General features: G+C 62.1%; 58 protein-coding genes, 1 pseudogene and 1 riboswitch. Of the genes and pseudogenes, 27 read left to right on the top strand and 32 right to left on the bottom strand.

Features of this window, described 5'->3' with window-relative positions; all coding sequences use genetic code 11:
- Positions 1-101: 101 nt before the first annotated feature.
- Entirely contained in the window at positions 102-407 is a 306-nt protein-coding gene (locus tag DES52_RS17765) for a hypothetical protein (RefSeq protein ID WP_245901113.1), read from the top strand.
- On the opposite strand, the gene DES52_RS17760 is transcribed toward DES52_RS17765, so the two are convergent.
- Positions 385-1206: an IS5 family transposase gene (locus tag DES52_RS17760; protein ID WP_110888179.1), complete on the bottom strand. Its 822-nt coding sequence runs from the start codon at positions 1204-1206 to the stop codon at positions 385-387. The genes DES52_RS17765 and DES52_RS17760 overlap by 23 nt on opposite strands.
- A 614-nt stretch (positions 1207-1820) precedes the next feature.
- Complete coding sequence (locus DES52_RS17755; RefSeq protein WP_110888178.1) at positions 1821-2918, bottom strand: serine hydrolase domain-containing protein; 1098 nt, start codon at positions 2916-2918, stop codon at positions 1821-1823.
- A 769-nt stretch (positions 2919-3687) separates the two neighbouring features.
- Between DES52_RS17755 and DES52_RS17750 the strand changes: the two genes are divergently transcribed.
- From DES52_RS17750 to DES52_RS23075, 3 genes are all read left to right on the top strand, one after another.
- Positions 3688-3939 carry an AbrB/MazE/SpoVT family DNA-binding domain-containing protein gene (locus DES52_RS17750; protein WP_170131130.1) on the top strand — a complete coding sequence of 84 codons (252 nt, stop codon included), beginning with the start codon at positions 3688-3690 and terminating at the stop codon, positions 3937-3939.
- Positions 3933-4316, top strand: coding sequence for a type II toxin-antitoxin system VapC family toxin (locus DES52_RS17745; protein WP_110888176.1), 384 nt, complete (start codon positions 3933-3935; stop codon positions 4314-4316). The genes DES52_RS17750 and DES52_RS17745 overlap by 7 nt, the downstream gene beginning before the upstream one ends.
- Before the next feature lie 434 nt (positions 4317-4750).
- Complete coding sequence (locus DES52_RS23075) at positions 4751-4912, top strand: hypothetical protein (protein ID WP_170131129.1); 162 nt, start codon at positions 4751-4753, stop codon at positions 4910-4912.
- A gap of 9 nt (positions 4913-4921) precedes the next feature.
- Here DES52_RS23075 and DES52_RS17740 read toward each other — a convergent pair.
- Both DES52_RS17740 and DES52_RS17735 read right to left on the bottom strand, forming a co-directional pair.
- A pseudogene (locus tag DES52_RS17740) lies at positions 4922-5727 on the bottom strand (IS5 family transposase).
- An 80-nt stretch (positions 5728-5807) separates the two neighbouring features.
- A complete protein-coding gene (locus DES52_RS17735) occupies positions 5808-6455 on the bottom strand; it encodes a helix-turn-helix domain-containing protein (protein ID WP_110888175.1) in 648 nt (215 codons plus the stop codon).
- 29 nt (positions 6456-6484) lie between these two features.
- Between DES52_RS17735 and DES52_RS17730 the strand changes: the two genes are divergently transcribed.
- A complete protein-coding gene (locus DES52_RS17730; protein WP_110888174.1) occupies positions 6485-7306 on the top strand; it encodes an alpha/beta fold hydrolase in 822 nt (273 codons plus the stop codon).
- A gap of 98 nt (positions 7307-7404) precedes the next feature.
- On the opposite strand, the gene DES52_RS17725 is transcribed toward DES52_RS17730, so the two are convergent.
- The 4 genes from DES52_RS17725 to DES52_RS17710 form a co-directional block, all read right to left on the bottom strand.
- Positions 7405-7590: a hypothetical protein gene (locus tag DES52_RS17725; RefSeq protein ID WP_110888173.1), complete on the bottom strand. Its 186-nt coding sequence runs from the start codon at positions 7588-7590 to the stop codon at positions 7405-7407.
- A gap of 64 nt (positions 7591-7654) precedes the next feature.
- The gene (locus DES52_RS17720; protein WP_110888172.1) at positions 7655-7906 is read right to left on the bottom strand and encodes a hypothetical protein; all 252 of its coding nucleotides are present in this window, start codon (positions 7904-7906) and stop codon (positions 7655-7657) included.
- Positions 7907-8237: 331 nt separating this feature from the next.
- Entirely contained in the window at positions 8238-8675 is a 438-nt protein-coding gene (locus DES52_RS17715) for a hypothetical protein (RefSeq protein WP_146237354.1), read from the bottom strand.
- A gap of 334 nt (positions 8676-9009) precedes the next feature.
- On the bottom strand, positions 9010-9291 hold the full coding sequence (locus DES52_RS17710) for an excalibur calcium-binding domain-containing protein (RefSeq protein ID WP_110888251.1): 282 nt from the start codon (positions 9289-9291) through the stop codon (positions 9010-9012).
- Between DES52_RS17710 and DES52_RS17705 the strand changes: the two genes are divergently transcribed.
- The 3 genes from DES52_RS17705 (at position 9244) to DES52_RS17695 (ending at position 11599) form a co-directional block, all read left to right on the top strand.
- Entirely contained in the window at positions 9244-11007 is a 1764-nt protein-coding gene (locus DES52_RS17705; protein WP_110888170.1) for a sensor histidine kinase, read from the top strand. The two genes, DES52_RS17710 and DES52_RS17705, sit on opposite strands and share 48 nt — an antisense overlap.
- Before the next feature lie 310 nt (positions 11008-11317).
- Positions 11318-11464, top strand: a complete 147-nt coding sequence (locus DES52_RS23070) for a hypothetical protein (RefSeq protein WP_170131127.1) — start codon at positions 11318-11320, stop codon at positions 11462-11464.
- Positions 11465-11497: 33 nt separating this feature from the next.
- Positions 11498-11599: a DinB family protein gene (locus DES52_RS17695; RefSeq protein WP_281268583.1), complete on the top strand. Its 102-nt coding sequence runs from the start codon at positions 11498-11500 to the stop codon at positions 11597-11599.
- Positions 11600-12015: 416 nt separating this feature from the next.
- Here DES52_RS17695 and DES52_RS17690 read toward each other — a convergent pair whose 3' ends face one another.
- The 3 genes from DES52_RS17690 to DES52_RS17680 all read right to left on the bottom strand — a co-directional run bounded on the left by DES52_RS17690 (position 12016) and on the right by DES52_RS17680 (position 14773).
- The gene (locus DES52_RS17690) at positions 12016-13179 is read right to left on the bottom strand and encodes a sensor histidine kinase (RefSeq protein ID WP_245901112.1); all 1164 of its coding nucleotides are present in this window, start codon (positions 13177-13179) and stop codon (positions 12016-12018) included.
- Positions 13180-13496: 317 nt separating this feature from the next.
- Positions 13497-14387 (bottom strand): hypothetical protein, encoded by an 891-nt coding sequence (locus tag DES52_RS17685; RefSeq protein WP_110888167.1) that lies wholly within the window; start codon positions 14385-14387, stop codon positions 13497-13499.
- 122 nt (positions 14388-14509) lie between these two features.
- Positions 14510-14773, bottom strand: coding sequence for a cold-shock protein (locus tag DES52_RS17680; protein ID WP_110888249.1), 264 nt, complete (start codon positions 14771-14773; stop codon positions 14510-14512).
- A gap of 551 nt (positions 14774-15324) precedes the next feature.
- Between DES52_RS17680 and DES52_RS17670 the strand changes: the two genes are divergently transcribed.
- Positions 15325-15576, top strand: a complete 252-nt coding sequence (locus DES52_RS17670; protein ID WP_110888165.1) for a hypothetical protein — start codon at positions 15325-15327, stop codon at positions 15574-15576.
- 186 nt (positions 15577-15762) lie between these two features.
- On the opposite strand, the gene DES52_RS17665 is transcribed toward DES52_RS17670, so the two are convergent.
- The 3 genes from DES52_RS17665 to DES52_RS17655 form a co-directional block, all read right to left on the bottom strand.
- On the bottom strand, positions 15763-16947 hold the full coding sequence (locus tag DES52_RS17665; protein ID WP_110888164.1) for a sensor histidine kinase: 1185 nt from the start codon (positions 16945-16947) through the stop codon (positions 15763-15765).
- Between the two features lie 260 nt (positions 16948-17207).
- A complete protein-coding gene (locus tag DES52_RS17660; RefSeq protein WP_110888163.1) occupies positions 17208-17417 on the bottom strand; it encodes a hypothetical protein in 210 nt (69 codons plus the stop codon).
- Between the two features lie 1034 nt (positions 17418-18451).
- Positions 18452-18721, bottom strand: coding sequence for a hypothetical protein (locus DES52_RS17655; RefSeq protein ID WP_110888162.1), 270 nt, complete (start codon positions 18719-18721; stop codon positions 18452-18454).
- A gap of 491 nt (positions 18722-19212) precedes the next feature.
- Here DES52_RS17655 and DES52_RS17650 point away from each other — a divergent pair, with 491 nt between their 5' ends.
- Positions 19213-19482, top strand: coding sequence for a hypothetical protein (locus DES52_RS17650; RefSeq protein ID WP_110888161.1), 270 nt, complete (start codon positions 19213-19215; stop codon positions 19480-19482).
- A 915-nt stretch (positions 19483-20397) separates the two neighbouring features.
- Here the strand turns inward: DES52_RS17650 and DES52_RS23065 are convergent.
- The 6 genes from DES52_RS23065 to DES52_RS17625 all read right to left on the bottom strand — a co-directional run bounded on the left by DES52_RS23065 (position 20398) and on the right by DES52_RS17625 (position 25175).
- Entirely contained in the window at positions 20398-20535 is a 138-nt protein-coding gene (locus DES52_RS23065) for a hypothetical protein (RefSeq protein ID WP_170131126.1), read from the bottom strand.
- A 122-nt stretch (positions 20536-20657) separates the two neighbouring features.
- A complete protein-coding gene (locus DES52_RS23060; RefSeq protein ID WP_170131125.1) occupies positions 20658-20831 on the bottom strand; it encodes a hypothetical protein in 174 nt (57 codons plus the stop codon).
- Positions 20832-20848: 17 nt separating this feature from the next.
- Positions 20849-21778, bottom strand: a complete 930-nt coding sequence (locus DES52_RS17640) for an ROK family protein (protein WP_110888159.1) — start codon at positions 21776-21778, stop codon at positions 20849-20851.
- Entirely contained in the window at positions 21775-23535 is a 1761-nt protein-coding gene (locus DES52_RS17635) for a class I mannose-6-phosphate isomerase (protein WP_110888158.1), read from the bottom strand. Before DES52_RS17635 ends, DES52_RS17640 begins: the two co-directional genes overlap by 4 nt.
- A 435-nt stretch (positions 23536-23970) precedes the next feature.
- Positions 23971-24405 (bottom strand): hypothetical protein, encoded by a 435-nt coding sequence (locus DES52_RS17630; RefSeq protein ID WP_146237353.1) that lies wholly within the window; start codon positions 24403-24405, stop codon positions 23971-23973.
- Positions 24406-24680: 275 nt separating this feature from the next.
- Positions 24681-25175 carry a cupin domain-containing protein gene (locus DES52_RS17625; RefSeq protein ID WP_110888156.1) on the bottom strand — a complete coding sequence of 165 codons (495 nt, stop codon included), beginning with the start codon at positions 25173-25175 and terminating at the stop codon, positions 24681-24683.
- Positions 25176-26049: 874 nt separating this feature from the next.
- On the opposite strand from DES52_RS17625, the gene DES52_RS17620 reads away from it, so the two are divergent.
- Positions 26050-26454 (top strand): hypothetical protein, encoded by a 405-nt coding sequence (locus DES52_RS17620; protein WP_211317956.1) that lies wholly within the window; start codon positions 26050-26052, stop codon positions 26452-26454.
- A 569-nt stretch (positions 26455-27023) separates the two neighbouring features.
- Here the strand turns inward: DES52_RS17620 and DES52_RS17615 are convergent.
- Both DES52_RS17615 and DES52_RS17605 read right to left on the bottom strand, forming a co-directional pair.
- Positions 27024-27914 carry a hypothetical protein gene (locus tag DES52_RS17615; protein WP_110888154.1) on the bottom strand — a complete coding sequence of 297 codons (891 nt, stop codon included), beginning with the start codon at positions 27912-27914 and terminating at the stop codon, positions 27024-27026.
- 459 nt (positions 27915-28373) lie between these two features.
- Entirely contained in the window at positions 28374-30125 is a 1752-nt protein-coding gene (locus DES52_RS17605) for a sensor histidine kinase (protein ID WP_245901110.1), read from the bottom strand.
- 592 nt (positions 30126-30717) lie between these two features.
- Here DES52_RS17605 and DES52_RS17595 point away from each other — a divergent pair.
- The 3 genes from DES52_RS17595 to DES52_RS17580 all read left to right on the top strand — a co-directional run bounded on the left by DES52_RS17595 (position 30718) and on the right by DES52_RS17580 (position 35238).
- Positions 30718-31635 (top strand): ABC transporter substrate-binding protein, encoded by a 918-nt coding sequence (locus tag DES52_RS17595; protein WP_170131124.1) that lies wholly within the window; start codon positions 30718-30720, stop codon positions 31633-31635.
- Positions 31636-31887: 252 nt separating this feature from the next.
- Positions 31888-32058: a hypothetical protein gene (locus tag DES52_RS23055; RefSeq protein WP_170131123.1), complete on the top strand. Its 171-nt coding sequence runs from the start codon at positions 31888-31890 to the stop codon at positions 32056-32058.
- Between the two features lie 618 nt (positions 32059-32676).
- Positions 32677-35238, top strand: coding sequence for an Ig-like domain-containing protein (locus DES52_RS17580; protein WP_110888148.1), 2562 nt, complete (start codon positions 32677-32679; stop codon positions 35236-35238).
- Between the two features lie 447 nt (positions 35239-35685).
- Here the strand turns inward: DES52_RS17580 and DES52_RS17575 are convergent, their stop codons facing one another.
- The 5 genes from DES52_RS17575 to DES52_RS17555 form a co-directional block, all read right to left on the bottom strand.
- Complete coding sequence (locus DES52_RS17575; protein WP_110888147.1) at positions 35686-36171, bottom strand: hypothetical protein; 486 nt, start codon at positions 36169-36171, stop codon at positions 35686-35688.
- A gap of 116 nt (positions 36172-36287) precedes the next feature.
- Positions 36288-36662, bottom strand: a complete 375-nt coding sequence (locus DES52_RS17570; RefSeq protein WP_110888146.1) for a roadblock/LC7 domain-containing protein — start codon at positions 36660-36662, stop codon at positions 36288-36290.
- A gap of 57 nt (positions 36663-36719) precedes the next feature.
- A complete protein-coding gene (locus DES52_RS17565) occupies positions 36720-37286 on the bottom strand; it encodes a GTP-binding protein (RefSeq protein WP_110888145.1) in 567 nt (188 codons plus the stop codon).
- A complete protein-coding gene (locus tag DES52_RS17560) occupies positions 37283-37969 on the bottom strand; it encodes a DUF4388 domain-containing protein (protein WP_110888144.1) in 687 nt (228 codons plus the stop codon). Before DES52_RS17560 ends, DES52_RS17565 begins: the two co-directional genes overlap by 4 nt.
- 290 nt (positions 37970-38259) lie before the next feature.
- The gene (locus DES52_RS17555; protein ID WP_110888143.1) at positions 38260-40941 is read right to left on the bottom strand and encodes a sensor domain-containing phosphodiesterase; all 2682 of its coding nucleotides are present in this window, start codon (positions 40939-40941) and stop codon (positions 38260-38262) included.
- Between the two features lie 332 nt (positions 40942-41273).
- Here DES52_RS17555 and DES52_RS23050 point away from each other — a divergent pair, with 332 nt between their 5' ends.
- Positions 41274-41441, top strand: a complete 168-nt coding sequence (locus DES52_RS23050; protein WP_170131122.1) for a hypothetical protein — start codon at positions 41274-41276, stop codon at positions 41439-41441.
- 313 nt (positions 41442-41754) lie between these two features.
- Here DES52_RS23050 and DES52_RS17550 read toward each other — a convergent pair whose 3' ends face one another.
- Positions 41755-43146 (bottom strand): choice-of-anchor L domain-containing protein, encoded by a 1392-nt coding sequence (locus tag DES52_RS17550; protein ID WP_245901121.1) that lies wholly within the window; start codon positions 43144-43146, stop codon positions 41755-41757.
- 690 nt (positions 43147-43836) lie between these two features.
- Here DES52_RS17550 and DES52_RS17545 point away from each other — a divergent pair.
- The 7 genes from DES52_RS17545 (at position 43837) to DES52_RS17525 (ending at position 48754) form a co-directional block, all read left to right on the top strand.
- A complete protein-coding gene (locus DES52_RS17545; protein WP_146237350.1) occupies positions 43837-44106 on the top strand; it encodes a hypothetical protein in 270 nt (89 codons plus the stop codon).
- A gap of 31 nt (positions 44107-44137) precedes the next feature.
- Positions 44138-44296, top strand: a complete 159-nt coding sequence (locus DES52_RS23045) for a hypothetical protein (RefSeq protein WP_170131121.1) — start codon at positions 44138-44140, stop codon at positions 44294-44296.
- 386 nt (positions 44297-44682) lie between these two features.
- Positions 44683-45351 carry an ABC transporter substrate-binding protein gene (locus DES52_RS17540; RefSeq protein WP_170131120.1) on the top strand — a complete coding sequence of 223 codons (669 nt, stop codon included), beginning with the start codon at positions 44683-44685 and terminating at the stop codon, positions 45349-45351.
- A 40-nt stretch (positions 45352-45391) separates the two neighbouring features.
- On the top strand, positions 45392-46420 hold the full coding sequence (gene pstS, locus DES52_RS17535; protein WP_170131119.1) for a phosphate ABC transporter substrate-binding protein PstS: 1029 nt from the start codon (positions 45392-45394) through the stop codon (positions 46418-46420).
- Positions 46421-46747: 327 nt separating this feature from the next.
- Complete coding sequence (locus DES52_RS23040; RefSeq protein ID WP_170131118.1) at positions 46748-47227, top strand: cation:proton antiporter domain-containing protein; 480 nt, start codon at positions 46748-46750, stop codon at positions 47225-47227.
- Between the two features lie 51 nt (positions 47228-47278).
- Entirely contained in the window at positions 47279-47698 is a 420-nt protein-coding gene (locus DES52_RS23035; RefSeq protein WP_170131117.1) for a cation:proton antiporter domain-containing protein, read from the top strand.
- A 385-nt stretch (positions 47699-48083) separates the two neighbouring features.
- A riboswitch (cyclic di-GMP riboswitch) is annotated at positions 48084-48166 on the top strand.
- Positions 48167-48169: 3 nt separating this feature from the next.
- Positions 48170-48754 carry an LptM family lipoprotein gene (locus DES52_RS17525; RefSeq protein ID WP_110888138.1) on the top strand — a complete coding sequence of 195 codons (585 nt, stop codon included), beginning with the start codon at positions 48170-48172 and terminating at the stop codon, positions 48752-48754.
- Positions 48755-48883: 129 nt separating this feature from the next.
- Here DES52_RS17525 and DES52_RS17520 read toward each other — a convergent pair whose 3' ends face one another.
- Entirely contained in the window at positions 48884-49102 is a 219-nt protein-coding gene (locus DES52_RS17520) for a hypothetical protein (protein WP_110888137.1), read from the bottom strand.
- Between the two features lie 467 nt (positions 49103-49569).
- Between DES52_RS17520 and DES52_RS22620 the strand changes: the two genes are divergently transcribed.
- A complete protein-coding gene (locus DES52_RS22620) occupies positions 49570-49854 on the top strand; it encodes a hypothetical protein (RefSeq protein ID WP_146237349.1) in 285 nt (94 codons plus the stop codon).
- 148 nt (positions 49855-50002) lie between these two features.
- Here DES52_RS22620 and DES52_RS17510 read toward each other — a convergent pair whose 3' ends face one another.
- Positions 50003-50524: an ASCH domain-containing protein gene (locus tag DES52_RS17510; protein ID WP_110888135.1), complete on the bottom strand. Its 522-nt coding sequence runs from the start codon at positions 50522-50524 to the stop codon at positions 50003-50005.
- 245 nt (positions 50525-50769) lie between these two features.
- Positions 50770-51093, bottom strand: coding sequence for a hypothetical protein (locus DES52_RS17505; RefSeq protein WP_110888134.1), 324 nt, complete (start codon positions 51091-51093; stop codon positions 50770-50772).
- Positions 51094-51574: 481 nt separating this feature from the next.
- Here DES52_RS17505 and DES52_RS17495 point away from each other — a divergent pair, with 481 nt between their 5' ends.
- The 4 genes from DES52_RS17495 to DES52_RS17480 all read left to right on the top strand — a co-directional run bounded on the left by DES52_RS17495 (position 51575) and on the right by DES52_RS17480 (position 55273).
- Positions 51575-51961 (top strand): metallophosphoesterase family protein, encoded by a 387-nt coding sequence (locus DES52_RS17495; protein WP_110888132.1) that lies wholly within the window; start codon positions 51575-51577, stop codon positions 51959-51961.
- 329 nt (positions 51962-52290) lie between these two features.
- Positions 52291-52956, top strand: coding sequence for a metal-dependent transcriptional regulator (locus DES52_RS17490; protein WP_110888131.1), 666 nt, complete (start codon positions 52291-52293; stop codon positions 52954-52956).
- A complete protein-coding gene (locus DES52_RS17485) occupies positions 52953-54089 on the top strand; it encodes a multicopper oxidase domain-containing protein (RefSeq protein WP_110888130.1) in 1137 nt (378 codons plus the stop codon). Before DES52_RS17490 ends, DES52_RS17485 begins: the two co-directional genes overlap by 4 nt.
- Complete coding sequence (locus DES52_RS17480; RefSeq protein WP_245901108.1) at positions 54086-55273, top strand: ZIP family metal transporter; 1188 nt, start codon at positions 54086-54088, stop codon at positions 55271-55273. Before DES52_RS17485 ends, DES52_RS17480 begins: the two co-directional genes overlap by 4 nt.
- Positions 55274-55333: 60 nt before the next feature.
- Here DES52_RS17480 and DES52_RS17475 read toward each other — a convergent pair whose 3' ends face one another.
- Positions 55334-55540, bottom strand: a complete 207-nt coding sequence (locus DES52_RS17475) for a copper chaperone PCu(A)C domain-containing protein (RefSeq protein ID WP_170131116.1) — start codon at positions 55538-55540, stop codon at positions 55334-55336.
- Between the last annotated feature and the right edge of the window lie 111 nt (positions 55541-55651).

Genomic DNA, 55651 nt, shown 5'->3' with positions numbered 1-55651 from the left:
GTCATCTGAGCACGTGGCACCAGCGGCCTTTGCTACTGACGTGGCGCCCTGCTGGTCAGCTCTGACTTGGGCTAGGCGTGGCGGCGGTGGCAGACTGAGGCATGCCCCGCAAGAAGACCGCCACTGACCCAACTCCGCAGCTCCTGCCGCCCGGGAACTTCGACCTGATGGACATCGCCGAAAGCATGGCCCAGGACATGGCGATGGACAGCAAAGAGGCCATAGGCGCAGCCATCGACTTCGAAAAGTCATTGCTCCACCCCGCGCACACCATCGCCAGCCAAGCGATCCGTGTCGACGAGCCCGACACCGAGGCTGAACGCGTGGGGGCCGCGCAGCGGCAGGTCAAGTTGCTCAGCCAGCTCTTCTTGGAACTCCAGCACCTCACCGAGCCGCAGGGCCGCTGAGCGCACTGACTCGACGCCACACGATGATCATGCACGCCAACTGACACAACCCCAGAAACGCTGCTGACGAGCGCTCACGTCGCACGGCCAGCTTACGAAACGCCAGCACCCATGCCAGCGTACGCTCCACTCGCCACCTCCAGCGTCCCAGCCGCTCACTCGAGTCCTTGCCGCGCCGCGCGATCCGCGCCTTGATGCCTCGTGTGCGACAGGCGTGGCGGCACCGTCGGGCGTCATACCCTTTGTCCGCGTGGAGCTTGTCGGGCCGCCGTCGGGGTCGGCCTTGCCGTCCGTTGCGTACGCCTTGCACGGCGTCCAGGGTCTGCTCGAAGCGCTGGTTATCGTGGACGTTCGCGCCGGAAATCGTCACACCCAGTGGCAGGCCGTGTCCGTCAACCAGGAGATGGATCTTGCTGCCGTTCTTGCCACGGTCCGTAGGGTTGGGTCCGACGTCTTGCCCGCCGCGTGGTGCGGGGACGCTGGCCGAGTCGAGCGAGGCGCGTGACCAGTCCAGCAGCCCGTGTTGTTCGGCGTGATCGAGTACGAGTCGGAAGAGGCGCTGCCAGACTCCCGCTTGGCACCATGCGTGGAAGCGACGTTCGCAAGTGCGACCGCTTCCAAACCCGAGGGCGAGCGGGAGGGATCGCCAGGGCAGTCCCCAGCGGAGGATGTCGAGGATGCCGGCGAGGGTACGGCGGGGATAGATGCGCTTTCGACCTGGCCTGTTTTGCTGAACACGGCGGGGAATGATGGGGTTGACGACGCGCCACAGGTCGTCAGGAACGAGCTGGTCGAGCATCGCGCCACCATGGCGCGCTCCAATCTGTCCTCAGGCTCTAAGGGCCCAGGCTCACTTTGAGGAAGTCACAGTCATGTGAAAACTCGAATGGGGCGAGCAAAGCGTGCGTTCTTGCGCCCGCATCTCGAGTTCTAGGTAAGGGTGACGCCAGCAGTGGCGCAAAAACGAACGCCAAGCCCAGACCCAAGCTTTCGCCCAGGCTCATCCCTTAGGAACCCAACACCCGGATCGGCAGCGAAGCCCCGCTCAAGTGCACCCCGAACGCGCACCCGCGTCGAACCAGGAACTGGGGCCACTCCCGGGTGAAGTCCAGATGCACCTCCACCCGCTGTTCTCGGAGCAACACTCGACGGTGCTTCAGACCCATGACAAATGCACGTCGTCGACCCTGCCGCCGCTACATTGACCGACATAAAAAGGCAGCGCCGGGCAGGTCGTCGAGCACCTGCCCGGCCGTTTCACGGGCCGCTCCTTAGCCCTCCCGATTACCGCCCGGCAGGTCGCCGTGAATCACGGGGCCTGCCAGTGGCGCGGCGTTGCTGGCGCAGGCTGGATCTAACGGGACCTCATCGCCGTTGGGTTGACGCGTGCAGACGGACGGGAGCGGCCGTTGGTTAGTGAAACAGCATGTTCGCCAGATGCACGGCCACAGTCTCCACGTCGTTATCATCGTCATTGCTCATCACGATCACCGTGACGCCGTCTGTGGGGAAGCGCAGGTTGGCAGCTGTGAAGTGGTAGGTATTGCCGGTGGTGAAGATGACCTGATGCCCGGCGATCTTCCCGACCTTCCACTGTGCGGCCCGGCCCTCCTCCGTGATGCCCGCATCGGGCTCGGAGACGGACGCCCGTGGGGTGACGAGGCGCTTCAGCGAGCGCGACGAGAGGATTTTCCCGCCGAACAGCGCGTTGTCGTAGGCGTACACATCCTCGAGGGTCGAGACGACCTGAAAGTAGTCGTTGTAGTGGCCTACGGGATTGGCTGTCGAGCCCGCGTAATCACGTGCGCGGGCCGGCGGAAGCATGGCATCGGTCATGCGCCCACTGTGCGTCATGCCGGCCGGGGTGAAGATGGCCTCGCGCATGACGGTGGCCCACGGCTTGCCCGTGACCTTCTCGAAGATGGTCCCGAGCACGACGACGGTGCAGTTCCTGTAGTCCACCGCCGTCGGCGACGGACGGAACGCCAGCCCCGTGGACTGGCAACCGGCCAGGGAGTCGGCCACCGAGTGCCCCTCCTGATCCCAGCCCCAGCCGGGCAACCCGGCGGTGCCGTCAATGACCATACCGACGGTGATGGGCTGCCACGCCGCGGGGCAGGAGCGCAGATACGTGCAGACGAGCGCCCCGTCCTTGAGCACGCCCTGCTCCTCCAGCTTGAGGGCCGCCGCCAGGACCATCCCCAAGCTGACCCCGCCGACGGGGTACGCGGTAGTCGGGGCGTTGCGCACCTTGTGTTCCCGGTCCGCCATGCCGTATCCCTTGCTCAGGAGGACCGTGCCGCGCCGTGCCACCAGCACCGCGCCGCTAAAGCCCTGCTGCGCGGCGAGGTCGGTGAGATACGCGTCGAGGCGGGCGTCCGCGGCCTGGTTCGCCCCGCCGGCCCCGCCGGACAGCGCTGACGGTGCCAGGGCCACGAGCGCGCTCACGAGCAAGGGCACAACCGTGAAGCTGCGACGCCGCCTGTCCGTCCACACGTAGGTACGTTCCATATCTGCCCCCGATTCAGCGCTTCTGCGCCAGAGAATGGCTGGCTTCCGGACTCCGTCATTCGGGAGGCCTGGACATGGAATGCATGTTACGAGAGGGGGGCCGTGAACCGCACCGGGCGCGTTGCGCTCAGCGTTGTGAAGACAAGACCATCAACATGCGACTGTTGACCGAGCAGGGCGTTCCAAGTCGATACCTCTGTGAGGTTTCTTGCAATTTAGTGTACTCCGATTCACCGTCAATCGCCATGCCCACGCTCTCCCTGTCGACTCCCATTTCGGACGCTGAGCCGCATCACGTAAAGCACCGGGCGGCGCGTGCGGAACCCGGGATGGGGACGCCTGCCGGCAAATGCAGGTCCGTCCCTTCCGACTGCCATCCCGTGCCCCCTTGTTAAGCGCGACAAGCCGCGACCCTCAACGGCATCAAAAGACGTCGACGGGCTACTCATTCCTTACCCTGCCCGCACGGCAGGTCGCCCTGTACCTCGAGGCGAGCCAGGGGTGCGGCGTTCCTGCATGGCCTCCGACTCGTGCATGGCCCAGGACATCACGCACTCCAACTGGTCGATCTAGAACCTTGACAGAAGCAGAAAGGAAGAGCGAACAGGAGGAAGGCGTGGCGAAACAGCAACATCGTGCCCCGTACGTTCGTTTTGCCACTTCAAGTTGATGTTCTAATTTCGAAGACATGGAGACTAAGGCAGTTCTCTCCTTTTGGTTGAATGTGTCACCTAATTGCTTTGGTACACTTGTGCTAGAGGTGCGACATATGTCCATGGTTCACAAGGAAGTCGAGTTGGGAGAGAAGGGACGCGTCGTCATTCCGCAAGAAGTCCGCAAAGCCCTCGGGGCTGCCCCCGGTGACCGACTGGTATTCACCCTCGAAGACGGCATCATCACCGTCACCACCCGCGCCCGCCTCGTGAAGAACCTTCGCGGCAAGTACCACCTGCCCAACCGCAACCTCACCGAAGAGCTCTCCCAAGAACGCGCGCAGGAAGCGGACGGCAAAACGTGGTGATCGACGCGTCGGCCCTGCTCGCCTTCTTCCAAGACGAGCTCGGCGCGGACGTCGTCGAAGCGGCCCTCGCCAAAGGCGCCGTGATGAGCAGCGTCAACATCACCGAGGTCATCGGCAAGCTCGTAGGCAGCGGCGTCGCCCCGGAAAACGAGGTGCGTGACGACATTTTGAATCTCGGTTTGGAGATCGCGGCGTTCGACGAGACGCAAGCGGTACATGCGGGATTCTTCTACGCGCGGCGCAGTCCGTACAACCTCAGCCTCGGCGACTGCGCCTGCCTCGCCCTCGCCGAGACGCGGAAGCTGGAGGTCCTCACGGCTGAGCGCACCTGGCAAGGGATTCCAGACTTGCGCGTCCGCGTGCATCTGATTCGATAGCAGAACTTCGCGCACCCGCACGCTTAGAGGCTGTTGCATGGCCGTGGAATGCTGGCGTTGAGCCTCTACGATGACCTCATGCTGAAGTTCACCGGACCCACGAAGGCTGACAGGTTCGACGAACCGTGGTCACCGCTCTTCGAGGACCTCTACGCCCTGCGGCTTATCGAGCAGGGCGCCTCCTCGATCCTGACGCCAAATCGTCCCACGCCTCCCTGGGTCTGGTGGCGCCGTGTCCCAGACGCGCTCGACGTTGGTCACGACTTCAGCGTCCTGGTCGAATTGTTCTCAGGACGGGTGGAATGGCGCCTGCAGCGGGCACACCCCCGCACCTGGATCTTGCGGCCTGTCGTCCTCGACAGCTTTCTTGAGAACCGGACTCGGCGTATCAGGCGGGCCGCTCGTTCCCCGCGTTGGAGCGCCTCAAGGGCAGCATGTCGGTGGTTTCGCCCCTGCCCTTCCGCCAGGCGGTGTTCCAAGAGTACGAAGCCCGCCATCCGGGGTTTTCATGCCTCGCCTTCGAGGACGTGGCTGTGCTCGCACCTCTTCTTCGCAACGAGTTGCGTCGCCTCACCGCCAGCGGGAAGGACGAGTGAGATCCGTCGTCATGGACAGTAGGCATTGAGCGTTCGCCAGCAGATCAAGCAGCAGCCGAGCAGGTTGAGCGCCAACCGCTGGCTTCCTGCTCGCTCGTACCGCACGCGAAGACGTCGGAACCCGTTCAGCCAGCTGAGCGTGCGCTCGACAACCCAGCGGTGTCGTCCAAGCCGTTCGCTCGACTCCACACCGCGTCGCGCGATACGTGGCTGGACGCCTCGCGCTCGACACGCTTGATGACAGCGTCCGTAGTCGTATCCATTATCGGCGTGTAACTTCTTGGGACGTCGCTGTGGTCGTCCCGGTTTCCCAGTCCGCAGGGCCGGAACAGCATCGAGTAGGGCTTCGAACATCATGTTGTCGTGGGTGTTCGCACCGGAAAGAAGAAGAGCCAGCGGAAGACCGTTGCGATCCACGATGATGTGGCGCTTGGTGCCAAGCTTCCCCCGATCGGTGGAATTGCGACCGGTGAGATTCACGGTTTCACAGCTCGAACACTCGCAGCGTCGAGAGCGGCACGACTCCAATCAACCGGGCCGAGCGCGTGCAATTCGTTGAGGCGGACGTGATGCAGCCGTTGCCGCACGTCCGCCGATTGCCAGTCGCGAAGTCGCCGTCAGCACGTGACACCGCTCGGGAAGCCGTCGCCTTTGGGCAGGGCGTTCCAACGGACGCCTTCTTTCAGGACGTCCATGATGCCCGCGGGGGTGGCACGTGCGCATGCGAACTGCCCGCCGCCCTTGGGGTGGGATACGACGGGCACGCGTGGCTCAACGAGGTGCCAAAGGCGATCAAGGACGAGGATTTCGACCACCGCGCCACCTGACCGCTCGGCCGTGAAACAGCCTCTTGGTACGGTGTCCAAGTTGTTCTGCTGCGCACAGGCACCGTGTCCTACTCTGAAACGGACACCGGACACATCACGAGCTGACACAAGTAGCGCTGCGTTCCCTTGAGGGCCGCGTACTTCCCGAACACCTCAAGCAGATCCGCCTGCATCGCCTTGGCATCTTCGAACTTCAGCGACAACGCCGGGTACACGAACGACAGCAACGCCGGACTCTGCGCGTTCGGTGACAAGTCTTCGTCCGGCGAACGCGTCATCTTCGAATGCACGCGCCCGTCCTCACCGCGCGCGACTCGCAAGCCCCATCCCTCGCCCATGCCCCTGAGCGTCTGAGCGACGTTGCGCCGCACCCAACCGTGAACGTCGCCCTCCACCGCCGTGAGGTACGACTCCAGCGACTCGTAGCGGGTCACCTCGAACGGCACGAAGAACACCGTCGCGACCGCTCGGTACAACCGCATCGCGCGGCCCTTGCGGCGACGCTCTTCATCACCGCGGAGCAGACCGAGCGCCGTGAGGCGCCGCACGCGGTACCGCACCCAGTCGAGGTCCTCGTTGAGCTCCCGCGCGACTTCGGACGTGCTGCGCGCCTCATCGAGGAACGCGTCGAGCAGCCGCGTTGTCCGCACGTCCAGCAACGCGTGCGCGGCCGCGGGATCGTGCACGGTGAGGCTACCGGAATGTCTGGCTATCATGTTCGGTAGCTTACGCGAACACTACGTTCATGTCGCTCTTCACCCTGGAACACGGTCCCATCGACGCGCCAAGCGTCCTCTTCCTGCACGGCGCGGGCGTCTCTTCTTGGATGTGGAACGACACGATGCGGGCACTGCCACAACTGCACGGCCTCGCGCCCGACCTCCCCGGTCTCGGCAAAAACAGCAGTGTCGGTCCCTTCGAAGTGACGCGCGCCGCGAGACTCTTGACGACGTTCATCGAAGAGCGCGCCATGGACGGACGCGCGCACGTGGTGGGGCACTCGTTGGGCGGCGCGGTCGCCGCGCAACTGACCGCCGTGGCGCCGCACGTGGTGCGCAGCGTCACCTTGATCGGCGTGACCGCCCAGCCCCTGAAGTTCGAGCGGCTGCTCGTCGCGGCGACACTCGCCCTCGGACCGTTGATGCGCCACGCGAAGGTGATCGACGCGCAGGCGAAGGCATTGGGCGTGCCGTTCGAGGCGCGGGCGCAGTTCGAAGCGGATCAGCGTGCGCTGACAGGCGACGTGCTGAAGGCCGTGATGCGTGAGGGCGCCCGGTTTTGCGTTCCGGACGAGTTGAGGCGCGTGAACGTCCCGGTTCTGGCCTTGGTGGGCGCGCGTGAAGCGGCGGTCAATCGCACGTCCGCCGTCGAGCTCGTGAGAGGCATGCGGCGAGGACGGGCGTTGAGCGTCCCGGGAGGAGGGCACGCGTGGCTGGCACGGCAACCGGACCTGCTCGTGAGGACGCTCGTCAGCTTCTGGGCGGACGACGCGTTGCCGGATGAACTGGTGAGCCTGCCTGTGAAAGCCAAGCGTCCTCACACTAACCGCGAGTGGACGAAGGATTAGTTGGCGGAATTGTCATTTTCACGTTGAGGCACGATCAAACGGGATCGCCACGAAGACGAAGCACACATCGTCACCAGATGGTCACGATGACGTCACGTTCACGTCCGGCAAGACGAACGCCTCGAAGCGATTCGACGCGAACCCACGTCCAACGGCGCACTGTTCACGGCCCACCACGGCCCTCGATCGCGCCTCAGGGCAGCGGTGACGCGCTCGGCCATCGTCTCGATCTCGGCGATTTCGTCGAGGCTCGGAACGCCGTGCAACGTGATGGTACGCGTCACGGCGTCTCGGAAAGCGTCGGCGTTGCCCGCAAGGGACAGGGGAACAAGTCGATGTTGAGCAAGGTCAAGCCACGCCTTGCCGCCAGTACTCGTTGGTCCAGTCTTTGACGCCTTGACCCTGCTCCAGGCCACGACGGGCAGCCACGGCTTGAGCCTGCACGGTCTCGTACGCCTCGGCTGGACTTGTCGTCCTCGGCAGGGAGATCAACGTCTCGCGAAGGTCGGCAGCGATTTTCAAGGCGTGGGGCGTGCCAATGTCTTGAGCGGCGACGATCAATTCGGCGACGGCGCGTCGAGCGCGACAGTAAGCGTCCATGGCTTCAGGCTAGGGTGTCGAGGCGAGGCGCTGCATTTAGCGTGAATCGAACATCTTTTGTCAGACTCGTCATGTTCGCTTGACGGCACGTCCCGAGGGAGACGAAGACCCATGAAGCGCCTCCATGCCGTGCGCGAAGTCGAAGCCGCGCGGCGTGGATCGACGCGATCAGGGTGTAACGGTCAGCACGCGCGCCACGCTCGCGAGGGAAGGTAAACGCCGAGCGCTCGAGGCATGAAAAAAGCGCCCTTTCGAGGCGCTGATAAGGACAAGATCGCGTGGGATGCGCGGCGGGTCAACTCGATTCATGACACGCGCCGGACGTGTCTTCTCAATCCTTTTGGCAGATCGGTCCGACGTTGAGGCGTTCCACCCTCACGTTGCCGTCAGGTCCGATTACGAGCGTGAAGCGTCCTCGGTCGAGAATCTTGGTGCCGTCACTTCCCATGATGTGGCCGGTGCCAAGATCGGTGACGATGAGACCACCCGAAGCTGGGACGTTGACGCTCAAGCGGGAGCGCACCATATCAGTGAATGTTGTGCCAGCGGAGCCGGTGTAGGTGCCCGTGAAGAAGGCGTTGACGTGGAAGTGGAAGCCTCCATTGGCGTCTTCGACCAAGCGCGTTTCGCGTTCGACGGTGGTCGTTCCGGTGATCAGCTCCCCGGTGCAGGGACTTATCAACTCGAATGTTTGCGTTTCCGTGGCGGACGTGACCGTCGGAGGGGCTGCAAGAGCAGTGGTGGTGACAGCGACGAAGGTGATGGCCAAGGTGCTTCCCTTCATACGAACCCCCTCCTCGATTGTTCCTCGAGGCTTTCAGGGTGCGCTCAAGAAACACTCATTGGTTGCAGGACACCTGAAGGTTCTGAGAAACGTGCCCCTACAAAAACCTAATGTTCTTACAACGCGAAGAGTGACGCCCGCGCCCACCGCGCGAATTGCTCTTCGCTGCCGCCGTACGCACAACGAGAAGCAACCAAAAAAAGCGCCCTTTCGGACGCTGATAATCAAAGAATAGCGCGGTATGCGCGCTGAGTCAACGGTATTCGTGGTGCTCATCGACCCCGCCACGCGGAGCGTCTCGCAGAAATGCCACTTGGTGTCACTCGCAAGCGACGCCGTCCCCGTCCCGATCGAGCGTACGACTGTCCTGTGGCTCACCCACACGTCCCGCCGCCCGCACGGCCGAACCGTTCGCGAACGGGACGTTCGACGACGGCAACGACGTGACTGGGACGGCCTTCGCTTGACCAAGAAACGATGGACGCGTGATTCCTGAAATTCCCTGAACGCAACGCCCCTGCCAATCACGCCCACCCACCGATACTCTGATTTCATGGCCACGTCGCCCTCCCACCCGTTCGGTGCGTCCGAGGAGGTGCATCGTCTCGCCGCTCTTGAAGCGTTCGTCGAGTTCACCATCGCCATTGGATCGCACTCCGACCTCCTCGAAGTCGTGCAGCAAGCCATTCGCGTTCTGCAAGCGCGCTTCCCGAACGGCAGCGCCGTGTACTTCGAGCGAGATGAAGACTTGTGGAAAGCACGGGTGTGCAGCGTCGACATGAGCGAAGAACTCGCGGCCGTTTTGCAAGCAGGCTTGCCGAGCACCACTCCTTCGATTGCGCAAGCACTTCAAGAATGTGACCTCGCGTTCACGAACGCTTGGAACCCGGAACGCGAACAAGTTCCGAACACGGAAGAGTACGGCACGGTCGTGAGCGCCCCCTTGATTCGCCGGGGTCACCCCGAAGGCATCTTCAGCTTCGGGTTGCGAGACGTGCAAACATGGACGGAAGCGGATGCCAGCTTGGTTCGCGCGGTCATGCTTGGCCTCAACCTCGCTTACGAACGGGTCGACACCACCGAGCAATTGCGGCGGCAAGCGGCACAACTCGAAGCGCGCACGAACGCCTTGGAAGCCTTCGCTGAGTTGTCACGAGAATTCGCCCTCGAAATGGATCGCGTCTCGCTCGTGCGGCGCGCTCAAGAAATCGTCTTGGGACTCCTCCCGCAGGGATACGCCGTGTACTACGAACTCGACGGCGCCGTGTGGCGTCTTCGTTCGCAAACTGGAGAGCTCGGCAACGCGGACTTGCAAGCGTTCGTCAACGCGGGCATTCCACGTGAAGCGCCGTCCCTCATGGGTCCGTACACCTCCGGCCACCCCGAATACCAAGATGAATACGCCAAAGGAGCGGACACACCCGCGGAGGCGGTGCGGCACGTCAACACGATCGCGGTACTGCCCGTGCACGTGCACGGGACGTGCGTCGGTCTGTTCTGCGTGGGTTTATTCGAGCGGCGCCCATGGACGAGCATCGACAAGACGATCTTGGAAACGGCGACGTACAAACTCGGCATTGCCCTCGAGCGCTCCCTTGGCTTGTTGCAACTGGCGGAGGAACGTCAGAAGCTCGCCGTGGCAAACGAGGAACTCGAAGCGTTCGCGTACAGCGTGTCGCATGATCTTCGTGCGCCCGTGCGGCACATCACGAGTTTCAGTCACATGTTGCGTAAAACGGTTGGGGAGCATTTGGCGTCGAAAACCAGTCAGTACCTCACGATGATCGACGACGCGGCAGAACGCATGAACGTCCTGATTGACGCGATGCTTGATTTGTCCCGCCTCGCCCGCCTTCCGCTACGACTGGGTCCCGTGGATCTCGAAGCACTCGTGAACGCCGTGCAAATCGAGTTGGCATCGGACGTGCTGGAGCGGCAGGTGATGTGGCAGGTGTCTCCGTTGCCGCTCGTGATGGGAGACGCGGACTTGTTGCGGCAAGTGATGTGGAACTTGCTGTCGAACGCCGTGAAGTACACGCGTGGTGAGGACGTCACGGTGATCGAGGTGTGGGCGGAGAACCGCGAGGAGGAGTGGGTGGTGTTCGTGCGTGACAACGGCGCGGGCTTCGACGCGAAGTACGTCGACAAGTTATTCGGCGTGTTCCAGAGGTTGCATCGCGCGAATGAATTCGAAGGCGTCGGGGTGGGGTTGGCGAACGTGCGGCGCATCGTGCAACGTCATGGTGGGCGGGTCGCGGCGTCGGGCAGCGTGGGGGAAGGCGCGACGTTCAGTTTCACGTTGCCGAAGCAACCTTGATCCTCGTTGAACAGTGCTCGGCAAGACCGTGCAAGTTCCACGTCGTCGACGTTTGACAGCGGGTTTACACGTCGGCCTCCGTGGAGGACGCGCGAAGGTGAACGTGGAGGCTCGTTGACGTGTCACCGGGAGTAACGGACGAACGACGGGAAGGAGTGCAAGTGAAACGCCCCACTGATGAGAAGCGTCGTGGTGACCGTCCGTTGCAGGCAGGGTGTTGCAACACCGACCGCGCCGAAGCGATGTCGACCCAGTGTCGAAGTGCTTGCTGGTACGCGCATCGATCCAACGCGAACGGTCCGAGCGCGGCTTGACCAGCGGCGAATTCACGTGGTCGCCACCTCGACACGACCGCAGCAACACCGAGCTTTTGGCCGAATGGAACGAAGCGAACGCCGAACTCGACAAGATGTGGCCGTCGCTCCACCCCGAGCACTTCACGATCGACGCGTCCTGATTCGGGCGGCCGTCGTCGTCCGAACTGAACAAGGTGCTGCACCTGACCGACAACGCGGTGCATCACCGCGCGCAAGGCCATGAATCCCTGCGGCCGCTCGGCATCGAACCGCCCCCCTTCTACGAACGCGGTTGAACGAGGACCTCGAAGCCCTGCTCGCCGACGTCCTCGAGACGTGGTCCACCCATAACGACATCCACTTGGACCTGCTCCACTTGATGCCGAACGAAGACCGGACGGCCGTCATCCTGCTCGGGAACGGGCGAAGTTCATTTCGAAGCCGTCGATGACGAGGAATTCAAGCGTGACGCGTCACTGTACCGCCCACACCCCACCGCGGTCAGGCGTGTGCCGCGCGGCTCGAAGCGTGAACGCAAACGCTTCGAGCCGCGCGGTGAACGACAACGAGCAGTTGCCGCGTTACGCGACCTGTTGTGCAGCGCGACGTGACGACTCGGCGTACGACGAGCCCGTCGAGTGGTGGAAGCGCGCGAACCGCGACACGTACCCTCACCCTCTAGTGCTGACTTCACGCGCGACTATTTGCTGCGTCACAGCCGCAGCGTCGGTTGTTTCGGCCACGCCACCCAGAACGTCGCGCCTTGATCAGGTTTGCCTTCCGCCCACACGCGACCACCAACGCGTTCGCACGTTCTGCGCACCGTCACCAACCCCACCCCCGTCCCCTCGTACTCACTCGACGGATGCAACCGCCCGAACAACTGGAACAACTTGTCTTTGTGCCGCATGTTGAAGCCCACGCCGTTGTCCCGCACGCCAACGTGGTATTCCAACTCGGTCTCATGCGTCACGACGGACACCTGCGCTCGTTCTCGTGTCCGCGTGAACTTCAAGGCATTCGCGATCAATTCATCGAAAATGAGGAACAGCGCGCGGTTGTCACCTTGCACGGTCGGCAGAACGCGACTGGTCGTGCGCACGTCCCGATCCGCCATGATCGGCTCCGCGTTCTTCAAGACCTCGCTGAGGACCTTGTTGAGGTCCACGGGCTTGATCGTGAGTCGCATCTGTCGCAGTTGCATAAACCGATCCACGGACGCGAGCAAATTCAGGATTTGCAGCACCGCTCCCTCCATGTTCATCAGGTTGTCCTCGACCGCTTCAGCGCGCTTTTCTCGCGCCGCTCGGTGCAGCTTGAAGAAGTTCAAAGCGCGCGCGACCGGAAGGTGCAACTGCTGAATGAACGTCAAGGTGACGTTTTCGAGGTCCTGCATGAGGTGCCGTGTTGTGCGCGCCTGCTCACGCAGTTGCTGCTCGTAATTGGCATTGTCGTTCAGCAGGGTCTGCTGCGCCCGTTTATGCGCTGAGATGTCCGTCGCGATGACCAGCAGATGCTCCACTCCATCTCGTTGCTGCGTGCGCAGTTGAACGAGGATGTCGATGGGCGTGTCCTGCGCGTTGACGACTTGCACGTCGCCGTGATGCACCAAAGCGTCTTCGAAGGCGAGGGTGCTGAGCAGCGCGAACGACGATTGGGAGGTGGACGGCAAAAACGAGATCCAAGAGCGGCGCAGCACGTCCTCGCGGGTACGACCGAGCAGGCCATGACCGGTGACGTTGACATCGACGATGCGGCCTTGCGAGTCGAGCAGGAAGTACGGAGCGGGCGCTTCGTTGAACAGGGCCACCGCGCGTTGCTGGCACGCTTGCAGTTCGCCTTCGAGGGTGAGCACGCGCGCTTGAAGCGAGCTCAATTCGTCAGTTGACAACGGAAGACCTGTCTTTCGTGTGGACGCGTCCATGATCAGGGCGATGAATTGAGGAACGTGTCGAAGCGCGGGGGGACCGGGACGCTCTGGGCGTGTACGGTCAAGGAATCAACGGAAGGTCGGCGTGGCTCGTCATTCTTCACGTCGCTTGCCGTGGAGCGCGAAGAGGTCGCTTGCCCGTCCTTCTGGAACGCCGACTGAACGCCCCATCGTTTGCAGGCATCAAGAGTTGACGAAAGCCGCGTGCTCCACGGCCACCAAAGAAAGTCAAGCGCTCTCCACCTGTCGCACAACGCCCTCCATCAAACGTTGGGCGTTTCTGCGCCATCATCGCTCTGAGCTTGTTGTTCCACTTCACGCTCACGGTGATGCCGCTGCTCGATCTGCGCGCGCAACCGCGCAATTCGCTCTTGCGTCTTCGCCGCGGCCGCTTCGAATCCCGTGGTGCGCGCCCGCAACACGTCCGCGGCCGCTTCCAATCGCGCGACTTCCTGCGCGTCCCGCACGGCGCGCTCTTCCAACTCGGCCAGGTGTGCGTGCGCGACCAACGCCTCGTGTTCCAGCTGTTCTTGCTGCTCGGCGTGCGTCGTCCCACTCACTTCCAACGCGCGAATCCGATTCAGGGCGTCCTGACCGATTTGGTCGAGGTGCAGCAAGGCGCGCTCGGCCCCTTCCTGCTTCGCTTGTTGGAGATGCGCGTGCGCTTGCGTGCTGATGCGTTGCAAAGTGGTGATTTGATCGACGTTGCTGGCTTGATCGAGTGCCAAGGAGATCAACGCCTGCAAGTCGGCGGCTTGGCGTTGCACCATTTGGCTGAGGGGAGACAGCACCTGCACGCTGATCTCTTCGACGGGCGTGCCACGCACCTCCGCCAAGGCTTGCTGAATGCTGTCTCGCAAGCGGTCGGCGGTCTCCAATTGAGTCCACGACGACTGCACGATGTTCTCCAACGTGGTGACGTGCGGTTCGGCCGCGTGATGAAGGTCCATGAGAGGCAGGGCGTGCAGTTGCTGCAAAGTGGTCGCCAACACTTGATGGAGCGACGACGTGAAGAGGATTTGCTCACGGCCCGCGTTGATCAGGCGTTCAAGGACGTCTCGTTGAGCGAATCCTGCATTGCCGACGTGCTCGCGCGCGGCGGCGAAAACGGCATGCTCGGTGGCAGCGCGGACATCGTCAGGTGGGTTTGACATAGCAGGAGGATCGCCATTTCTATGGACAAGCAGAAGTTGAAAAGGACGTTTCAGACGCGCGAAACCAGGTCCGATTGGCTTGATCGAGGACCCGAGTGGGTCCTCTCGGGCATTGAAGGGACTTACCAGCGGTCGTCGCGACGCTGAGGACGATCGCCGTCCTCAGGGACGGGCGCGGCCTTGGTCACGACGATGCCTTTGGCTTGCGGGCCTTTGCCACGCTGACCGGCTTCCACTTCGAAGTCAACTTCGTCACCTTCGTTGAGCTTCTTGTAACCCGAGCCTTGAATCGCGCTGAAGTGCGCGAAGACGTCAGGGCTACCTTCCGTTTGGATGAATCCGAAGCCTTTGTCCGCGTTGAACCATTTCACTGTACCTGAAGCCATGTTGTACTCCTCGTATTCCAACAACGAAGCGGCGCACGAAGAATTTCTTCGTGCGCCGCTCATTCACTGCGTACATTGGAAAACTACTTCGTCAGTCTACTTGGTTTGACGTCACGTCAAACAAGGTGAGCTTACAAAGTTTTTTTACGCTGCGAACTCGGTGTTGTCACCGTGCGTTTCTTGCGCCGCGTTTGCGCTGGTTCGTCGTCGATCTCGCGTGCCTGCGTTCTCGCGTCACGCGCCCGCTTGACTTCCACCAAGATCAGTAAGAGGGTGTTTGGTCAGCCTCAGGACGCACGTTTCATCAATCGGATCATCATCAATCAAATCATCCCTCGGCCTGCTGCTCCTCGCCATCAGCGCGATCGGCACCTTCTACCTCGTGACGCTGTTCGTGCAGTCCATCCTCGGGTGCAGCCTCTTCCGCATGGGCCTCGCGAAGCTGCCGTTCGCCGTCGGGATCGCCTCGACGCGAAGCTCGTGTTCCGCGTCGCGCGTTCGCCACGACCGACATGCTGATTCCCGCGGCGGCCGTACTGTGACTGTCGAGCATGGAGTCGCACGCGAGCGACGCCCTGAACCTCCTGCCAGGCAGCGTCGCGACCGCATTCGGATTCGGGTTGAGCTTGACTTTCACGGTCGTGCACGGCGTGCGTGACGAGGAGTCCGGTGTGACGTCGGCGCTTCAGAACACTTCGCGGCACATTGGCGTGGGCGTGCTGTCCGCGATGGCCGTCATGACGACCGCGGCGACGCTGCCGAACGCCTTTGAGCGGCAACGACGAATGACCCGCGCGCCCTGATGACCGCCCAGGCCCTGCGTGAAGTGTTCATCACGCTTCACGCGTACGAAGACACGTCTGCCCTTGATGACTTGACGTTGCTTGCTCGGGGCGTGGCCAACGACGCACGAAACGGCGCGTGCACCCTTCACTCGGAATCGTTGCGGGTTGCACGGTTCGGCCTTCATTGACGAGAAGCGCGGTCGGTCAGTCCAGCAGCAACGGCACTTTCGGCCACGAGAACCAGAAGGTCGCGCCACTTCCCGGCTTGCCTTCGCCCCACGCGCGTCCCCCGAAGCGTTCACACAAGCGTCGCACGCACACCAAGCCCAAGCCCGTTCCTTCGTACTCACCGGACGGATGCAGTCGACCGAACATCTTGAAGAGTTTGTCCTTCGAGCGCATGTTGAATCCCACCCCGTCGTCCTGCACGCCAATGCGGTACTCGCCGTCCGTTTCCTCGACGCGCACTTGCAAGCGAAGCACGTCGTGCGACCGCGAGAACTTCAAGGCGTTCGACACGTACTCGAACAAAATCAAGTGCAACACTTGACTGTCACCTTGCACGGTCGGCAACGACGGAGGATCGAAGCGAACGTCGCGGCCCTTGAGGAGGGCTTGCATGTCTTTGCTGACTTCGCGCAGCACGTGGTTGAGGTCGACGTCGCGCACGCGCACCCGCATGCTGCGCGTGCGCATGTACTGCTCCAGGGAGTTCAGCAACGACAACGCTTGCTGCACGGCTCCATCGGCCCGTGATACGTTTTCGTCCTCTTCCCTCGGCTCTTGAGGCTGGTCGCGGCGGTGCAACCACAAGAAGTTCTGCGCGCGGCTGAGGACGGTGCGCAACTCGTTGTCCGTCGCGTTGATGACGTGCTCGAACTCCTCGTTCAATCCTTGGATGCGGGCGGTGCGTTGACGCAGTTGACGTTCGAGGTGCGTGTTGACGTCGGACAGGTGTTGATGCGCGCGCTTGAAGGCGTCCACGTCCGTCAAGGTGAGGTAGCAGGTGGGCGCGCCGTTCACGTCGAAGGCCACGGCGTCCACGGCGACGTCCCGCACGGTACCGTCATGCCGCAGGAGTTGTACTTCCTCGCGGTGCACGCCGGGCGTGTCGAACACGCGCCGAAGAAGCGCGCTGAGCGTGGAGTGCGACGCGGGCGTGAGGAAGCGCGTGAAGGCCTGCCCGACGAGGGGAGCGTGCTCGGCTTCGAGCAGGGCGCGTCCTCGTACGTTGACGTCGTGAATGCGGCCGTGCGGGGTGAGCAGCAGGGCGGCGTTGGGCGCGTGCTCGAACAAGGCGCGCTCACTTCCTGGTGTGGCGTGCGGGTCCGGCGGCGCTTCGTTGGAAGCGGCGCGTGTGTGGTCGCCGCTCGTGTCGTCGTGGGTCATGGGTTGGCCTCGAAGTGGAGGGACACCCGGTGGGAACTTCAAGTCCAAGGAGTGAAGCTGAGCGACGCTCAGCAGTGAGACCAGCGTACTCTTTTGTGGCCGTGATCACAGGTCATGGCTCGCATTGCCGATGAGCGTGCAAGCCATGACCTGTGGTCGCAACCCTGCCGTTCGAACCTGGATTGGTGATGGCCAAGCGTTCAGGGAGGCCGCTCAGTTGAATCGGTTGGAAGCGCGCGTTCCATCGGGCAGCGGGAGCTTCACCATGAGTCGTCGTAGAGAGCATCGAATGCGGCGCGGACATCATGCGGTTCGTATTGAACGAAGATCAGCACGCGCGCGGCCGTCAAGCTCAAGCGCAAATGCGGTGGAATGCCGTACGCCTTGTCGCCTCGCACGAAGACGGCTTCGACGCGGCACTTGCGGGCACGGAGAGACGCGAGTCGTTCGCGTTGGTCATCCGTCCGCATCTCCTCTCACCGTTCGACGGCCGCGCTCGTCAAGCCCAGTGTGTGAGTGTACGTGTTGACCTTCGAGCCGCACCCACGCACGTTCTTCACGCGTTCTTCGCGTTCTCGTCGATCGCCCTTAGCACGCCACGAACGACTGTTCATCGCAAGTGGTGAAGGCCGTAGAAGCGCGACAACACACTTGGAAGGCAGCCGTCCGTGCGACGGGCGTACCGTCTGGTGTGGACGACGCTCCTGAATTGCTCGAACTCTTCGCGTGGGCGAGGAACGCGACGAAGGACGCCGAGCACATCGCCAAGACGTACGGCGTTCAGGAAGGCCGTGGCGTTGTCCCTGCGTGTGTTCGAGGTGGAGACGGCCGAGGAGCTGCTCGAACGCGAACGCCTCGCCGTCGATCTCACCGCCTCGATTCAGGATCGTACGTGAAGCCCATCGACCGTGACGGCAGTTCTGTCGTTGACGGCCGGGTTGCGAGCCCGTGCGTGATCTCGTCGAGACGGACCGTAGATCGAGGAGCGGCCACGCGACGCTGCGTTCGTCGGCGCGGGCCGATTCATCGGGGTTGAAGTTGCTTTGACCGATCACCTACGACATCACAAGACCGGGAATGTCCTTCCTTGTGAACGTGGTTGCCCCTGCGGGGAACGTGAACGCCTTGACCGTGTGGTCGCTCTTCACGGTGTGGTTCATGTCGCGCGGCTTGTTTTGAGGCGGCGCGATGTCAGCGCGGGTCTTCATGACGTTCAAGGTTCCTGGTCGAGCCATCGAATCACGGAGAACGGTTGCGGTTGCTGCACGTCACGATGCAATTCGGGTTCTTGAAGGTCCGGCTGCTCGGGACGTTCAGAGGGCGCTCCGGACGAGCCAACACAGCGGTGACGAAGGCGAGTGCCGTCAAGGACAGCTGACAAGGCAATCTTTCAGGAGGAATCTCACAGGAACGAGCGTGCACCACCGTTTTCACAAGTTCGGCAGCGCTTGTCAAGTCGCGCTGGAATGAACAAGGTTGGCAACGAGCGGCGGTATGAAAGCTTTCAGTCGAGCAGCTCGCGAGGCGGCTCCGGCAAGGTCAGCTTGACCATCGCATCATGGCACAGCGCGTCGAACCCCACGCGGATATCGTGGGCCTCGTTTCTGAACGCGAGTTGCAAGCTGTCGACCATGACGCTGAGTCGCACGTGCGCCTCGATGCCCTTGGCCGCATCAGCCGCAACGAACACCGCCTCGACTTTGCAGTGACGTGCCCGCAAGGCTTCGAGCTTCTCGCGCTGCTCGTCCGTCAGTGCGCGCTCCCAGGTGTTCACAACGTCCTGATTCACGCGGGAAGTCTAGCGACGGAACATGTAAAGCGTCCCACTCGCTCTTCAGTGAAGCTCCATCGTTGAGAAGGGGGGAACGCGCGGTCGTGCATTGCCGCCTTCAACGCGTTTCAAGCGCGTCCCTGCCTGCGCGTCCTCGTCGAAGATCCCCGCGGTCTCCTCGCGCGCCGACGCCTGGTGCGGCAACGGACGATCCGGCGTCACGAGGCACGTGGACGAGCGGGCACGGCTTGCAGTGCGCGTTGACGGTGCGTGGCGAGGCGCGCCACGCACCGTCAGCGCGCGTCGCTGTGATGAAGGTGAGCGTCTCGCATGGGCGTCACGCCTTGCAAGCGTCGGTCGTCACGACGAGAAGACGAACTGTGCGACACGACGAGCTGATCACGTTCCAAACGTGACTTTTGCTGAGATTCACGTTCCAAGATGCCTTCAGGTCGTTGTAGGGTGACGTGCGACCTGCACTCGTAGCCTCGGGTATGTCCGAAATGATCTTGGGATGGGAAGACAAGCTCGACGAGCCGCACCGCGAGATGCTGGAGTGGATGCGAACGCACAAGGCGAACGTGTACCTGATGGCCGCTCCGGAAGACACGTTGCACGATCTTCCAAGGGAAGTGGTGTTGGAAGTGCTGCTCGACAAGCACGGCGTGTTCAAGTTGCGTGGTCACGAGCGCGAACTTGGCACGATGATCGAGCATGCGTACGCGACGGTCCAAAACGTCTTCGACTTCATTCGGAATCGGTAGTGTCGTCGCGCGCCACGTCACGTGAGCAAGGCAAGGAGTGAAGCGTTCGCACTTCAAACGGCTGCTCGTGCGAAGGCGGCGAGTGTCGTTGCGGAGCGCGCCGCCGAGGCAGACAACGGTGAGGTGGACAAGGAAGCCTTGGGCTTGAGCGTCGCGCCGTTGCCGGTGATGACCTTTGAGGCGTTCACTGCCCTTGAGCGTGCTGCCGTGCGGTTGGCCGCGCGGATTCAAGATCAGCAGTGAGAACAGCTTCGAGGTGGGGTTCCCAAGCAGTGCAGGCATTGAAGAGTTCACGAGCTACGGCGCTGGCAGCACGAACTACGAGCGTGTCCTGGCGTTGAGGAAGCGACACGCCATGGGTCTTCTCGAAGCCAGCATTGCCCGCGCTTGATTTGCCTGTGCTTGCGCCATTCTCGCTCGCGTTTCCATTCGCCGTGTCTGCGCGCCACTCCTGCGTCAGTGAGTCGGTGACGTTGCCTCGTTCGCCTCTGGCAGCAACTTCAAGGCGTCCCAACTCAACGCGTGGACTGGGAACGCGTCGATCCACGGCAAGATCATCCACACGTCGCCGTACGAAAGCCACGGCCGTGCGTGCCGTCGCGGAACGGCTCGCGTGGCCGTTGCTGCTCGAAGCCATGCCGGTCGAGCACGGCGTGCGTGCTCGATCGTGCCTTCGAATTAAAAGCCGTCTTGTACCGACCCGTTCAGCCCGAACGGGGACGGCGGGGTGATGCGCCCGCACACGTTTGTCTCGTTCGGGTGCAACCACGGTTCCCACAGCTGACCGCTCGAGCGCCGCGCGAACCACACGTGGCGCTGACGTCAAGTCAACGTTCTCGGCAGGGTCAGCGTGACCGTCGCCCTACGCGCAAGCGGCCCTGCCGCCTCCAATCGTCCAGCGTGACGAGCGATGATTCACCGCACGTTCGCCAGTCCTACCCGCGCCGCTTCGTACTCCTCGTGCAACCACCCGGACACTTGAAACGGTCGTTCGGTGTCCGTCGAGTTGAACTTGATGCCGTTGTCCTCCTCGCGGACGGTCACCTTATGCATGCGCACCTTGGCGTGCACATCACCAGTTCGACATCCGACCGAGCGAACGTCCGCGCGTTCGTGAGCGCCACTCGCTACAGCGGCGGATCTTCCCGCGCGATTGGCAGCGCCTCGTCGATATCTCAGCGGACGTTCCGCTTGCCGTGCACCAACGTGAAGTCTGAGCGCACTTGGAGGGCGGGTACCTTCAGCGGCACGTTCCGCTTCTGCAACTCGCGAATCTGCACGTACGCCACGTTCGACGAGTCGTTGACGCGACGGGTTTCCTCATGAGTTGCCGCGAAGTGCGGCGGCATGCGGTCCTCGTCGGATATCAATTCGTGACGCTGCGCGCGTCGGAGTTGGCAATGAACAGCGCGGCGGCGCCGAGCAGGGCCGCCGTTTCGTACAAGTCGGTGGGCGTCACGTGCACGCCCGGGGCGTGCAGGCGCAGCTCGGTCTGGAGGGGCGATTGGAACAGCGTGAAGGCGCGGGAGAGGTTACCGCCGAGCACGAGGCGCTCCGCGTGAAACGCGTTCAGGACGGGTGCGAGTACCTCTGCGATGTCGTAGCCAAGGTGCGTGAAGACAGTTCGGGCCTCGCTGTCGCCCGCGAAGGCGGCGTCGGCGAGCCGTTCGGGAGTCAAGTGGCGGCCGGCGCGCTGCTGGTAGGCGTGCGTGAGGGCCGCGCCGGAAATGAAGTCTTCGGCGACGCCACCGCGCAGCGGGAGGTGCCATACGGTTCCGCCGTCGGGAACGCCGTGCCCGCCGTGCAGGGTGACGCCACTGCGGACGAAGCCGCTGCCGAAACCCGTGCCGAGCGTGATGCCGACGACGCGTTGCGCGCCGCGCGCGGCGCCGCCCCACCATTCGCCGAGGGCGAACAGGGCGGCGTCGTTTTCGAAGCGGATGGGCGCGTTGGCGAGGGGACCGTCTTGCCACGCGTTCCTCAAGGCGCGTCGGACGTTCAGGCCGTGCAGCGCGCGGAACTTGCGTGTCATGAGGGACACGCCTTGCGCGTAATCGAACGGGCCGGGCATGGCGATTCCGATGCCCGTCACGGCAAGGGAATCCGCGGCGGCGAGGGCGTGAAGGCCGACGTTGGCCCAGGCGTGCACGAGGTCGAGGGCGGGCGCGTCGTGAGGAATTGCGATGCGCGTCACGCTCGAGTGGTGCAGGGCGCGGGCGGTGGTGTTGACGATGGCGGCCGTGACGTGCCCGCCGCCCACGTCGAGCGCGAGAACGAAAGGACTCGGGGTGTTCACGCACCTCCACGGCCGGGTTTGACGAACGCGAGGACGACCGTGGCAGGTCCGTTCTCGCTCGTGAGGCGGTACGAGCGGGCGGCGGCGGGCACGACGAAGGTTTCCGCGAAGCGGTACGTCGCGTCGGGCGCGCCGTTCACTTGCACGCGTACGCTCGTACCGGACACGACGGCGAGCACGTGGCAGCGGTCGTCGGTGGAAAGGTGCGCGGTGCCGCTGAGGTGGACGCGGTGCACGTCGTAGAAGTGCTCCGGGTGCGTGGGGAGCTGCCAGCGCTCCCAGCCGTCACCTGATTCAAGCACGACTGGGACGCTGAGGAGTTCGCGCGCCGCGCGTTCGCCTTGACGCTCGAAATCGAGGTTGTCGAAGGCGCGCGTGATGTTGAGGGGCCGTGGGTTGCCGTCGAGGTCGAGTCGCAGCCAGTCGTACAGCTTGAACGTGAAGATGTACGGCGTGGCGCTGATCTCGAGTACCAAGCTGCCTGTTCCGGAGCAGTGCACGGTGCCGTTCGGAATCAAGAACAGGTCGCCCGTGTGCGCGGGGTGCCGTTGCACGTACTGCTCGACGTTCACCGCTTCGCCCGTGGCGAGGCTGTGCTCTAGGTCGCGGCGGAACGCGTGCGGATCCACACCTTCTTGGAAGCCGAGGTAGACGTGAGCCCCTTCGTCGGCGTGCAGGATGTAATACGTTTCGTCTTGCGTGAAGGTCTCGCCGAAGTGCGCGCGGAGGTACTCGGGCGTGGGATGCACCTGGAGGCTGAGGTTGCCGCCTTCGACGGTGTCGAGCCAGTCGAAGCGGATGGGGAACGCGGTGCCGAAGCGCGCGAACGCCTCGCCGAGCACGTCGTTCCCGGCGTGCAGCATGAGCCATTCGAACGCGAGTTCGAGCAGCCCGCCGCCCGCGAGCAGCAAGCCGTTTTCAGGCGCGATAAGTTCGAAGCTCCACGCGAGGTTCGGCGCGTCCGGCGCGAGGTTTGGAAGCAGGCGTTTGATCCACTGCCCGCCCCACGGGCCAGGCTCGAACCACGGGCGTGCGCGGAACGGTCGCCGTGCCAAGGCGTGAAGTGCGTCTCGCACGTCGGCCGCGTCCGCGAAGGTTGGTTCGTCCGGGCGTTGCGCGTCCACGAAGACTTCCACGCGATGCAGCACGTCGCGCTTGTGACGCGCCAGCACCGGCCAGTCCACGAAGTAGCTGCGTTTGTACGCCTCTTTCGGCGGCGCGGCGTCCATCCTGCCGAGGTTCGTGGGGATGCCGGCGCGCGCGCGAAACTGCACCTCGTTCTTCGGGAGTTCCACGTACACGAGCGCGGCTGTCGGGGCGAGCAGGGCTGCGCCTGGTCCGTACACGACGCGAAGGTCCGCGTGGGGCGAGCCGAGGTCGGCTGTTTCCTCGAAGAAATCTGCGAGGACCAGGGGGCAGCGCGTGCCGAACAACGGGTCGTTCCCGCCAAGGTACGGTCGTACGAGCGCGTCGAGGTCGCGCGGCTTTTTGAAGGCACGGCGTGCGTCGAGCCATTCGGCGCGCTTGCCGAGGGCGAGGAGGGCCACGTCGAGTCGGTCGCGCAGATCATCCCACAGCACGCCCGGCATGCCGTCGAGGGCGATGGCGTCGTGGCGAGCGAGGCGCCCTGCGAGCGCGTCGAATCCGATTTGCACGGCGTTCGGGGTGAGGTCGACGGTCGGGTACGGGTCGTACGCGCTCACGGGGCGCGGAGCGCGGGCGGGCGCGAGGGGTTGCGTGGTACGGCGGTACGTCATGAAGGTACGTGTTCCTCACACACGGACGGGAGTTCTTGGAAAGGTTCTTCTCAAAAGTCGGCGTTCCCAACGCGAACCAACCTGGCTGATCAATCTGAATCGATTTGCCTTGGTGACCGCGCAAGTTCGTCTTCAACGCACGGCCCGCCTTATGGGTCGTTCAAGTCGGAGGGGTCACCTCGCCAAAGTACCAGTCGAGAGCTCGACCAACCGCTGATTTTAACGCTGATGTACGGGGGAGGTGGCACGCGCACGTGCGGGCGCGAGCGTGCACGCGGACCGGTCCGTCCGGAGTCGAGGACGTCGAACGTCGTGATGCGGCGGGTGTTCGAATGCAATGGCGTGGTGCGGTCGTCCGAGCAACGGCAACTCGTGTTACCGTCGAGCGAGGTGACCGGCGTGTCAAGTTGAAGGTTGGGCTGCAGCGGTCGCCGGTCACGAAAGGCAGACATCGACTTTATGGTCATCGAGGGTACGCGCGTGGTTGAACGAGTTCAAATGACGCAAGGTGCGCTGTGAACGCCGCACCAACGCGCTTCTGGCTTTGCGCGTGTTGCCGTGCAACTTGATTTGTTTGCGTTGTTCGTCGCGTGCGTATAAGTGACAGGACCCGTCGTATTGAACTTCGGTCGACCGTCCGAGTTTCGTACGCAGCAGTTCGAACAGGACCGCAGAGCCTTGGCTAAACGTCGCACGTTCGAGCAAATCGCTGAGCGTACGATCGTCCCTCGGCGGCTTCACGGCGATGGCGGCGAGGAGTTCGCGCACTTCGTTGACGGTGATGGCGTGCGTGGACGGTTCGAGGATGCGGATCCGCACGGTGTCGTCTTCGCGCACGTCGAAGCTGGGTGGATTGAATTGTCGAGACAAAGGGCGTGACAGTCAACACGTGAGTCACGGAGTTGGGGAAGGTGAAACGTTGAGCGGGAAAGGCGGCGCACTTTTTACGGCTTTGAAGTCCTTGCCGTTGGGCAAGGAAGAAAGCGCCCTTCTGGGGCGCTGGTAAGGAAAGGATCGCGTCGTCTGCCTCACTGTTCAGCCGGACGGTCTTTCGGGGACGCGATGAGCCCTCAAGGTCATTCGCGTTGCAGCCCTCTTCCTTGGTGTCACCGGCCAGTCTCGATGTTCGGTGTATGACGCGCCGATTACTTGTGCTGGCTCGGGTCATCTGCTGGATTGAGGTATTCGATGTCGAGCGGGCCTGCCCCTGTGAATTGTACGACCGTGACGCCGTCCACCCAGGCGAAGTGGTGGTGTCCGGCCATGAGCGTCGTGTAGCCTCCCGCCATGAGCGTCGTGCCTTTGGACGGATCGAGGGTATCTCCAGGAGCGACGTGGAAGCGTCCTGAAATGACGGTGGCTGCTTCATCCGTCGAGTGCTTGTGAGGTGCAATGACGGCGCCTGCTGGGAACTTTAGGCGGATCGTGGCGATGCCGCCCGCTTTGGACGGGTCACCTTGCAGCACGATGATTTGCGTTCCGGCGGGCAGGTTGGGCGGGCCGGGTTGCCACTTCATGTTGGAAGTGTTCATGGCCACGTCGGGCGTGGATGTGCTCTGCGCGGACAAGGCGGTCATGGAAAGGACAAAGACGGCAGGGACGGTCAGGGCGAAGGCGGTCGTGCGTGGCGTGCCTTGCATGGTTCCTCCTGGGCGTCGGTCAAGCGCCCTCTTGCTTTCAGGCAGGGGCGGCAGGGATGAACGGAACGTTCCGTGGCGTCGCTGCGACACTTCACGGTACGGCGGATGAGGGCTGGTTTGGACGCAGATGAACCAATTCTTCTTCACGGCAGGCTCATTCGTCGCGCAATGGGAACGTCATCCGCCTGGCAAGAAGGTGAACGCCGCGGGAAACACCAAGCGGGAAGGACGGCGCTCTTTTTACGCCTTCAAGCGTTCGCCGCCAGACAAAGAAGAACGCGCCCTTCTCGAGCGCTGATCAGGAAAAGATCGTGTGGGCTGCGCCGTGAGTCGACGCTCTTCGTAACGCTGATCGAGCGTACCTTCTTCGAGGCTGACACGAAGCAAGCGCCTTCCAGTCGAAGGCGCTTGCAAGGATGGTCAGGAATCCCGGACGAGTTGATTCCGGCTGGGCATCCTGTCGGAATCACGATGATCGAAGTACAACCTCCTCCCCGTCTTCAACGCCGCGGTAACTTCCATCTCTGCTTCGGTCATGTCGTTCGAGCCGTACCAGGGAGATCGCAGGGCTTCTTGTCTGACCCGGCGTGGTTGTACGTTCTTGTACGTTCGAGTGCGGCCGCGTGGAGAGCTTGGAGGCGTTACGGCTCGAGTTGAAGCGCATCACACGAAGCAGTCCGCCGCTCCGGAGTTGGCATGGAAGGAATGGCCTCACTTCTGCACTTCCTCCAGGAGACGACGGACGGCCGCTGGGTGGGCGTGACCTGAACGGGGCGCGGGTGAACGATGTGGAGGTCGTTTCACAGGTCGGCTCAACGAGGGGCCGACAGCGGTTCTGGCATTGATCCCAAGACTGCAAGCCGCCTTCGCGGCGATGACGAACGCCGCTGGTGGCATGCAGATGAACCGTGCCTCGCTGGCGTGGTTGGACCAGCACATCCTGCACGACAAGCGCACGGAAACGACTTCGTTGACGTTGAGGCACGATGAACGGGTGGCGTACGAGGAGCGGGATCAAATGCTAGGAGATCGTCATAGCGTTCGTGTAACGGCAAATGAAACCGGCGTGCTGTTCGCGTTTCAGCAAGATGAAGGAAAAGAGGTCGTTGCCGAAACCGATCCTTGGCCGCCGACTCGCCTGGCGTTTCATGCGCATGATCGAGTGACGGTGCAGGACGAAATTCCCAGGGAGATGAAGTTTGATTTTTTGCAGGTTCATGGAAGGATTCGTTGTTTGCGGGGGTTCTCGCGGATGATGGTTCGTCGGCAGGAAGCATAAACAGCTCTCCGTGTTGCTTCATCTCAGCATCGCGGCAGCCGAAAACGTTTTTCTGCCGTAATCAGCAGGTGGAGCGCTGCTCGTCGTGTGACGTGGATCGAAGCGCAACCCTTGATGAACGTGACTTCACGAAGCTCCAGAGGTACACGTGAACGAGGTGGTCACGTCCTGACGCCCCTCCTACCCTTCAAGCAGCCGTGCAACGTACCTTGTTCTCGTTGGGGTCATCAAGGACTTCCGCGAAGTCAATGTCAAGCAACGCGACAACAGGCAGTCATGAAGTGGAAGGCCGTTCTGCTTCCCTGCCGGCTTGAGATCACCTTCTCGATCCATGCATTCCTCCTGTAGGTGTTCGAGTTGAGCTTTGTCCTTGACCCTTACACCCCCTGGCGCGGAACCAGGGGCTTTTTTTATGCCTTGACAAGCAACGCGTAAGGTCAGCAAATGCAACGCGGGAAGGTCATCGTGAAGCGTCGTCCATCCGTTGTGATGTCCACGTGCTTGAGGACGCGTGACTTGATCGATTCGTGAACGCCAAGCAGCTTCACGTGAAGTCACACGAACCGTCGTCACGTGCTGGACGGATCCGAGCCCGCCTCGAGGTCGGCGTGTTGTTGTGCTTCACGCTCACGGTGATGCTGCACTTCGACTTGCTGGCGTAGCCGCGCGATTTTCTCCTGCGTCTTCGCGGCGGCCGCCTCCAACTCCGCCGTGCGCGCCCGTGACACTTCCGCTTGCGCTTCCAACCGAGTGATTTCCTGCGCGTCAAGCTTGGCGCTCGCCTCCAAGCGAGCAATGTGCTCTCGCGCTGCCAACGCTTCGTGCTCCAGCTGCTTCTTTTGCTCCGCGTGCGTCGTTCCGCTGGCCTCCAACGCACGAATCCGCGTCAGCACGTCTTGACTGATTTGGTTGAGGTGCATCAAGGCGCGCTCCGCCTGCTCGTGCTTCGCCTGCTGAAGTTGCTCGTGGGCTTGCGTGCTGACACGCTGCAAGGTGGTGATTTGCTCGACGGTGCTCGCTTCGTTGAGCGCCAACGAGATCAGCGCCGCCAAGTCCGCCGCTTGGTGCTGCACGACTTGGCTGAGGTTGGTCAGCACTTGCGCGCTGATGTCCTCGATGGGCGTGCCACGCACTTCCACGAGTGCCCGCTGGATGCTGTCACGCAAGCGGTCAGCGGTCTCGAGTTGCGCGCGCGACGACTGCACGATGCTCTCCAAGGTGGTGACGTGCGGTTCGGCCGCTTGGTGGAGGTCCATGAGCGGCAGGGCGTGCAGTTGCTGCAAGGTGATCGTCAAGACTTGACGCAGCGAGACCGTGAACTGAATTTGCTCTCGACCCGCGTCGATCAAGCGTTCCAGGACGTCTCTCTGCGCGAACCCGGCGGCACCGACGTGCTCGCGGGCAGCAGCGAAAGAGGCACGCTCGGCGGCAACACGGCGATCATCGGATTCGTCGGACATCCCATCAAGTGTATCGCCGTTGACCGACGGGAGGCGTGCAGCACCTTTGATGCACGCGAAGCGTGACGACCGAGCGTGTCTGCGGTCGACGCAAGCGGATGAAGGCGGCGAGCGCTCATCGTGACCGCGTCGATCTGCGACGTGTCGTACCTGCCGTCGACCGCACCCATCGAGGTCGACGGGCACGCCAACGCACGTGATGTCGCGGTTGTACGAGTCCGGATGCGTTCGAAGACACCGGGGACGCGCAGTTGCGCCAACGGCGAGACGTTGTCGACGGCTTCATTGAGCGCGTCTCCCCCGCGTTCCACGGTCTGCGAAACCGGGCCGTGTTCATCCCTGAAGAGGGGTTGTTCACGTGCCTGCCGAACGTGCCGGGCTTCCGCGTGATTCGCATCGATCTCGTCGCCGCGTTGAGCGTCCTGAGAAGCCGGGGATGCTCGGGTGCCATCATCAACTTTACTTCGGCAACGTGAATCCGAACGTCGCCCCTTCATTCGGCATGCCTTCGGCCCACACGCGTCCGCCGTGTCGATGCACGATGCGTCGCACGTTCGCGAGACCCACGCCTGTGCCCTCGAAGTCTTCTTGGCGATGCAATCGTTGAAACACGTTGAATAACTTATCCGCGTACTTCGAGTCGAATCCCACTCCGTTGTCCCGCACGAGCACCCGCCATTCCTCCGGGTGCTCCTCGACGCGCACCTCGATCACCGCGCGCGCTTGGACGCGCGTGTACTTCACGGCGTTGGCGAGCAAGTTCAACATCACTTGCCGCAGCAAATCGGAATCGCCCAGCATTAACGGCAACGGCTCGACATGCCATGTTACCGGTCGTTCTGGCGCCTCCGCTTCCAGCTCTTCACGCACGGACGCCACGAGCGCCCCGAAATCCACCAAGCCCATCCGTAAGGGCTGCCGGGACGTTCGGGACAACTCCAGCATCGCGTCGATGAGTTTGCTCATGCGCGCCGCCGCTTGATCGACCACCTGCAAGTACCGCGCCGACTTCTCGTTCACGCCGCTTCCGAGCGACGTTCGCAGCAAGGCGTTGAAGCTCGCGATGTGCCGGAGGGGCGTACGTAAGTCGTGCGCTACGCCGTACGCGAACGCTTCGAGTTCCTCGTTGGCGTGCGCGAGGGCCGCGGTTTGCTCTTTGAGCAGCTCCCGCTCGCGCGCGAGGACCGTGGTTTGCTCGCTGAGCAACTCCCGTTCCCGCGCGAGATCAGCGTTTCGTTGCCGTAACGCCTCTGTCAAAAGCGCGTCGCGCAACGCGCCTGAGAGTTGCCCACGAAACAACCGCAAGAAGTCTTGGTACGCGTCGTCGAAGCGCTGACGCGCGTTGAGACCCACGACGAGCAATCCCAGCGGTCGGTCTTCAAAGGACGTGAGGGGGAACACCGCCACTTGCGTTACAGGTTCCGGCCAGGGTCCGACGGCGAGCGGTGACGTGGCGAGAACGTGCGCTTGATGCGTCGTTTGCCATTCGGGGGGAGTGTGCTGCCACCGCGTCATCTGCTCGTCGTTGGAGCGGGTCGCGCCACGCCACTGCAGTTCACCTTGCTCGTTTGGCGTGTACACCACGGCGCACGGAAGGTCGTGCGGATTGAGGTTGGCGACGTGCAAGGCCGCGTGAACGACGTCGTCCGGGTGGTGCAAGCCGAGCAGGGTCGCGGTGAGCGCCGCGAGGGTCTTGGTGCGGCGCGCCGCGAGCACCCGCTCGGTGGTTTCGGTGACGGAGCAGAACACGCCGGCCACGTGCCCATTCACGTGGACCGGGGTGTAGCTGACGTCGAAGTAGCATTCTTCCATGTATCCGTGACGCACCAAGGGCACCAGGTGATTTTCGAACGCGGCGCTTTCCCCTCGTTCGATCGCGGCGTCGAAGACGGGTTTGAGGCCTGGGTAACCGTCCTGCCCGAAGATGTCGGCGGTGCGCGCGCCGAGCGCGTGCGGATGCTTGTCCGTGCCGAGGATGGGTCGGTACGCGTCGTTGTACAACGCGATGAGGTCGTGCGTCCACGCGAGGTACATGGGGTGCTTGGACGCCAGCATCATCTGGATGTAGGTGCGCAGCGGGTCCGGCCAAGTGCTGGGAGGACCGAGGGGTGTGGACGCCCAGTCGTGGTGGCGAATGCGGTTGGCCATCTCGCCTTGCTCTTGAACGAGCGAATCGAGTTCAGGCGAGGTGGGGGGAGGGTCCGAAGGCATGGTGTTCTCTTGGAGGATACCGGAATGGCAGGTGGGACGAGGCAACGAACGCGGGGGTGGAGTTTGATGACATGCTTTGGTTGCCGTTCCACCGTCTTGACATGGTCGGCGTCTGCTCACCGACCTGCTCATCGAATGACGATATTGCGGCCCGCCGGGGAGCGAACGTTTTCTGCTCCACGATGGTGTACGGGTTTGATGGGACGTTTGTTGGGAGGAAGGGTGGCTGTCACGCCTGATTTGGTGGGGGGTGGGCGTCCGCGTTGGCGTCGCGGGGAGAGCGTGGAGGTGCTGCGCTTCGAGTTGGCGAGCGTCGCGCGGTGGGACGACGGTGGTGCTCGGTTGGAGGGAGGGTTCTCGGGGTTTGCCTTGGCTGATGCGTGCTTTGCGGTTGAGTTCGTGAAGCGTTGGGTGCGCGGTCGAGCCTGGTTGAGGAGGCATTGGTCGAGCGGGGAGTGGTCGAACGTGGACGATCGGTTGAGTGTTGGCGTCGCGTGGTGTGAAGAGGGCGTCGGTCGTTGACGTTGCATTGTCATGGAAGAACACTTCAGCGAGTATTCCGAGGAAATCCATCAAGATTATGGAGAAGAACATGTTCAAGCGAGCCCTCCCCCTCACCCTCGCCCTGACCGTCAACGCCACGGCCGCACCGATCACCATCAAACACGACCTCGGGACCACCACCCTTCCCGGCATCCCCAAACGCATCGTCGTCATTCAAGAAGAAACCGCCGAACTCCTCGCCGTCCTTGGCGTCAAACCCGTTGGTTTCGCGAGCACCCGCGTCAGCAACGCCAAGCTCGGCCAACCCCTGACCGCCCTCACCACGCCCGCCGCGAAACAAATCGGCACGCCCATCTACGTGAGAACGCACGATCAACCCTCACAAGAAGTCATCCTCGCGCTCAAACCCGACCTCATCCTCATGAACGCCGGCGATGACGGCAGCAACTCCCTCTACCCAGCCCTCAGTAAAATCGCGCCGACCATCGCGTTCGACTTCAGCGAAGGCCGCACCGGATGGCGTAAAGCCTTGACGGAAACCGCGCGGGTCTTCAACAAAACCACCTTGGCCAATCGGTACCTCGTCACGTACGACACCCGAGTGCAAACCCTTCGCGCCCAACTCGCCTCGACCTTCAACGGATCGAACCGCACGGCCTTGCTGTACATGTACCAAGCAACCGACCTCATGGCGCTCGGGCAACGCTTCAGCTTCTCGCGTGCGCTCAGCGCGCTCGGCATGACGCTCGTCATGCCGTCCGGCCTCGACTCGGACCGCGTCTTCCACGTTCTTTCCTCGGAGGTGCTGCCCACCCTCAAGACGGACCGCATTGTGCTATTGCGTCTCACGCACAACGGTCAGCCGCTGGCGCGCAACAACCTCGACGTCCTCATGGCGCGCACCGGCGCGAAGATCACGACGTACCTGCTCGATCCGCAGGAACCGTCGAGTGGGCCGATCACGGATTTGAAACGCGTCGAGGCGCTCGCGAACCTGCTTCGTTGAAGGTTGACCGACGTGCATTTGCACGTTGACCGTACGTCCGCGACGAGGAATTGACAGGAACGTGCCGGCCGTGGATTCCTCTGAGCGCGAGAAGTCTGTGGGTTGGCGCTCTTGCCATGGCGCACACCCACCCGTCGCGATGACGCTACGAACAAAACCGCGACGGTGAAATTCGGCGCCGCTTGGCCACCTCGAAAGAAGGGCAACATTACGGCCGTCCTCGAGTGGGTGCATGAGAAGCTCCAGCCGGCCGTGAAACGCGCCCTCGGCGAAGACATCAACGTCCGCGTCATCCCCGGCCGCGCCCTCGACGTTCGACTCGACAAGTCGTTCACCGCATCCCCGAAGGACGTCCGCGAGCTCGTCGGTGACATCATGAGCGAGTTCGACGTCGAACCGTTCATCCGGCAAGCGAGCGTGTGACGCCGCCTGCTTGAGTTGATCGAGCATGCACCTGCTGATCGGAATCAGGTGAATCCGTGGCACGTGCTGGCGTGCGCCGACTCCAATCCCTCCGTCACCGACGACAGCGTTGAGCGCTTGGTACACCATTCGTGCACGCCCTACCGGCGTGCCGTTCATCGCGAATAAAGTCAACGTCGAACGGCCGCTGCCTGACCCTTCTGACAGCGACGTTGGACGTTTGCAATGGAGGAAGGGATTGAGCGACGTGTACAGCGAGCGAACGATTCAACGTCATCGCGCGATCACAAGCATCTCCTTCGCGAAGCAAAGAGCACGCGTGATGCGTGACCTCTTTGCTTCGCTGCCTCCACCGTAGAGGCGCTGGCGAGCAAGACGAGGATGACGAGAAGTTTGCCGGACCGTAGGCGCGCCTCGCAGCGTGCTCACGGCTCGTCGAAGCGTACGCCACGTCCTTCATTGCAGGTCCGCGTCGACACAACTTGGGCGGATCGAAGGAGCTCGAACCGTGGTGGAACGCCACGAAATTCGAGCTGGTCATGATCACACCACCGTTGGCCACCTACCGTCGAATCACTTGATTCCGCCCGTCGAACGCGGGCATCCCCGGAGGAACACATGTCCCGCAAACGCTCGTTGTCCGCCCTCGCCGTGCTGTCCTTGACGCTGTCCGCCTGCAATTCCTTCACGCTCCCGGCGTCCGCGCCCGACGGCGACACGCCGCTCATGGAAGCCGCGGCGCGCGTTTCCGTCTCCCGCATCGACATCACGCCGACCTCCACGCTCCTGACCGCCGTTGGCGCGACCGCCACCTTGCAAGCCACCGTCTACGACATGCAGGGCCGTAAAGTCACGACGAGCGTCAAGTGGGTCTCCAGCAACCCCACCGCCGTCACGATCGACCCCAAAGGCAAAGTCACCGCCAAGGTCGCCGTGGGCTTCACTCAAATTACCGCCGAGGCGGGCGGCGTGAAGTCCAAGCCGGTCCTCATCACGGTGGCCAAACTCAACCCGAATGCCGTCGTCGTGAGTGACGCGCAAATCGCCTCGAGCGCCGTGCCGTTGATGCCCGCGCCGAGCGGTTCGCTGACAGGCGCGCGCTTTCAAGTGGCGTTGAGCGGCGTGCATCCCAAGCCGGGCCAGGTGCTGCTCTCCAGCGGCACGTCGCCGATCAACGGGCGGGTGCTGAGCAGTACGCCGAGCGGCGGGCAGACGATCGTCACGCTGGAGACGGTGCCCCTCGAGGACGTCTACCAGGACTTGAGCGTGTCGCAGCGCGTGGCGCTGACGTCCAGCGACGTCATTGCGCTGACGGGCGCGCACGCTCCGGAGAACGTCGAGCGTCACGCGGACGGCAGCCTCACCGTGAGCTACCGCTTGCCGAAGAACGTGTCTCGCCGCTCGATCGTGCAAGCGCAAGGATGGCCTGATGACGGCACGCTGCCCGGTCCGTTCAAGAAGGTCGAGTGGGAAATCGGCAAGTTCAAGTGCAGCAGCACCCTCGACGTGCTGCTGTCCGGGGACCTGCTGAGCCTCAAGATCGAGAACAAGCTCGACGTGGACTTCACCGCGCACATCACGAACCGCCAACTGACGACGCTGAGCGCAGTGGCGTCGGGGGAACTCAACGCAACGATCACGGGCGGAATCGACGTGGACCTCGGAGCGCAAGGCGAGTTGAAGTGCAAAGCGATCTTCGCGGAAGTGCCCGTGCCGATCTCCGGACCGCTCGCGACGTTCATCGCGCCCACCGTGCCGATTGGGGTGAGCTTCGGGTTGGAAGGCAAGCTCAAGCTCGGCAAGGCACAACTCGTGGTGGAAGGCAAAGTCAGCTCGAAGAAGAAGGTGGGCTTCGCGTACGACGTCGCCACCGACACCGTGACGTCAATCAACGAGGGAAGCACGACGACGACCTTGACGCCGAAGTTCAAGATGGTCAATCCCGTCGAGGATTTCCGCTTCGAAGGCAGCCTCGCCGTGCAGGGCCTGGTCGGCCTGAACGTCCGCACGTTTCCTTGGTTGGGCTCCGCTGGGCCCGCCATCGAAGCGCTGGAGCTGACGTTTGGACCGAAGGTCGAGGGAAGCTTCGCGCCGGAATCGACGCAGGCGCGCGTGAACGATTACGCTTCGAGTTACGCGTACAAGATGGTGGCAGCGTTAGGGCCGGGATCGACGTTGCAGGACCTCGCGGGCATCGTGAGCACACGAGGCCAGTGGAAGATCGGCAATTTCGGAGTTCAAGGCGAAGTGACGATTTCACGCTCCCCGAACGGCACGCTGAGCGGCCCGTCGAACGCGAAGGCAGGGCAACCGACGATCGTCATCGTCGACCTCAATCCGGCCAACATTCAATTCATTGACGGATGGTACAGCCCGTCGGAAGTGCGGCTGTACCGCGACCGCGGCGGGGTATTGGAGTTCGTGGGCGCCGTGACACCAAGCGCGTGGCAAACGCACTTCGAGTTTCCCTGGACGCCCTCGCCGTTGGATGTCGGGCAGACGGTCGTACTGCGGGCGTTCGTATCGAGCGGTTTGTTGAACGTTCCCTTGGAGCTCGACGACGACGCCAAGATCTCGGTGGCCGTGAGCAAGGCTGATTCCGATGTGCCGCCGCCCTCGAGTCCGCCTGCCAGCGGATCAGGCTGGTACGGCACCGTCACTTACCGTTGGTCGGGCGACAAAACGTTCGAGACGACGACGCCGTCAGGTGTGACCGAGATCACACGTTACGTCCAAAATGGCACCTTCACGTGCAATTACAACGCAACGGACTCGGTCACTTGGAGTTATTCCGACGATTACACGGAGGAGTGGAGAACGGCCAGCAATGACTCGCGCAGGGAGTACCGAAAAGTGGTTCGAGCGAACACAACGCAAGCGTTCGACGTTGGAGCTGATCTGTGGGGCGTTCCAGACGTGTATTACTTGGCCAGCGTGCCCGGCGCCGTCAGGATCACGGATCGAGCGTACTTCAACGGGGAACTCGTCTCCAGCCGTGAGGAAGTCAGCGACCAGATGGTGCCAGAATACGGCTGCACGCAAGGGGGAATTTACGGCGATACCAACCCTGATCCGAACGTCATTACCCTCTCGAAGAGCATCTTTCCCCTGCATGCCGGAATCGTCCCTGAAGATGGCAGCTTCAAGGAGACGATGGAAGTCAACTTGACCAAGAAGTAAGGCCGGGGCTTGGACGACGCGGTGACCATCGATTCTTTCTTACGTGCAGTTCGTTGGGAGACGTGTGCATGCCGTCGTACGGCCAGGCTTCCACGACATCAACGAAGAAGGTGAGGCCGCGCAGAGTGCGGCTTCACCTTCTTGTAGCTTCAAGTTATCCTCCCGTTCCGACTCGGCTCACGCTCGCCAACTCGTCCAAGCGCGGGTTTGACTCGGTTCAACGCGATTGTTCATCCGACGTGAGGCTCGGCATGACGTTGGATTGCCGCCTGCGAGTCCCTTGGTTGAGTGCAACGTCTGTTTGACCCGTTCGACCCATTTCCCTTTGTACGTCGGGCGCGTCGCTCGTACAATCTCACACGCGATGAACGAACGGGAACCACATCGGTTCCCGTTCGTTGACCACGGGGAGGCATGCAGAAGGCGATGTTCACTCCTCTATCACCATCACGTTGGTGATAGAGGAGTGAACACGAACTTGTCGCAGGTGCCGCCACGCAGCACGCTCTCGGTATGCATTCCCATGTACGTTCGGTCGGTCATGGCTTCCAGCGCGCCCCATACGGCGCCCAGCGTGAAGGTGCACTTGCGTTGCGAACCGTGCGCTTCGCCGGCGCTGCACACCGTCTCTTGCGTTTCGATCACGACGTTTCCGTCTTGCTCGTACGATTTGACGACCGCGCATAACTTTGTGCCTTCTCGTCCGATGGCGGCGTTGAGGAGCGTCGCGATGTGCTCGACAGGTACGTTGGAACTGGCGGCGCCCAGCGCGCGCGCGAGGGCGTGTCCGCGGACTTTCCCGGCGCGCGTGAAGACGACGGCCGCGCCGTCTTCGCCGAGGGTGTCTTCGATTCCGACGATGACGGCTTTGAAGCACACGATGGAGCTGAAATCGCCGAGGGTGGGGCGTGTTTGCGTGAGGGTCGCGGTCATCAGTTCACTCCTTGGAAGGCGCCACGAGGGCTTGTCGTGCGGCGAGGTGACATAGGAAACGATGGGCTCGGCAGGTGGTGCGAGGAATCGGCGCCAAACGAATCGAAGGGTTGAACTCACAACACCATGGCAATGACTTTGGCGGTGTCTCGGGCCTCCATGTGCAGCAACCCGAGGTTCATGACGGCGGGTGTGACGACGGCGAGCACGCCACGTCCGCACGAGTACAAGAAGACTTGCCCCTCGGTACCGCTGACGCTCAGCTCGGTCAATGTTCCCGCTGCGAGGGTGTCGTTGATGCGCTTGCCGAGCCCGAGCGCTGTCGCTGCCATCGCGGCGACACGGTTGGCATCGACGCCAGCGCCCATGGTCTGCGCGACAGGCAAACCGTCCGACGTGGCGATGATGACGCCTTTGAGTTCTGGAAGGGTGCTACGCAACGCGGAAAGGGCGTCGTTGAGGGCTGTTTGTTTGCTGGTGGTCGCGGTCATGGTGAACTCCTTTGGAGGAAAGGTGGATTCGAAGTGAATGGAGGTGCATGGATGCCGTTAACGCGAAGACGCGGAGGCGACGCTCGCGTGTGAAGCGCGCGAGGAACGGACCTGTGAGGCGGGAAGGGACGCGAGCAATTGAATGAGGGCGCGCGCGGCATTCGTAGGGTCGGTGGCGTTGATGCCGACAACGTGTTGAAGGGGGAGTTGAAAGTACAAGGCGACGTCGCTGGGTTGCCACGCGGCCGTTTGGTCTTGTCTCGTGACGGCGAGGATGAACGGCAGTGCATGCCGTTGAGTAATGAACTCGAGGATGTTGCGGGCAGCGGGAAAGTCTCGAGGGCGTTGGCCGTTGACGAGCATGACGAGTCCGATCGCGCCTTCGCACAGCACGTCCCACATGAAGTCGAAGCGGTCTTGGCCGGGCGTGCCGTACAAGTGCAATTCCAGGTCGTCGAGGTGCATGGTGCCGAAGTCGAAGGCGACGGTGGTAGAGGCTTTACCGATGTTGTCGCTTGGTTCGACTTCCGTGCTGATGACGTGCGTTTGACTCAGCGTTTGCACGAACGTGGTCTTTCCCGCGCCCACGGGTCCGCTGACGACCAGTTTCAGGGGTGCGTTCATGCGCGCGCTCCGACGATCCGGCGAAGCGCGCCGAGCAAACGCGTGATCGGGTGGGCGGTGTTGGCGGCGGGACGTTCGGGTGAGTGCGAGGACGTTGGCGTAACGTGGCGAGTGCGATGTGGAGACGTTGGGTTCTCCGGCGTGTACCGCGAGGGTTGAATTACGTTCACGGCGCGCAGGCGGTACAACAGCAGTTGCGCGTCGCGTTCGCTCATGCTCAAATTCGACGCGAGGACATGGGCGCTCGCGCCTTGCTGAACGAACGGCAGAATTGTCGTCCACGTCGATTGCAGTTCGAGTGGAACGTCCGCTTGCCGGGTGGGAACGAACGTCGTTCGTGGATGCGGAAGGTGATCGTCGGGGATGTCAGGGTGCGTGACGTGATGCAGCAAGTCCGTCAAGATGTAATCGACGTGCCGAAGGGCGTCGGTGATGGTCATGGCGTGAAATTCCCAGGCGCCGCTGGCGGTGGTTGCGAGGGTGCGAACAACGTCTTGCAGGCGGGAATCGTCGCGGATGTCGAAGCCGTCGACGAAAAGGGCGCGTAGTCGTCCGCGTTCGAGGATGAGTTGAAGATTCCGGCCGTGAAACGCTCGGTCGAAGTCGAGGGTGCCGGTGTGGTGCGCCAACACCTGGGTGAGGTCGGTGAGTGGAAGGTCGGTGAGGTCTCCGGTGAGGGCCATGGCGTTCCTTTCGGCGGGGAGGGGATGGAGCTCGGCCCCTCTTGGTCCTCACGGTACGCAGGAAACTTCACAACGCTCTTACGTTTCGAAGAAGCTCTCATACTTCGTCTGTTTCGCAGTGAGCGTCGCCGGGTGGGTGATGTTCATGAACGGCGTGAACGCGTTGGGCACACCGCGCAACTCGGCCGCGCGGGTCGCGCTTAGCTTCATAACCTAAAGGGAAGATGAAGTGTGGCGGTCGGTGGTCACCGCGCCTGTACCGTGCGAGCCGTGAACGCGAAGCGGACGCGTTACGTGTTCGTGTGACCTCGCCGCAAGAGTCGGGACACGTACCGACCTTGCATGGGTCGCGAATGCACGAATCCTTGCCAAGCATTCACTTGCAACGCTTGGACCAACGCACGATTCGCGGGCGTTGCAACACCTTCCATAATCACCTGGAATCCCAAGGTTCGGCACAATTCAACGACGGCGTGCAAGACACGCCTGCCTTGCTTCTCGTCGCACCCCAAGTTCAGCATGAGCGAACGGTCCACCTTGACTCTCGTCACCGGCAGGCGACTCAATCGTGACAATGACGAGCGGCCCATGCCGAAATTGTCGAGCAGGACTTCACACCCCAGGGCTCGCAGTTCACTCGCTACCGCGGTCGTCACGTCGTCAAAGGCTTCCTCGACGACTTCCAGCCACAAGCGCTCGGGTGGCAGCGAATAGTGAAGGAGCGTCGATTGCACGAACGAAGTGACTTCGTGCGAACGCAGCATTTCAAGCGAGCAGTTCACGCTCACACTCGGAGCGCTTGCGGTGGGCGCGGTCCACTTCGCGGCGTGCCGACACGCTTCGTTCACGATGAAACGATCGAATTCGGCGAGACGCCGCGTTTCACGAAGCACCTCCAAGAAGACGTCGGGGGTGAGCACGCCGCGCGTCGGGTGCCGCCAACGCGCCAACGCCTCGAAGGCGATGATGCTGTTGGTGTGCGCGTCGAGGATAGGTTGAAAATACACTTCGAACTCTCGACGGTCGAGCGCGCTGAGCACGTCACGCGTGAGTTGCGCACGCTCCGCAACTTGACCTTTGTGGTCGGGATGGTAGAACACGACCGGACTCGCTGGATGTTCACGCGCCATTTGTAAAGCCAACGCCGCATCCGCGAGGACATCAGGCGCATTCTTGTACTCGTGCAAGCAGACGGTGACACCCATGCGGACATCGACGCGAACATCGCGGCCCGCGAGTTTGTACGGTTGCGTGAGGGCGCGCAACAACTGTTGCGCGAACGTTTGCACTTCCTCAGGGCTACACAAGTTCTCCGCGACGACCACGAACTCATCGCCGCCCATTCGGGCAATGGTGTTCGACCTGGATGCCTCTCGTCGAAGTCGATGCGCGACTTGCAACAACAACGCGTCCCCGCTCGTCGATCCGTACGTCTCGACAATACGCTTGAAGCGTACGATGTTGATTGTCAACACGGCGAAGCGGTGATTGGCCCGGTCGATGTGAAGCTTGACGCTGTGATCTAAACGATCGAGCAGCAACGCGCGATTGGCCAAGCCTGTCAACGCGTCATGGAACGCGTCATGCTGCGCTTGCTGCAGGTGATGTTCCAACCGCCGCGTGCGTTCTTGCACTTGCTGAGCCAGCAGTTCATTGTTTTTCCGAAGCGCACGTTCCACCCGCCGCTCCTGTGTCACGTCACGTGCCACGCCGAGGATGCCTTGGCCTCCGGATGGCAGTGGAAACGGGGTGAGCGTCGTTCGGAAGTTCCGAAGGGCGCCATCGACAAGCCATTGCTCTTCGATGGTCGTGACGTCCGCGGCTTTGCGGGCTCGTGCGGTCACTCGTTCAAACGCGCGGGCCGTGTCAAGGTCGAACAACTCCCAGTACGTGCGACCGAGGATGTTCTCTACGGGCTGGCCGATGGCGGCCGCCGCCGTGTCGTTCACGAAGATGTACGTGCCGTTGGCATCTTGCAGGTAAACGGCATCGCGCACACCACGTAACACTCGGGTGAGCATCTCGTCACGATCACGAAGGGTGTTGCTGGCAGCGTACTGCTCGGTGAAGTCGAAGGCGACGCCGAGCACGCTATGGCCATCGGCATGCCGACGGCCCCGAACGGCCACGTGACGCTTGGAACCGCTCGGGTGCTGCACGCGAAGGACGATGTCGACGGTCGGGTCGGTCGGAAGGTGGTCACGCAACGTCGACACGAGTTGTGAGACGACCGCGTGGTCATCCACATGTACCCAAGGAAGGAAGCTGTGCAGCGGTATGGTTTCGGACGCGGGCCACACGTGCGTTTGGCCGTGAATTTCGATGGTGAGCAGCGTGGAGTGAAGGTCGAGCTTCCATGCGATCATGCCGGCGCCTTCCAGCGCGAACCTGAGGTGCATCTTGCGGTCGAGCAGCGCTCGGGTGAGGCGACGGCGTTCCGTGTCGTCACGGTGTCGTTGCAACTCGTGCATCACGAGCGCGGTGAAGTCACGTAACACGGCTTCTTCCTCAGAAGTGAATCGCGTTCTCGGTTTCGTGTCGTACACGCACAGACTGCCGAGGCTGGCATCTTCGGGCGTGACGAGGGGGATGCTGACGAAGAAGCGGATGTGCGGGGGGCCTTGTACGAACGGGTCGTTGGTGAAGCGAGCATCTCGAAGCGCGTCGAGAATCACCAGCGGCTCGTCGCTCGCGCGTTCGAGAAGGTGTTGACGCAACGCCGCGTTTGTCGGTCGGTCACGTTCGGTGAGTGAACGTCCGTGCTTTGATACGAGAACGTGTCGTTGATCGTCGCGTAGATTTACGCACGCCATGGGCGCCTTGAGAACGCCAGCCAAGCTTCGGGTGAGGGCGTCCAGGAGGGCAGTCGAGGAGGGTTGGAGGAAGGGAAGGGCGCGCAGCGCCGCCAGGCGTTGCAATTCGCGGTTGGCCTCGAATTGATCCGAGTTGCTGGCTGCGTAGGCGTCCGCCATACGACGATGCTACCAAACTTCCTTTATAGATGTTCATAAAGACTTAACATTGGAGGCGGGCGTTCTTGAACGGCTTCCATTCCTCTCGGCGCACGAGTAGAAGGAGGACGTTCACCACCGGCACGTCTTCGTGTTCCAGCAAGGATTTCACTCCTCGGGCAGCACACGATCGCCCACCACTCCGCCTTCGCCAACCGTTCCATCGATGACTTGCGCGACCTCACGCACGCCGAAGCGCACGCCATTGGCATGGCCCTCCTCTTCGGCGTCACCGCCTGAACTCACTTGACGCCATGAAGCGTTCGTCTGAACGCTTCATGCTGAGAGGCCGAATGCATCGACTTCTGATCGCCTTGCCGTTCGCCGCGCTGCTCTTCGTTGCCCTCGTGACCTTCACCTTCAACGTCGTGTGGAGTGCATCCGCACCCGCCGTCGCCCTCCTGGTCATGCTCGCCTGGCTCGAAACGCGCGGCATGCAACGCGCCTCCTTGTTCGACTGACGCATGGTCAAGCCGAACCACACGATCCCCGCGCCATAGCACACCATCAGCACGCCAAACGCGAACCTTGACCAAGGACGCACCACAAGCCACAACACGACCATCGGCGTGATCGACGCGACGATCACCCTCAGCAAGACAAGCCAAGGTCGAAGCATGTCCGCGGCGTACCAGCCGACGACCGCGAAGCAACGAAGAAAACGCCCCTTCCCCACCCGAAAGTGAGAGAGGGGCGCACGCTGTCTTGCTCTGGAGAGCGACGCACCGTAACCTTCCCGATCGCGCGCTCAAGAAGCAACCCTGCAGCTCGGCGTTAGCGGCTGAAGCGGAAGTGCGCCACGCGCTCCGTTCCATCCGCAAACTTCACCATCAACTTCCGGCAGGTGTTCGCCCATGCCTTGTCCGTCTTCCATACGTACACGTACTGATTTGTCACGGCGTCGTACGAAAGGCTGCTTCCTCCGGCAGTCACGGTTTCCTCGATCGGGTCGATGATGGCGCTCGCGTCACACGTCATTTGTGTGGACGTCGGGAAGTTCGGCGCGAAGATGTTCAAGCCTTGATTGCCGCCCAAGCTGAACTTCACGGGAATCGAGCTGCCAGCCTTCACGGTATTCACCGCCGGGAGGTTATCGACCGGTTGGAAGAAGCCCGTGAACGGGTAGACCACCGAGTAATTCGCGGACTTCGACGCGGTGTTGCCTGACGTGTCGGCGGCGTTCACCTTCAACGTCTTCGGGCCGATCGTGGCTGTGTTGAGGGCGGCGCCGTTCGCGGTGCTGCCCACGCAACTCGCCACGCCCGAGCCGCCCGCTTCGTCCGTGCAGGTGAACGCGGCGAGGACAAATTGCCCCAGCGTGTACTGCGCTCCGGCCGTCGGCGTCGTGATGGTGATGGTCGGTGGGGTTGTGTCGCCCGCTGGTGGGGTGGTGGAGAAGCTGCCCGCTTTGATCATCACGGCTGAGTCCAAGGAATAGTCGGAGCCATCCGCGATTCGCAAGGACAAGGTGTTGAGCGTGTTCTTGTTCACAGGAGCTTCGCACGTGAGGGTCACGGTCAAGCCGTCCATTTGGGTGTTGAGCATCGCCGGATTGTTGTTCTTGACGTACAACGACGAGTTCGTTCCTTGATTGACGGTGTTCACGGTGACGGGCACCGCTGGACTTCCGATGGTCGCGCAGTTCTGCCCGTTCACGTAGAACGCGAAGACGTCATTGAATTGACTTCCGACAAACTCGTCGTACTCTTCGGAGGAGAAGACGTAGCTGAAGTACACCGTGTCCGCGTCTGGGGTGAATTGGAAGTCCAACCGCGCGGCATCCGTGGTGTTCACGCCGCTCAAGTTGGCGAGGTCGATGTCTCCTGGGTTTCCGTAAGCGGTCGTGACACTGCCGGAGTCGTTCGGGCCTCGAATGTCCGCAATGTTTCCGGAGCTGAGGACCACGCCAGCGCCAAAGTCAATGATGCCAAGGCCGCCCATAAATGAACCGCCTGCTTGCGGAGCACCGGTGAAGGACGCGCTCGAGATGGTGACACCGGAACCGACGAGCGTTTGAGCCAGGACAGTGGGGCTGTTTCCTGGTGTTGTGAGGTCGCTTGTCACAAAGGCGCCCACGCTCAGTGCTTGAAGGTTTGGACGAGGAGAGGAGGCTTCTGGAAGGCGTGTTCGTCCTGCGGGCGCGTTTGGGGCTTGGCTGCAGGCCATCAGCAAGAGGGTCGAGAGGACGGCGGTGGCCGAGGCGCGGGTGAGGGTGCGTTGTGAGTGCATGCGTTGCTCCTCCATACCTTCGAGACGCCGATGCATAGCATCGGGTTGGTTGGAGGTGCCTTCGCTACGAACCGTAATTGGGTCGTACGGTACATTGAAGGCGCCTCGGGTTGTGAACGCAGGGTTGCTTGCTGGCGGATCTGCGTTCACGGTGGCTGGGGTCCACGATGCCCCGAAGGGCATCGTGGTTTTTAAGGTTTGATGGGTGGTGCGAGCGGTGGGCCTTCCTCTTGAACGCTCGGTGCCTTGCCCGTTCCATCCATGAGGTGGGTTGTGTGATTGACCGCTTGAGACGTCTTATTGTTAGGGTCGTGAGCAGAGGATTCAATTCATTTGGTGAAATGCTGCGTCACCTTACGCCTACCTCTTTCTCACAAAATGAAGTTCGACAGGCGAATTCTTGACGTTCGAGAAATGCAGCGCCCTCAAACTATGAACCTCACAACCTGTATTCGTCGATATGCGTGCTCCTCCCCCACCCGAAGGTGACAGAGGGGCACTTCGCTGACTTCGTCAACTAAGACACCACCGTGGCGGCGTCCAAGGGCAGGCCCGTGAGGTCACCTTCCACGTCACGCACGACGAAACGCACGCCCTGCGCATGGCCCTCCTCTTCGGCGTTACCGCGTGAACACCGCCGCCCCCACCACCCAGGAGGTGGCGAGCGCCGCCTCCTGGCTACGCGAACACCTCAGCAAGACCCTCGGCGGCACCCGCGACTTCCACTTAGACCAGCACACCTTCTACTTCACCGCGCGCGGCTGGGACGTCGCCCACGCCACGCGCGGCCTCCTCGGACGCGACACGTGGCACGCTGTTCTTGTCAACCACGCCAACGCCACACGCACCGAGCCACGACTCAGCTTGGTCTCGTCGCCGTTATCACCGGCCTCTTGATCGACACGGCCGCCGAGCGCCCCGAGCTTTTGTGACTACGCTGCTCGCCCTTCCGTTCATCGCCTTGGCACTCGTCACGTTGGTGTGCCTTGTCGTGGGCGCCATGCTTGCCGAGCCGATCATCGCGTGGAGTGGCTTGCCGCCCTCGATGGCGTTGATGGTCACGCTCGTCGTAACTGGCGCGCGCTGATGGGAGCGAAGGGCAAGCATAGGGATACGACCGTACGTGTCGCGCCTCTGTGCTTGGCAGTCGTCCTTGTTCGATCACAGAGGTCATCTCGCTCCAAAACATTATAAAAACGCAGATAGTAGCGAGGCACGCTTCGCGTTGTAAGGATGAAGCCTTACAAAGCGGAACTCTTGTAATGCAGCGACATTTATTTTCACTTCAGGTCGTTCCCTCGCTTACTAAAGTGAGATTATTGTAAGAAAAACGATGCCACGATGCACAAGCCAACCTGGGCCTGCACACCAACGCTTCGCATCGGAACGGCAACTTCAGACCAACTAATGGTCTAAAACACCATGCACCCTCTCATTGCACCGGCAGGCTCCAAGCCTCCCGAAGGAGCCATCATGCCCACTCCACGCTCCCTGCTTCGCTGGCCCCTCCTCCTCACCGCCGTCCTCTCCTCCGGCAGCGTGGCCGCTCCGTTACACCTCGGCGTCATCACCTCCATCACCGGTCGTCACGCCGCACTCGGCGCTCAACAACTCGCCGGGTACGCCGCCGGCGTCGCAGAAATCAAGCGCCGTAAGTTGCTCGGCAATCAATCCCTCACCCTCGTGGTGCAAGACGACATCTCGAATGCCGCATACGCCGTGCTCGCCGCGAACAGCCTCGCCGGCCGGAACGTCCCGCTCATCCTCACCTTCGACACGAGCGATTCAAGCAACGCCTTGGCACGATTCGCTTCGAAGCAGCAACGACCGCTCGTCCTCCTCGACGGTCAACGCGGCGGCACCGCCTCAGCCTTCGTCATTCGCCTCACCGACCTGAACGTCACCGCGAAAGACACCTTGATCAAATTCCGTAAGCAACTCGGAAAGAACGCCAACTCGGAACATGCCATCCGCGCGTACCTTGGCCTGCTCGCCCTGGCCACCGCCCTACGCACCACCGACATCAACAACACCAAGGCGCTTGCTCAAGCACTCCTTAAAGCCTCGATGCCATCACCGTACGGCACCGTCCGCTTCACCTCCAACACCCAAACGACCGCGTTGCTTTCCACGGCGCGTTGACCACACCTCGCGTTCATTCCACTTCAAAAAGGAGTTGCTCATGCTCAAATTCCTGTCCGTGACCTTGCTGCTCACACTCACCGCGTCCACCGCGTCCGCCGTCACCCTCAAAGGCGCCACCACCACCGCAGCAACCAGTCTCTTCACGAAGATGTTCGACGAGTACACCAAAACCACCGACGCGACCGTCAACTTCGAACCGGGAACGTCACCCGCCGCGCAAAAAGCCATCGTGTCGCGCAGCGTCGACTTCGCTGCCGCCATCATCCCGCTGGATGACAACGAGATCGGCAAGGACACCGAGGACGTCGTGCACATTCCCGTGGCGCTCAGTGCCGTCGTCATTACGTACAACGTTCCCGGCCTCGAGCGGCCCCTCAACTTCAACGGCCGAGTACTGAGCGACATCTTCTTCGGCCGCATCAAATACTGGAATGACGAGCGCATCTCGCGCCTCAACCGCGGCGTGACCCTCCCGAACTTGCTGGTCACGCCCGTCTATCGTTCCGACCCCTCCGGGTACAGCGCCATCTTCACGAACTACCTGACGAAAGTCTCCCGCGAGTGGAACGCGCGACTCAGCGACGGCGTCATCGTCGACTGGCCGACCGGCGCCTCGACCGACAGCGAAGACAAATCCGCCAAGGCCGTGCAAGCCATTCCCGGCGCCATCGGGTACATGGGCTTGTCCCGCGCCCTCAAGGACCGCTTGACCTTCGGGAACATCCAAAACGCCGCCGGGACCTTCGTGCGACCCACGGAAAGCAGTATCGAAGCAGCGGCAGGCTCGAAGACGTCCGCGGACGGCACGGCGAACATCACGTACGCGAAGGTGTCCCGCGCGTACCCGATCAGCAACTACATTTACGTGCTGCTGCGCCGCGAGCAAGGATACGAAGGCCGCACGGAAACACAAGCGAAAGCAACGCGCGACTTGATCGCGTGGATGCTCAGCGAAGGGCAACAGTATCACTCCAGGTTGTACTACGGTGAACTGGCAAGCGAAGTGGTGAACCGCGCTAAGAAGCTCCTCGCAACCTTGACGTTCAACGGCAAGCCGCTGCCCTGAGACGCAACGCGCGCTTCCAACCGATTCAACCGAGCGGCCTCCCTGAACGCTTGGCCATCACCGATTCAGGTTCGAACGAAGGCCGAACCGTGCACCCACAACGATTCTTAGTTGGGGGTGCACGGTTCGAAATTTCATACAACCGCGCTCGACAAGCTTCCTCGTGCACGACCATGCCACGATGCGTGACCTGAACCTCCTCGCTCTCCTCGTGACCGTGACGGCCGCCATGTCATGGTGGAACGCGCGTTACCTTCGCCTTCCGGCGGCCATGGGCGTCACCATCGCCGGTTTCGCGGCCAGCGGCGCGACCCTCTACTCGTCGCGTTGGACTTGTCGGTTGCTCGGCAAGCCATCGCGCTCGTGCGTGAGATCGAGTTCACGAACTTCGTGTTTCAAGGCGTGCTGTCGTTTCTGCTGTTCGCAGGTGCGCTCGGCATGAACTCCCACGCTTTGTGGCAAGTACGCGGACTTGTCGTGTCGTTCGCGTTGATCTCCACTCTCGTGTCCACCTTTGTCGTCGGAGCGCTCACCTTCGGGCTTCTGCGACTCTTCGGAATCGACGTGTCGTGGTTGTACGCGTTGTTGTTCGGCGCGTTGATCTCCCCGACCGATCTCGTGGCCGTCTTGGCCATCTTGAAGCAAGCGCGCGTTCCAAGACGCATCGAGACGCTCATGGCGGGCGAATCGTTGTTCACCGACGGTGTGGGCGTGGTGGCATTCGTCGTTCTCGCGAGTCTCGCCGGAGGAGCGCACGAGAACGCGGGTGGGATGTCACCGTTGAATGTCGCGCGCAACTTCGCGTAAGAAGCGCACGGCGCGGCGGTCGGCACGGCTGGCGGGGTGGCGTTACGAACGGTGAGTGATTTAGTGGTGGAGGTGCTGGTGTCACTGGCGGTGGTCTTGGCGTGCACAGCGCTCGCGGAGCAGTGGCGCGTGTTCGCGCCACTCGCGGCCGTCGCGGAGGGCTTCCTGATCGGATCGCTGACGGACCGCATTCCAGCGGCGTTGTCTTCACGGGAGAATTTCGAGTGCTTGTGGCATTTGCTCGACGCGTTGCTCAATACGTTCCTCTTCGTGCTGCTCGCGTTGGAAGTCGTGGTGTTGCGCTTCTCCGGAACGGCGCTGCTGCTTGGGGCGCTGAGCGTGCAACTCCTAGTGAATGCTGCGGCGGCGACGCGACGCGTTTTCCCCGTTCACGCGCCGCGTGATGACGTGGGGTGGTTTGCGTGGCGCGATCAGTCTTGCGTTGGCGCTGAGTCTTCCGCCGGGAAGTGAGCGTGACGTGCTGTTGGTCATGACGTACGTGGTGGTGGTCTTCTCCATCGTGGTGCAAGAGTTGAGTGTCGGACGGCTCGCTCGTCGAGCGGCCCTGAGTTCTTCGGAGGAGCGCGTGCATCGAGAAACTCGTGGAAGGCGCGCTCTTCCGACAAGGAGCGGGCCTGTTGGCATTGTTGGTCGTTCAGCAGTGTTCGTTTACGGGAGCCTTCGTCAGTCGCGCAGCTCCTGTCGTTGTAAGAAGACTGTAACAAGGTTATGAGTAGAATGTTGTTAGGGTAAGAACATCAAGGCGAACGTAAGAAGCGTCGCGACGTTCTTCTACCCTCACCTCAGCCCCGCACAAGCGAAGTGAGCCCTTTCAAGCTTCGCTGACACCTTCTCAACTCATGAGATGCAACGAAGCTCATCCTGCAACTCGGTCACCTCGGATGGGTGGAGCAAGTGGTGAGACCGGCTCTCAGGAGACTTATGAACAACAGCGCGCGTCGCACCCTCTCCGCGGTCCTCGTCCTCACCTCCGCCATCACCCTGGCTGCCTGCGGACAAACCCCGCTCGACACGCTTCCCCAGTCGACCATCACCGCGCAAAGCGTGAACGTCGACAGCAACGGCGTCGGCTGGGTCGGCAAAGGCGACGTTCAAACCGCCTTCAATTGGAACAACGCCCAAGCGCAACGATACGTGCAAAACGTGACTTTCACGTTCGAGCAGAGCGTGCGTTACGAACTCGACTGCTATAAGGAAGTCGAAGTTGGCCGCGACCGTGAAATCAAAACCATCACGCGCACCGTCAAGCGCACCAGCAACATCAACGCCACGATCACCTACGAAGCGCGTAAGACAGGACAGTGGACGGGATACAACCTCAAGGGGTTTTCGAGCACTGACACGAACGCACCCACGGACTTGTCCTGCACGGGTGACGACGGAAATCGCAGCGGCTGGATGCAAGACGGCGAACCGCGCATCACCTCCGGTGCAGATGGCGGCCTTTTCGTCACGTGGAACTCAATCAAAGTCGCGCTGCCGAACACACCCATCGTCGTGTATTGATTCCCTAATTCACTTCAGCAACGTTGGCCTTCCATACCCCTCCTCCGAGGGGCATGGCTCTTGTCACCCCTGCCCGCATTCCGCGCGTTCCAGAAGGGCACAACCGCATGGCCGACGAACGGCCTTGCTTCAGATCGTGCTTTGTACGGCGTACGCGATCGCGTCTGAGGCGCGCGTTTCTTGGTTGATGAGGCGTTCGACGCGGTAGGCGTCACCCGCGTACTTCACGACGTCGCCAACGTCGGGAACAGGTGCTCCTCGTTTGAACATGATGCGGCAATGCGAACCTCCTCCAGCGTTTGAGGTCGTCTTCTCGAAGTGTTGCACGTCGCGGTCGATGAAGCGCATGCGGCGATGGGAAGCGCGCAGGTTGATCTGTTTTCGATCGTGCTTACACACCTGAAGTGCAATGGCAGTCATCCACACGAACGAAAAGGTATCCCTTGTTCACTTGAAGATGAGCGCGCGATGCCCACGGCCCTTGGCGGCGGCTCTTGCACGACGAAGGTGACACGAGGGCCGGACTCACCCTTGCGTGTGGTTCGCGTGACGCGCCATCGTGCTGAGGCAGTACGTCACGACCACGTTTTCGCTTCGATCGCACGTCCAACAACGCGGGTACCACCGCCGTGAAGGCGGGTCACCGTCGTGGCGAATTCGACGGGCAATGACGACCGAGCATGCTGAAATGAGGCAACATGCGCGCCCTCCTCCTGCCACTCCTGGCGTCCTCCGCGTTCGCTCAAGGCACGCCACCTCCCGCGAAGCGCTCGCCGTGAAACGCAACGGGACGGAGACGGCCTCGTCGTTGTGCGATGCGCGCGACGGACAACGCGCGCTTGTCGTACCCGAACGACCCGAACGCGCCAGTGAAGTTCGTCAAGACCTTCGCCTTCTCCTCGAGGAGTGTCACGGCCGCAGAACGCAGCATGCTCGACAACACGAGTCTTGGCTTCACCGTGCCGTGGGGCAGTCGGCAGTACGGGCATGACGCGACACCGCAAGAGGTGTACGTGCTGGAGGTGCGAGATCGGCCTTCGCCGAACACGTACGCTCGTGGTGGCTGTGACGTGTGCATGAGCGTGTTCGCCATTCGGTGACCTTGACCTGCCAACAGCGCCTTCCCGTCTCAGGAGGCGCTTGAACTTGTCTTGTTACCTGCCGAAGCGCCTCTATGCGGGGGTGCCGTTGCCGCATTCGTACGTCTCGCTATGACGCGCACCTCAGGTGACACGGGTTCCTCGGCAGTCAAGTCGGGAAGACGCCTGAAGTCTTCGCCTGCTTATAAAGGTGCCGCACCGCCCCAAGAGCTTCAGGCGTCAACACCCACAGTCCTTGTGCCCCACGGTGCGGCACAGGTTCCGGCAGTGTTACGACATCCGACAAGCACCAGTGCACCTGACCGTCGACCGCCCACACGCTCGGTGAGTCCGTTCGAACTTCGGTGAGTCGAGCCACGGCGACAATGCCGAGCGTCATGAAATCGCCCACGGTCAAGCGCTCGCGTTGCTCCAACCAAGTCTTCGCGTCGTTCGGGCGGGCGTTGAGGTAGTCGTCGGTGAGGATGCAGCGATCGACGTGACGTGCGTTGTCGACTGCTTCTTCGAGAGCGTCCCCTTTCGGCAGGGCGCCGCCGTGAATGGCGAGGGACATGCCGACGTTCCCGCCTTGTTGTTCGGGTCGCCAGCTTCGATTCTCGACGTCCTTGCCGAGGCGTGCGACGCAGAACGCCCAGGGGTGGCGGAGGGTGATGCCTCGAATGGCGTTCACTCTTTGTCTCGGATGTTCACGATGACCTCAAAGTCGAGTGTGTCGAGCGCCTCGGAACCGTCAGTTCCGTACGAGTCAGTTTACCAACACCTCTACGCCGACCTCATCACACGCTGCGAGCACGAACGTCGTGAGTGACATGCCCGCGGAAGGGTGACTGACTGCAAATCTACCGTGGTCTCGCTTCGGAGGCGTGTTCCTCCACGCGTTTACGCTCGTGCGATACCAGCATGTTTGAGACGGTGTCAGGTGAGCTTCTCAAGGAAGATCTTCGCAAGTCTCGCCAGTTCCACTGACGTGGAGAGGGACAACTTTTCGACGTTCAAGGTCGGGGCCGCTTTCAAGAAGGCGCGCACCTCTAAGTACGCAAGCCGCTCGGGCGTGCACTTCACCAAGAAATCCTTTGGGCGATCATCACCCGAATCAATGCGCGCCCGCGTTGCCACTTCATACCAGTGACCGCGTTCCGTCATGAGCAATTCGTCCTTGATCGTCGCGATGGTGTCCTGCCGCCAAGGGCGCCCCTTTCGCTCGATGATGACGACCTCTCCGACCTCAAACGCCTCCACCTCCTCACCATAAGCTCAGCTCGCGCGGAAAAACCTTCATGTTAGGAAAAGACAGCTTGAGCTCAGAAGTCATGGCAGCAAGTCCATCGACCAAGACCGCAGCAAGCAGTAAAGGCTAACGATGGACACTCAGTAACGAACGCAGGATAAGCACCACGGCCATCCCCCCTTGCGATGAAGCACTCTGCAGGTGTGGGGGCCTGACGGTCAGACGCGACTTCAGCTTCGAGCAGCGTCATCGATAACGAACACAGGGTCGCGAAAGAACGAGCATCCTATTGACTCTGCCGCACCTTGTACCCTGAGCTTCACGGAAGTCGCTTGAACATCACGTGCATCCCCGACGTGCACAGTCATGAAGTCAAGCTGCCTGGCGGCGACGTGCTGATTCACGCGGGCAACTTGACGAGCATGAGCCGCTTCGAAGAGGTCGCGCGCTTGGCTCGAACGGCACGCCGAGAAGTACCAGCGCACCTTCCTCATGGCTGGCAATCATGACGTCCGCGTCGAGCGCGAGCCGGGCGCGTGGCGCGGCCTGCTGCCGCGCAACGTCACGTACTTTGAAGTCAGCGGCGCGGAGTTTCAAGGCGTGCGCTTCTGGGGCACGCCGTGGACGCTGACCTTCTACGATTGGGCGTTCATGGAGGACGAAGCGCAACTTCGGCTTCGTTTCGCGCGCATGCCGAAGGACACGCCCGTGCGGATCACGCACGGGCCGACGTGGAGCTTCCTGGACTTGACGGCGCGAGGTGAGCGGGCGGGGAGTTACGCGCAGCTCGAGCGTCTGTCACTGCTCGGTGATCACTTGCGGTTGCACGCGCACGGTTACATTCACGAAGCGCACGGGCAACTGCGGGTCGGTCGCTGATCGTGAACGCGTCGATCTGCGACGTGTCGTACCAGCCGTCGAACGTGCCCGTGCAGGTCACGCTGCACGTTGCAGCGAACGGCCTCCTTGTTGAATGACACCCACTCTTCCGCGGAGCTATGCGGGGCGTCGTTGTGATTGCTTCAACTTGGTACGTCGTCCATCAAGGAAAACCGTGGGAGTTGTGGTGGGTTGAGCGGAGTGACTTCAACTTGATTCAGCTCGATTCGTGTTCGTGGGCGTGTCCTGGAGGATGCGCCCCTGCCGAGTGCACTTGATTTCTTTTGATAGACCTTGACACGGATTTAGTCTTGCCTAAACAATGAGTGATGGCGCGCCTTCTTTCTCACGCGGCCGAGGACTACCTCAAACACCTCTACCTCCTCGGTCAAAACGGTAGAGTCAGCACCCAAGCGCTCGCCGAAGCCCTCGACATCACGCCCGCCTCCGTCACGGGCATGCTGCGCAAACTCGCCGAGCAACACCTCGTCACGCACACCTCCTACCAAGGCGCGAGCCTCACAGTGGAAGGCGAACGCATCGCGCTTGAGGTTCTGCGTCACCACCGCCTGCTCGAACTTTACTTGCACCGCGCGCTCGGCTACGCCCTCGACGAAGTGCACGACGAAGCCGAGAAGCTCGAACACGTCATCAGCGAAGACTTCGAAGCGCGCATCGCCGAGTGGCTCGGCCACCCGACCCACGATCCGCACGGCGATCCCATCCCCAGCAAAGACGGCCACCTTCCCCCCGACAACACCACCCCGCTCAGTCACGTTCCCGTCGGCACACGCGCACGCGTTGGACGCGTACCTGACGAGGACGGCATCCTCCGTGCCCTCATGCACGGCGGCCTCACACCTCACGCGACCATCCACGTCATCACTCGCGACGACACCCTCGGCATCCTCGCCGTTGAAACGCCAGCCGGACAACTCACGCTGTCACTCACCATCGCTGCGCGCATCCTCATTCAAGAAGCGGTGACGGCATGAGCTGGTGGCAGCGGCTCCTCAATCGCCGCGACCTCCTCAAAGTCGGTGCCGGCGCAAGCGCCGCGCTCGTCGGCGCTGCCGCCCTCGCGCAACGCACGCCCAACGCCACGCGCACGGCCGACGGCCACCCCATCGATCACGGTGGGCACGGCGGCAACCGCATGATCGGCACGGTCGATCACACCAAAAACGGCTTCGATCCCCTGCAACTCCTCACCGACTGGGATTACGGCAAAGTCAGCCGCCTTCCAAACGGTCAAACACTGCGCGAGTACACGTTCATCGCGCAGGAAAAAGACATCGAAATCGCCCCGGGCGTCACCTTCCCCGCGTGGACGTACAACGGCCGCGTCCCCGGCCCCACCATTCGCTGCACCGAAGGCGACCGCTTACGCGTGCGCCTCATCAACCAAAGCCGTCACCCGCACACCATTCACTTCCACGGCGTGCACCCGTGGGAAATGGACGGCGTTCCCGGCGCGGGCGCCGGGGAAATCCCACCCGGCGGCAGCACCGTGTACGAATTCGACGCGGAACCCTTCGGATGTCACCTCTACCACTGCCACGCCACGAGCCTCAAACGCCACATCCACAAAGGCATGTACGGCGCGTTCATCATCGACCCGGAGCAAGGCCGTCCGCCCGCCCGTGAATTCGTGATGATGCAAAACGCGTTCGACACGAACTTCGACGGCGGCAATGAAGTGTACGCCGTGAACACCATCGGCTTCGAGTACGCACGCCGCCCCATCCCCGTGCAGAAAGGCGAGCTCGTACGCCTGTACCTCATCAACATCCTCGAGTTCGACTTGATCAACTCGTTCCACTTGCACGGCAACATGTTCGACTACTACGACCACGGCACCACCCTCACGCCCACCTCGCGAATCGTTGACACGACCATGCAAGCGCAAGGACAACGCGGCATCGTGGAATTCCGCTACAAGTACACCGGTCAGTTCATGTTCCACCCGCACATCAGCGAGTTCACCGAACTCGGCTGGATGGGCATGTTCAACGTTGTCGAACCCAAGGACTTCCCCCGCGCTCTTCAAGACGTCGGCCTGAACGACACTTGGAATGAACGTGCCCTCAACGGCTTCGCAGCGAAACAGAAAGGAAGTGCCACGTGAGCGCCGACGCCACCCCAGTGCGTAAACCGTCCGCCGTGTGGGCGTTCGCGCTCGTGCCGATCGCGCTGCTCGGCGTGCTCATCGCGTACCTCGTCATCACAGGCGGAGGCTTACGGGAACTCAGCGGCCCACCCGTCGAGCAAGTCAAAGTCACGCGTGTCACGCTGCCCAGCGAGGGGCTCGTTCGACTTCAAGTCGTGAATGACGGTCCACAATCCGTCACGATCTCGCAAGTGCTCGTCGACGATGCCTTCTGGGCGTTCACGGCTTCCCCGTCGACGAACGTACCTCGTTTCGGACGCGTGACCATCGACGTTCCGTACCCCTGGGTGGAAGGTGACGCGCACCACCTGCAACTCCTAAGCAGCATCGGGACGGTCTTCAAAGCGGAAATCCCAGTGGCGCAACGCACGCCTCAACCAAACCGTGATTTGTTCTGGCAGTTCGGTCTGGTCGGCTTGTACGTCGGTTTGATTCCCATCGCGCTTGGCATGCTGTGGTACCCGTGGATGCGCCACCTCAACGCGAACGCCATCAACTTCATCCTGTCACTCACGGTGGGATTGCTGATTTTCCTTGCGATTGGCACGTGGTTGGACGCGTTGGAGTTCGCGGCGGAACTTCCCGCGTTTTGGCAAGGTGTGCCAGCCGTGGCGCTCGTCGCGCTGCTGTCCTTCGGGGTGCTGCTCGCGCTTGGCACGCGACGGAACGGTGAGGAACCGTCACCGCTCGGGGTCTCCACGCGGATCGCGGTGGGAATCGGCTTGCATAACTTGGGTGAAGGTCTGGCCATTGGAGCGGCGTTCGCGTTGGGTGAAGCGGCCCTCGGGACCTTCCTCATTCTCGGGTTTACGTTGCATAACATCACGGAAGGCGTGGGGATTGCGGCGCCACTCGTGAAGAAGAACCCAGGGTGGCGGGCGTTCGTGCTGCTCGCGTTGATCGCAGGAGGTCCCGCGATTTTTGGAACGTGGTTGGGTGGCTTCGCGTTCAATCCTGTGCTCGCCACGGTGTTTCTCGCGGTGGGCGTCGGGGCGATCGCGCAAGTCGTGTGGGAAGTGGGCGGGATGGTGGTGCGCGCCAGTCGTCACGCGGGCCTTCCGAACGCGACTTGGTTGAATCTCGCGGGAGTCACGGCGGGCGTCGTGATCATGTACGTCACGGCCTTCCTCGTGAAGTTCTGACGTTGCTCAGCGTGCCTCACGACGGGGAGCCCAACGGGCTCCCCGTCGTCGCTGTTTTGGTCAGGAGGATCGGTAAGGATTGACGGGGACGGTCAAGGTGACGCGTCCGCCAAGTTTGACGTGCAAGGCCACCGGGAAGGGCTCGCCGACCAGGGGAGGTCGCTTGAGGTTCAGCAGCATGAGGTGGTTTCCGCCAAGTTCGAACTTGATGGTTTCACCAGGTTGCAAGTTCGTGTCGACCTCTTGATGTTCGCTGTGCTCTGTCATGGGCAGGATTGACGTTAAAACGCACCTCAGGTGGCATAGCCTGTCCATCATCGGGGCGATCACGTCGGACGGGCGCGTGTTCCAGAACACCTATGCGCACGCGATTCGAGC

Origin of the sequence: Deinococcus yavapaiensis KR-236 (genome assembly GCF_003217515.1) — a bacterium.
In the GTDB taxonomy this organism is placed as follows: domain Bacteria; phylum Deinococcota; class Deinococci; order Deinococcales; family Deinococcaceae; genus Deinococcus_A; species Deinococcus_A yavapaiensis.
This window is presented reverse-complemented; position numbering and strand designations above follow the sequence as displayed.

Excerpts from the sequence above, each read along its gene's own strand:
- DES52_RS17680 (WP_110888249.1), bottom strand. The coding sequence starts at position 14,773 with ATGGCTTCAGGTACAGTGAAATGGTTCAACGCGGACAAAGGCTTCGGA.
- DES52_RS17765 (WP_245901113.1), top strand. The coding sequence starts at position 102 with ATGCCCCGCAAGAAGACCGCCACTGACCCAACTCCGCAGCTCCTGCCG.
- DES52_RS17760 (WP_110888179.1), bottom strand. The coding sequence starts at position 1,206 with ATGCTCGACCAGCTCGTTCCTGACGACCTGTGGCGCGTCGTCAACCCC.
- DES52_RS17570 (WP_110888146.1), bottom strand. The coding sequence starts at position 36,662 with ATGACCGCGACCACCAGCAAACAAACAGCCCTCAACGACGCCCTTTCC.
- pstS (WP_170131119.1), top strand. The coding sequence starts at position 45,392 with ATGCTCAAATTCCTGTCCGTGACCTTGCTGCTCACACTCACCGCGTCC.
- DES52_RS17560 (WP_110888144.1), bottom strand. The coding sequence starts at position 37,969 with ATGGCCCTCACCGGAGACCTCACCGACCTTCCACTCACCGACCTCACC.
- DES52_RS17485 (WP_110888130.1), top strand. The coding sequence starts at position 52,953 with ATGAGCTGGTGGCAGCGGCTCCTCAATCGCCGCGACCTCCTCAAAGTC.
- DES52_RS17750 (WP_170131130.1), top strand. The coding sequence starts at position 3,688 with ATGTCCATGGTTCACAAGGAAGTCGAGTTGGGAGAGAAGGGACGCGTC.
- DES52_RS17660 (WP_110888163.1), bottom strand. The coding sequence starts at position 17,417 with ATGCGGACGGATGACCAACGCGAACGACTCGCGTCTCTCCGTGCCCGC.
- DES52_RS17555 (WP_110888143.1), bottom strand. The coding sequence starts at position 40,941 with ATGGCGGACGCCTACGCAGCCAGCAACTCGGATCAATTCGAGGCCAAC.
- DES52_RS17615 (WP_110888154.1), bottom strand. The coding sequence starts at position 27,914 with ATGTCCGACGAATCCGATGATCGCCGTGTTGCCGCCGAGCGTGCCTCT.
- DES52_RS17595 (WP_170131124.1), top strand. The coding sequence starts at position 30,718 with ATGTTCAAGCGAGCCCTCCCCCTCACCCTCGCCCTGACCGTCAACGCC.
- DES52_RS17490 (WP_110888131.1), top strand. The coding sequence starts at position 52,291 with ATGGCGCGCCTTCTTTCTCACGCGGCCGAGGACTACCTCAAACACCTC.
- DES52_RS17540 (WP_170131120.1), top strand. The coding sequence starts at position 44,683 with ATGCCCACTCCACGCTCCCTGCTTCGCTGGCCCCTCCTCCTCACCGCC.
- DES52_RS23060 (WP_170131125.1), bottom strand. The coding sequence starts at position 20,831 with ATGCCGCCGCACTTCGCGGCAACTCATGAGGAAACCCGTCGCGTCAAC.
- DES52_RS17520 (WP_110888137.1), bottom strand. The coding sequence starts at position 49,102 with ATGCGCTTCATCGACCGCGACGTGCAACACTTCGAGAAGACGACCTCA.
- DES52_RS17620 (WP_211317956.1), top strand. The coding sequence starts at position 26,050 with ATGACGAACGCCGCTGGTGGCATGCAGATGAACCGTGCCTCGCTGGCG.
- DES52_RS17575 (WP_110888147.1), bottom strand. The coding sequence starts at position 36,171 with ATGACCGCGACCCTCACGCAAACACGCCCCACCCTCGGCGATTTCAGC.
- DES52_RS17720 (WP_110888172.1), bottom strand. The coding sequence starts at position 7,906 with ATGGACGCTTACTGTCGCGCTCGACGCGCCGTCGCCGAATTGATCGTC.
- DES52_RS17730 (WP_110888174.1), top strand. The coding sequence starts at position 6,485 with ATGTCGCTCTTCACCCTGGAACACGGTCCCATCGACGCGCCAAGCGTC.
- DES52_RS17550 (WP_245901121.1), bottom strand. The coding sequence starts at position 43,146 with ATGGCCTGCAGCCAAGCCCCAAACGCGCCCGCAGGACGAACACGCCTT.
- DES52_RS17635 (WP_110888158.1), bottom strand. The coding sequence starts at position 23,535 with ATGACGTACCGCCGTACCACGCAACCCCTCGCGCCCGCCCGCGCTCCG.
- DES52_RS17685 (WP_110888167.1), bottom strand. The coding sequence starts at position 14,387 with ATGTCAAACCCACCTGACGATGTCCGCGCTGCCACCGAGCATGCCGTT.
- DES52_RS17625 (WP_110888156.1), bottom strand. The coding sequence starts at position 25,175 with ATGCAAGGCACGCCACGCACGACCGCCTTCGCCCTGACCGTCCCTGCC.
- DES52_RS17565 (WP_110888145.1), bottom strand. The coding sequence starts at position 37,286 with ATGAACGCACCCCTGAAACTGGTCGTCAGCGGACCCGTGGGCGCGGGA.
- DES52_RS17580 (WP_110888148.1), top strand. The coding sequence starts at position 32,677 with ATGTCCCGCAAACGCTCGTTGTCCGCCCTCGCCGTGCTGTCCTTGACG.
- DES52_RS17475 (WP_170131116.1), bottom strand. The coding sequence starts at position 55,540 with ATGACAGAGCACAGCGAACATCAAGAGGTCGACACGAACTTGCAACCT.
- DES52_RS22620 (WP_146237349.1), top strand. The coding sequence starts at position 49,570 with ATGCGCGCGACGGACAACGCGCGCTTGTCGTACCCGAACGACCCGAAC.
- DES52_RS17735 (WP_110888175.1), bottom strand. The coding sequence starts at position 6,455 with ATGATAGCCAGACATTCCGGTAGCCTCACCGTGCACGATCCCGCGGCC.
- DES52_RS17705 (WP_110888170.1), top strand. The coding sequence starts at position 9,244 with ATGGCCACGTCGCCCTCCCACCCGTTCGGTGCGTCCGAGGAGGTGCAT.
- DES52_RS23075 (WP_170131129.1), top strand. The coding sequence starts at position 4,751 with ATGTCGGTGGTTTCGCCCCTGCCCTTCCGCCAGGCGGTGTTCCAAGAG.
- DES52_RS17670 (WP_110888165.1), top strand. The coding sequence starts at position 15,325 with ATGGAGTCGCACGCGAGCGACGCCCTGAACCTCCTGCCAGGCAGCGTC.
- DES52_RS17755 (WP_110888178.1), bottom strand. The coding sequence starts at position 2,918 with ATGGAACGTACCTACGTGTGGACGGACAGGCGGCGTCGCAGCTTCACG.
- DES52_RS17650 (WP_110888161.1), top strand. The coding sequence starts at position 19,213 with ATGTCCGAAATGATCTTGGGATGGGAAGACAAGCTCGACGAGCCGCAC.
- DES52_RS23065 (WP_170131126.1), bottom strand. The coding sequence starts at position 20,535 with ATGCATAAGGTGACCGTCCGCGAGGAGGACAACGGCATCAAGTTCAAC.
- DES52_RS17710 (WP_110888251.1), bottom strand. The coding sequence starts at position 9,291 with ATGCACCTCCTCGGACGCACCGAACGGGTGGGAGGGCGACGTGGCCAT.
- DES52_RS17605 (WP_245901110.1), bottom strand. The coding sequence starts at position 30,125 with ATGCCTTCGGACCCTCCCCCCACCTCGCCTGAACTCGATTCGCTCGTT.
- DES52_RS17665 (WP_110888164.1), bottom strand. The coding sequence starts at position 16,947 with ATGACCCACGACGACACGAGCGGCGACCACACACGCGCCGCTTCCAAC.
- DES52_RS23050 (WP_170131122.1), top strand. The coding sequence starts at position 41,274 with ATGCATCGACTTCTGATCGCCTTGCCGTTCGCCGCGCTGCTCTTCGTT.
- DES52_RS17525 (WP_110888138.1), top strand. The coding sequence starts at position 48,170 with ATGAACAACAGCGCGCGTCGCACCCTCTCCGCGGTCCTCGTCCTCACC.
- DES52_RS17495 (WP_110888132.1), top strand. The coding sequence starts at position 51,575 with ATGGCTGGCAATCATGACGTCCGCGTCGAGCGCGAGCCGGGCGCGTGG.